General features: G+C 36.5%; 48 protein-coding genes (2 of these 48 running past the window's edge). 29 read left to right on the top strand and 19 right to left on the bottom strand.

The genetic code is table 11. The features are described from left to right. Positions 1-358, bottom strand: partial view of a hypothetical protein gene (locus LC457_RS08045; protein ID WP_223599365.1) — the 5' portion only. 8 nt of this gene lie to the left of the window's left edge; the window shows 358 of its 366 coding nt (coding positions 1-358); the start codon lies at positions 356-358; the stop codon falls past the left edge of the window. A 402-nt stretch (positions 359-760) separates the two neighbouring features. Here LC457_RS08045 and pruA point away from each other — a divergent pair, with 402 nt between their 5' ends. The 3 genes from pruA (at position 761) to LC457_RS08030 (ending at position 3,500) form a co-directional block, all read left to right on the top strand. Next, positions 761-2,386, top strand: coding sequence for an L-glutamate gamma-semialdehyde dehydrogenase (gene pruA, locus LC457_RS08040; protein WP_149833061.1), 1,626 nt, complete (start codon positions 761-763; stop codon positions 2,384-2,386). Between the two features lie 362 nt (positions 2,387-2,748). After that, positions 2,749-2,970 carry a cytochrome C551 gene (locus LC457_RS08035; protein ID WP_223599364.1) on the top strand — a complete coding sequence of 74 codons (222 nt, stop codon included), beginning with the start codon at positions 2,749-2,751 and terminating at the stop codon, positions 2,968-2,970. Between the two features lie 320 nt (positions 2,971-3,290). Further along, on the top strand, positions 3,291-3,500 hold the full coding sequence (locus LC457_RS08030; protein WP_213280188.1) for a hypothetical protein: 210 nt from the start codon (positions 3,291-3,293) through the stop codon (positions 3,498-3,500). Between the two features lie 402 nt (positions 3,501-3,902). Here LC457_RS08030 and LC457_RS08025 read toward each other — a convergent pair whose 3' ends face one another. Continuing rightward, on the bottom strand, positions 3,903-5,531 hold the full coding sequence (locus tag LC457_RS08025; protein WP_223599363.1) for a tetratricopeptide repeat protein: 1,629 nt from the start codon (positions 5,529-5,531) through the stop codon (positions 3,903-3,905). 302 nt (positions 5,532-5,833) lie between these two features. Here LC457_RS08025 and LC457_RS08020 point away from each other — a divergent pair, with 302 nt between their 5' ends. After that, entirely contained in the window at positions 5,834-6,994 is a 1,161-nt protein-coding gene (locus LC457_RS08020) for a thioredoxin family protein (protein WP_223599362.1), read from the top strand. 218 nt (positions 6,995-7,212) lie between these two features. On the opposite strand, the gene LC457_RS08015 is transcribed toward LC457_RS08020, so the two are convergent. Continuing rightward, a complete protein-coding gene (locus tag LC457_RS08015) occupies positions 7,213-8,235 on the bottom strand; it encodes a 3-oxoacyl-ACP synthase III family protein (protein WP_223599361.1) in 1,023 nt (340 codons plus the stop codon). A gap of 73 nt (positions 8,236-8,308) precedes the next feature. Between LC457_RS08015 and LC457_RS08010 the strand changes: the two genes are divergently transcribed. Together LC457_RS08010 and LC457_RS08005 are read left to right on the top strand one after the other, a co-directional pair. Beyond that, positions 8,309-9,208: a CorA family divalent cation transporter gene (locus tag LC457_RS08010; protein ID WP_047421246.1), complete on the top strand. Its 900-nt coding sequence runs from the start codon at positions 8,309-8,311 to the stop codon at positions 9,206-9,208. Positions 9,209-9,347: 139 nt separating this feature from the next. Then, the gene (locus LC457_RS08005) at positions 9,348-10,934 is read left to right on the top strand and encodes a patatin-like phospholipase family protein (RefSeq protein ID WP_223599360.1); all 1,587 of its coding nucleotides are present in this window, start codon (positions 9,348-9,350) and stop codon (positions 10,932-10,934) included. Between the two features lie 92 nt (positions 10,935-11,026). On the opposite strand, the gene LC457_RS08000 is transcribed toward LC457_RS08005, so the two are convergent. Beyond that, entirely contained in the window at positions 11,027-11,557 is a 531-nt protein-coding gene (locus LC457_RS08000; RefSeq protein ID WP_223599359.1) for an NAD(P)H-dependent oxidoreductase, read from the bottom strand. 91 nt (positions 11,558-11,648) lie between these two features. On the opposite strand from LC457_RS08000, the gene LC457_RS07995 reads away from it, so the two are divergent. Continuing rightward, positions 11,649-12,014, top strand: coding sequence for a helix-turn-helix domain-containing protein (locus LC457_RS07995; protein WP_223599358.1), 366 nt, complete (start codon positions 11,649-11,651; stop codon positions 12,012-12,014). 79 nt (positions 12,015-12,093) lie between these two features. Beyond that, on the top strand, positions 12,094-12,603 hold the full coding sequence (locus LC457_RS07990) for a hypothetical protein (protein WP_223599357.1): 510 nt from the start codon (positions 12,094-12,096) through the stop codon (positions 12,601-12,603). Positions 12,604-12,738: 135 nt separating this feature from the next. Here LC457_RS07990 and LC457_RS07985 read toward each other — a convergent pair whose 3' ends face one another. Beyond that, positions 12,739-13,299, bottom strand: coding sequence for a DNA-3-methyladenine glycosylase I (locus LC457_RS07985; RefSeq protein WP_223599356.1), 561 nt, complete (start codon positions 13,297-13,299; stop codon positions 12,739-12,741). Between the two features lie 172 nt (positions 13,300-13,471). Between LC457_RS07985 and LC457_RS07980 the strand changes: the two genes are divergently transcribed. From LC457_RS07980 to LC457_RS07970, 3 genes are read left to right on the top strand one after another with little or no spacing between them, the layout of a single operon-like run. Then, on the top strand, positions 13,472-14,386 hold the full coding sequence (locus LC457_RS07980) for an alpha/beta hydrolase (protein WP_223599355.1): 915 nt from the start codon (positions 13,472-13,474) through the stop codon (positions 14,384-14,386). Between the two features lie 38 nt (positions 14,387-14,424). After that, positions 14,425-14,781: a hypothetical protein gene (locus LC457_RS07975; protein WP_223599354.1), complete on the top strand. Its 357-nt coding sequence runs from the start codon at positions 14,425-14,427 to the stop codon at positions 14,779-14,781. Between the two features lie 52 nt (positions 14,782-14,833). Continuing rightward, on the top strand, positions 14,834-15,847 hold the full coding sequence (locus LC457_RS07970) for a TQO small subunit DoxD (RefSeq protein WP_223599353.1): 1,014 nt from the start codon (positions 14,834-14,836) through the stop codon (positions 15,845-15,847). 135 nt (positions 15,848-15,982) lie between these two features. Here LC457_RS07970 and LC457_RS07965 read toward each other — a convergent pair whose 3' ends face one another. The 6 genes from LC457_RS07965 to LC457_RS07940 all read right to left on the bottom strand — a co-directional run bounded on the left by LC457_RS07965 (position 15,983) and on the right by LC457_RS07940 (position 23,103). Beyond that, positions 15,983-16,579 (bottom strand): hypothetical protein, encoded by a 597-nt coding sequence (locus LC457_RS07965; protein WP_223599352.1) that lies wholly within the window; start codon positions 16,577-16,579, stop codon positions 15,983-15,985. A 402-nt stretch (positions 16,580-16,981) separates the two neighbouring features. Beyond that, on the bottom strand, positions 16,982-18,559 hold the full coding sequence (locus LC457_RS07960) for a DHA2 family efflux MFS transporter permease subunit (RefSeq protein ID WP_223599351.1): 1,578 nt from the start codon (positions 18,557-18,559) through the stop codon (positions 16,982-16,984). A gap of 94 nt (positions 18,560-18,653) precedes the next feature. After that, entirely contained in the window at positions 18,654-19,757 is a 1,104-nt protein-coding gene (locus LC457_RS07955) for an HlyD family secretion protein (protein WP_223599350.1), read from the bottom strand. 16 nt (positions 19,758-19,773) lie between these two features. Then, a complete protein-coding gene (locus LC457_RS07950) occupies positions 19,774-21,087 on the bottom strand; it encodes a TolC family protein (protein ID WP_223599349.1) in 1,314 nt (437 codons plus the stop codon). Beyond that, positions 21,071-21,697, bottom strand: a complete 627-nt coding sequence (locus LC457_RS07945; protein WP_223599348.1) for a TetR/AcrR family transcriptional regulator — start codon at positions 21,695-21,697, stop codon at positions 21,071-21,073. Before LC457_RS07945 ends, LC457_RS07950 begins: the two co-directional genes overlap by 17 nt. Positions 21,698-21,984: 287 nt before the next feature. Next, positions 21,985-23,103 (bottom strand): DNA polymerase III subunit delta', encoded by a 1,119-nt coding sequence (locus LC457_RS07940; protein WP_223599347.1) that lies wholly within the window; start codon positions 23,101-23,103, stop codon positions 21,985-21,987. Between the two features lie 250 nt (positions 23,104-23,353). On the opposite strand from LC457_RS07940, the gene mdlD reads away from it, so the two are divergent. The 4 genes from mdlD (at position 23,354) to LC457_RS07920 (ending at position 27,822) form a co-directional block, all read left to right on the top strand. Continuing rightward, on the top strand, positions 23,354-24,673 hold the full coding sequence (gene mdlD, locus LC457_RS07935) for an NAD(P)-dependent benzaldehyde dehydrogenase MdlD (protein WP_223599346.1): 1,320 nt from the start codon (positions 23,354-23,356) through the stop codon (positions 24,671-24,673). A gap of 194 nt (positions 24,674-24,867) precedes the next feature. Next, complete coding sequence (locus LC457_RS07930) at positions 24,868-26,175, top strand: hypothetical protein (RefSeq protein ID WP_223599345.1); 1,308 nt, start codon at positions 24,868-24,870, stop codon at positions 26,173-26,175. A 1-nt stretch (position 26,176) separates the two neighbouring features. Further along, a complete protein-coding gene (lptC, locus tag LC457_RS07925) occupies positions 26,177-26,767 on the top strand; it encodes an LPS export ABC transporter periplasmic protein LptC (RefSeq protein WP_047421210.1) in 591 nt (196 codons plus the stop codon). An 11-nt stretch (positions 26,768-26,778) separates the two neighbouring features. Continuing rightward, positions 26,779-27,822, top strand: coding sequence for an anhydro-N-acetylmuramic acid kinase (locus LC457_RS07920; protein WP_223599344.1), 1,044 nt, complete (start codon positions 26,779-26,781; stop codon positions 27,820-27,822). A 38-nt stretch (positions 27,823-27,860) separates the two neighbouring features. On the opposite strand, the gene LC457_RS07915 is transcribed toward LC457_RS07920, so the two are convergent. Next, positions 27,861-28,250 (bottom strand): hypothetical protein, encoded by a 390-nt coding sequence (locus tag LC457_RS07915; RefSeq protein ID WP_047378450.1) that lies wholly within the window; start codon positions 28,248-28,250, stop codon positions 27,861-27,863. A gap of 506 nt (positions 28,251-28,756) precedes the next feature. Here LC457_RS07915 and LC457_RS07910 point away from each other — a divergent pair. Beyond that, positions 28,757-29,374, top strand: coding sequence for an NUDIX hydrolase (locus LC457_RS07910; RefSeq protein WP_047421206.1), 618 nt, complete (start codon positions 28,757-28,759; stop codon positions 29,372-29,374). 73 nt (positions 29,375-29,447) lie between these two features. Here LC457_RS07910 and murF read toward each other — a convergent pair whose 3' ends face one another. Together murF and gldJ are read right to left on the bottom strand one after the other, a co-directional pair. Then, a complete protein-coding gene (gene murF, locus LC457_RS07905; RefSeq protein WP_223599343.1) occupies positions 29,448-30,719 on the bottom strand; it encodes a UDP-N-acetylmuramoyl-tripeptide--D-alanyl-D-alanine ligase in 1,272 nt (423 codons plus the stop codon). Between the two features lie 152 nt (positions 30,720-30,871). Beyond that, on the bottom strand, positions 30,872-32,473 hold the full coding sequence (gene gldJ / locus LC457_RS07900; RefSeq protein WP_223599342.1) for a gliding motility lipoprotein GldJ: 1,602 nt from the start codon (positions 32,471-32,473) through the stop codon (positions 30,872-30,874). Positions 32,474-32,637: 164 nt separating this feature from the next. On the opposite strand from gldJ, the gene porU reads away from it, so the two are divergent. Then, positions 32,638-36,540, top strand: a complete 3,903-nt coding sequence (porU, locus tag LC457_RS07895) for a type IX secretion system sortase PorU (RefSeq protein WP_223599341.1) — start codon at positions 32,638-32,640, stop codon at positions 36,538-36,540. A gap of 59 nt (positions 36,541-36,599) precedes the next feature. Further along, the gene (porV, locus tag LC457_RS07890) at positions 36,600-37,763 is read left to right on the top strand and encodes a type IX secretion system outer membrane channel protein PorV (protein WP_047378455.1); all 1,164 of its coding nucleotides are present in this window, start codon (positions 36,600-36,602) and stop codon (positions 37,761-37,763) included. 123 nt (positions 37,764-37,886) lie between these two features. Here the strand turns inward: porV and blaCHM are convergent, their stop codons facing one another. Beyond that, the gene (gene blaCHM, locus LC457_RS07885; RefSeq protein ID WP_223599340.1) at positions 37,887-38,645 is read right to left on the bottom strand and encodes a CHM family subclass B1 metallo-beta-lactamase; all 759 of its coding nucleotides are present in this window, start codon (positions 38,643-38,645) and stop codon (positions 37,887-37,889) included. Between the two features lie 323 nt (positions 38,646-38,968). Here blaCHM and LC457_RS07880 point away from each other — a divergent pair, with 323 nt between their 5' ends. Then, positions 38,969-41,233: an FUSC family membrane protein gene (locus LC457_RS07880; RefSeq protein WP_223599339.1), complete on the top strand. Its 2,265-nt coding sequence runs from the start codon at positions 38,969-38,971 to the stop codon at positions 41,231-41,233. Here the strand turns inward: LC457_RS07880 and LC457_RS07875 are convergent. Both LC457_RS07875 and LC457_RS07870 read right to left on the bottom strand, forming a co-directional pair. Then, a complete protein-coding gene (locus LC457_RS07875; RefSeq protein ID WP_223599338.1) occupies positions 41,214-41,828 on the bottom strand; it encodes a 4'-phosphopantetheinyl transferase family protein in 615 nt (204 codons plus the stop codon). The two genes, LC457_RS07880 and LC457_RS07875, sit on opposite strands and share 20 nt — an antisense overlap. A 169-nt stretch (positions 41,829-41,997) precedes the next feature. Beyond that, a complete protein-coding gene (locus LC457_RS07870; RefSeq protein ID WP_223599337.1) occupies positions 41,998-42,516 on the bottom strand; it encodes a pyridoxamine 5'-phosphate oxidase family protein in 519 nt (172 codons plus the stop codon). A gap of 167 nt (positions 42,517-42,683) precedes the next feature. On the opposite strand from LC457_RS07870, the gene ahcY reads away from it, so the two are divergent. From ahcY to LC457_RS07835, 7 genes are all read left to right on the top strand, one after another. Continuing rightward, a complete protein-coding gene (gene ahcY / locus LC457_RS07865) occupies positions 42,684-43,997 on the top strand; it encodes an adenosylhomocysteinase (protein WP_047378461.1) in 1,314 nt (437 codons plus the stop codon). A 102-nt stretch (positions 43,998-44,099) separates the two neighbouring features. After that, entirely contained in the window at positions 44,100-44,900 is an 801-nt protein-coding gene (locus LC457_RS07860) for a hypothetical protein (protein WP_223599336.1), read from the top strand. Between the two features lie 175 nt (positions 44,901-45,075). Beyond that, a complete protein-coding gene (gene yiaA / locus LC457_RS07855) occupies positions 45,076-45,468 on the top strand; it encodes an inner membrane protein YiaA (protein WP_034699887.1) in 393 nt (130 codons plus the stop codon). A gap of 139 nt (positions 45,469-45,607) precedes the next feature. Continuing rightward, positions 45,608-46,930, top strand: a complete 1,323-nt coding sequence (locus tag LC457_RS07850; protein ID WP_223599335.1) for a BspA family leucine-rich repeat surface protein — start codon at positions 45,608-45,610, stop codon at positions 46,928-46,930. A 75-nt stretch (positions 46,931-47,005) separates the two neighbouring features. Further along, on the top strand, positions 47,006-48,631 hold the full coding sequence (locus LC457_RS07845; protein ID WP_223599334.1) for a BspA family leucine-rich repeat surface protein: 1,626 nt from the start codon (positions 47,006-47,008) through the stop codon (positions 48,629-48,631). A gap of 15 nt (positions 48,632-48,646) precedes the next feature. Then, positions 48,647-50,206: a BspA family leucine-rich repeat surface protein gene (locus LC457_RS07840; RefSeq protein ID WP_223599333.1), complete on the top strand. Its 1,560-nt coding sequence runs from the start codon at positions 48,647-48,649 to the stop codon at positions 50,204-50,206. Positions 50,207-50,221: 15 nt separating this feature from the next. Then, entirely contained in the window at positions 50,222-51,781 is a 1,560-nt protein-coding gene (locus tag LC457_RS07835; protein WP_223599332.1) for a BspA family leucine-rich repeat surface protein, read from the top strand. Between the two features lie 52 nt (positions 51,782-51,833). On the opposite strand, the gene purE is transcribed toward LC457_RS07835, so the two are convergent. Beyond that, the gene (purE, locus tag LC457_RS07830; RefSeq protein ID WP_223599331.1) at positions 51,834-52,337 is read right to left on the bottom strand and encodes a 5-(carboxyamino)imidazole ribonucleotide mutase; all 504 of its coding nucleotides are present in this window, start codon (positions 52,335-52,337) and stop codon (positions 51,834-51,836) included. A 257-nt stretch (positions 52,338-52,594) separates the two neighbouring features. Here purE and LC457_RS07825 point away from each other — a divergent pair, with 257 nt between their 5' ends. From LC457_RS07825 to LC457_RS07815, 3 genes are all read left to right on the top strand, one after another. Then, positions 52,595-53,503, top strand: coding sequence for a DMT family transporter (locus LC457_RS07825; RefSeq protein WP_223599330.1), 909 nt, complete (start codon positions 52,595-52,597; stop codon positions 53,501-53,503). Positions 53,504-53,646: 143 nt separating this feature from the next. Continuing rightward, positions 53,647-54,213 carry a hypothetical protein gene (locus LC457_RS07820; protein ID WP_223599329.1) on the top strand — a complete coding sequence of 189 codons (567 nt, stop codon included), beginning with the start codon at positions 53,647-53,649 and terminating at the stop codon, positions 54,211-54,213. Positions 54,214-54,219: 6 nt separating this feature from the next. Further along, a complete protein-coding gene (locus tag LC457_RS07815; RefSeq protein WP_223599328.1) occupies positions 54,220-56,343 on the top strand; it encodes a cation:proton antiporter in 2,124 nt (707 codons plus the stop codon). Between the two features lie 289 nt (positions 56,344-56,632). Here the strand turns inward: LC457_RS07815 and LC457_RS07810 are convergent, their stop codons facing one another. Continuing rightward, positions 56,633-57,671, bottom strand: partial view of a 5-(carboxyamino)imidazole ribonucleotide synthase gene (locus tag LC457_RS07810; RefSeq protein ID WP_223599327.1) — the 3' portion only. Its footprint extends 74 nt past the window's final position; only the last 1,039 of its 1,113 coding nucleotides appear in the window; its start codon lies beyond the right edge, outside the window; the stop codon is at positions 56,633-56,635.

Below are 57,671 nucleotides of genomic sequence, written 5' to 3'. Positions count from 1 at the left end.
CCGCTATCTGCAGGCAATGATACAGGATGTATCTTGGTGCTGTAATATAAATACGGTTTTGAACGGCCGCAACCCGTGTAGTGTGAGAATACCCTGCAAAGAAATAATTAAGCCACTGCTGTGCAAGGACTGAGTAATCAAATTTCACTTTCTCCCAGTCATTGGAATCCTGAACATCCTGAACATCTGAAAAACTATACATTTCAGGCTGGGTCTGCTGATCGGATTTCTGCTGAAGGAGATTAATTTTTGAAAGAATATCAGAGTATGGTTGAGTTTTCCCTTTATGTGCAAAAAGACCTGCACACAACGCTGAGAAAAATAAGACAAAAGAGAAAAATAGGACTCTTTTTTTCATACCTGTTAATAATGGTGTAAAATTAGAACAATCTTAAAACCCCGGCTATCAAAAAAATTATTTAAAATGTTCAAAATCGCAACAAATACAATTTTATGTAATTTTAACATTTCAGGATAAACTCCTTATTCACAACACTTAAGCATTACTTTTGAACTATGACAATTTTTTTATTGTCCCTATTCCTATAATTATGATTATCTGCCTCATCTTTTCTGTCTATTTAAAAGATCGAATAAATACACCTCTTATTCTCAATACTACATATTAAAAAATCTCTATTCATCAATGATTACTTAATAATAAGCTTTATTTCATAAAAACAGACGGTATTTTTTTCTTTCCTTATAATTATCGTAAATTTGTATACACATTTAATTTAATAAAATAATAAAACGTAATATGTCAAAAGCAATTTCGCAAGTACCATTAGCGGTAAATGAGCCGGTAAATTCTTATGAACCGGGATCTCCGGAAGTTAAAAGCCTTATCGACACTTATAAAAAAATGTGGGCTGAGAAGGTAGAAGTTCCAATGATCATCAATGGAAAAGAAGTGAAAACTGATACAAAAGTACAGCTTCAGTCTCCTCAGGATCATGCTCATGACTTCGGTTTCTACTATCAGGGTGGTATGCAGCATGTGGATGACGCTATCAACGCGGCATTGGCAGCTAAACAGGAATGGAATGAACTAGGCTGGGAACAACGTGCAGCAATTTTCTTAAAGGCGGCTGATCTTTTGGCTGGTCCTTACAGAGATGTAATCAATGCTGCTACAATGATCGGGCAGTCTAAAAATGTACACCAGGCTGAAATTGATGCAGCTTGTGAGTTCATCGACTTCTTAAGATTCAACGTAGAGTTCATGACAGAAATGTATGCTGAGCAGCCGGTTTCTGACAATGGAATCTGGAACCGTGTTGAGTACAGACCATTGGAAGGATTCTGTTTTGCAGTAACTCCGTTCAACTTTACAGCGATTTCCGGAAACCTTCCTACTTGTATGGCAATGCTAGGAAACGTTGTAGTTTGGAAGCCGTCTGACAAGCAGGTATATTCTGCAAAAGTAATCATGGATGTATTGACAGAAGCGGGGCTTCCTGCAGGAGTAATCAACATGATCTTTACTGATGGAAAAGAAACTGCTGAAAAAGTATTGGCTCACCGTGATTTTGCTGGGCTTCACTTCACAGGTTCTACAAAAGTATTCCAGGGAATGTGGAAAATGATTGGTGACAATATCCACAACTACAGAACATATCCAAGAATTGTTGGAGAAACAGGTGGTAAAGACTTTGTAATTGCTCACCCATCTGCTAACGTAGAAGCTGTAGCTACTGCATTGGTAAGAGGTGCTTTTGAATACCAGGGACAAAAATGTTCTGCTGCTTCAAGAGCTTATGTACCTAAATCTCTTTGGGCTGACGTGAAAAAAGTAATGGAAACTCAAATGAATTCTATCAAAGTAGGTTCTCCGGAAGATACTTCTAACTTTGTAAATGCTGTAATTGACAAAAATTCTTTCGAGAAGTGTAAAGGATATATCGACAGAGCTAATGCTTCAGGTGAAGCTACTGTAGCTATTGGTGGGAAATATGACGATTCTAAAGGATGGTTCGTACACCCAACAGTAATTGAAACTACCAACCCTCACTACGAAAGTATGGTGGAAGAGATCTTCGGCCCAATCTTGTCAATCTACGTATATGAAGATCAGGACTGGAAAGAAACTCTAAAACTGGTAGATTCTACTTCTCCTTATTCATTAACAGGTTCTGTGTTCTCTCAAGACCGTTACGCAATCAATGAAGCTTATAAAGCTTTAGAGAATGCTTCAGGTAACTTCTATATCAACGATAAGCCAACAGGTGCCGTAGTAGGACAACAGCCTTTCGGTGGTGGTAGAGCTTCAGGAACAAATGATAAAGCAGGTTCTAAAATGAATCTTCTAAGATGGGTTTCTGTAAGAAGCGTAAAAGAAACGTTTGTTTCTCCAAAAAATTACAAATATCCATACCTAGGGTAATAAACGATAAATAATCATTGATAAATGATTTTAAACAGCCTCGGAATTTCGGTTTCGGGGCTTTTTTGTGGGGATAGGCGGGGTGCGAGGTTCGGGATGCGAGTTGCGGGAGTTCAAAGTTTAAGGTTTAAAGTTACTGGTATTCATAAATACACTTTTATTCCTCCGATACTCAATACTCTCCCCTAAACTCTCTAACCCTCCTACTCTCCCACACTCTAACTCCTAATCCCTATAATCCGTTACCTGCTACCCGTTACCTAACATCTTTTAACAAACTTTACCTATATTTTACGACTTTCCCTACCCTCTTAGGAATAATTGTTGATTTTCAATACATATACACCCCAAAATAAGATAGTATGAAAAAGTTATTGCTAACAGCCGTCGGAATAGGAATATTTGCAGTGAGCTGTGGAACCAAAGAATCGTCAATGTCATCGAGTAACCGTGATTCAGCGACGGTAGACAATACACAGAAAAGTGTACCGCCTACAACAACTGATACCATGACTACAAAAATGACAAATCCTGACAGTATCAAGATAAAAAAAGATTCTGCGGTAATGTCTCCTGTCAAATAGTATTGATATACGTTCAATTTAAAATGGAAAATCTGCAGATGAAAGTTCTGCAGATTTTTTTATTGAATAACCGGAAATGTTGGGTTTATCATGAAGTTTTAGCCTTAAAAGACTATTATTTAGGTTTTGGCTAAAGCCAATGGATGTAATATTTATGGTTAGCTGGGTTAAAACCCAGCCCTATTGAATTTTAATGACAACATCTTTTATCTTTTATCTTTTATCTTTTATCTTTTATCTTTTATCTTTTATCTTTTATCTTTTATCTTTTATCTTTTATCTTTATATTTGATTAATACCAAACATTAAAATATACCCCTATGAAAAAATTCTGGATAGGAGCAGTTCTTGGACTTCTTTTCCTTGGAAGTTGTGCTCAGAATAAAGAAAAAAGAGAGGAATACAAAGACGCTCACAATAAGGATTCTTTAAGAAATAGAATGGGTGATTCTGCTGTAGCCAATTCTATACCCGCTCCGGCAGCTGCCGATACATCAAAAACAAAACCCGACAGTACAAAAGTTAAATAAAATCACAAATCCACAGACTTCTGTGGATTTGCACTTAAAAAAACTTGACTGAAAAAAAACCGGGCAATCAACCCCGATTATGAGATATGGTTTATATTCTGAACAGAATATTTCCTTTGAAGATAAAAATGGGAATCGTGGATGTCTCAATAATGAAATATACACTTGTACTATATATTAATTTTCATAGCTTAGTTTTCAGCTGGGGATGATTATCTTACGATGTATCTTATTTCAGAAAAAGAGATATTTCTTCAAAAATTGAAAGAGATAAGCTGTAGTATAATTGTGTTCATGTCCCTCGAACTGGCGCAAAGATAGGATAGCAAAGGGTTTCTGTAAAATAATAGGTTGTTCATTTTCGTGAAAATGGCAAGATAGAATTTAAAAACCTATCTCTTTTTAATCATTTTCAGGAAAATGAACATTTTTATCTGATTGATTTTCAGCATCAAGATATTTGATATAGGCTGATGGAGAATAATCTGTGACTGCTTTGAAAACTGCAGCAAATTTACTGTGCGAAGAGAAGCCGCATTCATCAGCAAGGATGCTTATTTTATATTGTCTGTACTTCTCATCATTGATTAGTTTATCCACAATATATTTGATTCTCAAACGGTTGATATACGATTTAAAATCAGCACTCTTATGCTGATTGATTACATAAGACAGATATTTTGTATTAGTATTCAATTCGCCCGCAAGGAAAGAAAGAGACATTCCTTTATTGTTATAGAGATCACCTTTCTCAAAATCTTCAAGAAGTTCAAGCAGTTTTGATTCTGTTTCGGAAGTCATCAAAGAATCATTTCGCCTTCGGTCTGTTTCAGAATCTTTTTCATCAATTTCTTCCACAGATATATTGGAAAATTCAGAATCATCAGATTGTTTTAAAGGATGGTTACTTCTGCTGCTGATCATCTTCAACTGAGCTCTTATGATATTTCTGAACTTTGAACGCTGTTTTTTCTGCTTTGTCCTAAAGAAAACAAGTAAACCAACCAATAAAGTAAACAGAACAACAATAGTAGCATTTTTCACCAGATTCATCTGTCCGCTCTTTTTGCTGGTCTTCCCTTTTGGAATCTCTGCTCCTTTCATTGTGAAACTTTGATTGCGTGCCGCAATACTGTCATACGTCCTTACATATTTCACAGCATATAAAGAGGCTTTGAAATTATCCCCCATTCCTTCATAATAATCATTGATATTGGAGTATACAGCTTTTTTCAATGTAAGGCTTCGGGAAGTATCTGCTATTTTTTCTGCTTTTTTCAGGTATAGTTCGGCATCTTTCCAGTTTTTCTGCTTCAGACGAATTCCTCCCAGGCCATTATAAACCAATCCGAGTGTACAGCTTCCGACCTTAAGCAGGCTTTCAGCTTTTCTGTAATAATTTTCTGAAACTGGATAGTCATTAAGTTTGAAATAAACATCACCCAGCAACTGATAAGAGGCAGCAGCTGTTCTGTTTTCGTTGCAGCTGTTTATTCTTTCAAAATATTTCAGGGAAGATTCTATGAATCGTATTGCATTGGAGTAATTGCCTAGCTCCATTTCGTAGAAAGCCATTTCCTGATTCAGGAGTCCTGCCGCTTCATTGCTTTTCTGAAAATCGGTAATCCTGCCGGAAGCTTCCAGCCCTTTTATAATGTATTTTTTAGATCTTTCATACAACCCTACCTGTCTATATTGTCTGGCAAGTAATCTGGTTACAACAGCCATCCGTTCAGGATCATTGATCTGATTGATCACCGAGTGGGCATTTTCACTATAACAAATTGCTTTTTTAAGCTCACCGGCATGATGATAAAGTTCTGAAGAAAGGATAAGACACTGTATTTTCTCAGAAGGCTTCTGTGCCAACATATAAAGAGAGTCTGCCGTCTTGATCGCCTTTGGTAAATCCTTATGCGCCGTAACAGAAGATGTTCTTTCACAGATAAGGTCAAAGCTGTTTTTTTTCTGAGCGAATATGGGGACTGCTGTTGCCAGCAAAAACAAAAATTTCAGGAGATTCTTAGACATACAAAAACAAATTATTATTTTTATTTTATAATAATTCATCATTATTTTCACGGGGTGTCTTTTTGTTTTTTTACAAAACTAGTGATATTTTATTTTTTATTAAAACATTATATTGAAATTTAATCATTTAACTTAAAACAATGATTTACATTAATTTTAATAATTAGACCAAAATAATAAATGATTTTCCTTCATATGAACTGATATCTGTTTTAAAACTAAAGTTCCTTTATAATTATTTTCAATATGGACGGCTCATGTGTCATCATATTTATTACATTTGCAGGGAATAAAAAGTTCTTATGAAAAAAATAGCAATACTATCCTCAATCTTTATAGGAGTTCTTGCATGGGCACAGGGAATTAAATTTGAAGACGGCAATTTTGCCTCTATCCTTGCCAAAGCAAAAAAAGAAAAAAAACTGGTCTTTATAGATGCATATGCTTCATGGTGTGGACCTTGTAAACTAATGGTAAAAAATATTTTCCCACTTCAGTCTGTGGGTGACTACTATAATTCTCACTTTATCAATGCTAAAATTGATATGGAAAAAGGTGAAGGAATTGAGTTAGCTAAGAAATATAATGTAAAAGCATTCCCTACTTATCTGTTCATTGACGGAAATGGTGAAGCGGTACACAGAACTCTGGGATATGTTGAAGAAAAAGACTTTATCCAGTTTGCCAAAGATGCTGAAGATCCGAACAAAAGATTAACTTCTCTGAAGGAACAGTTTGAGAAAGGAGAAAAAGATCCTGAGTTTTTAAAGAATCTTGCAGGGCTTACCATGTATAATGACGCTGAGTTTGCCGGTAAAGTACTTAACCGTTATTTCCAGCAGAAACCAACTTTGGATCAGGAAGATGTTCAAATGCTTCTTTCAGGGGTTCAAACTATAGACAGCCCTTTGTACAAGATTTTTCAGGACAAAAAAGCAGATATCGTTAAATTCTTTCCGGAAGATAAGTATGAAAAGTTTGACAAAAATATCAAACTGAATACCATCTCCAAAAAAGCATATAATGCTGATACCAAAAAATGGGATGATAATTATTTCATGTCTGAAACTCAGAAATTCTTAAGCAAAGAAGAAGCTGACAAGATCTTAAAAAGAATGAAAGCTAACAGAGCTTTAAAGAATAAAGATATTCCTGAGTATGAAAAACTGATTCTTGATTTGTACAAAGATTATTCTGCTGCAGGTTCTGAAGAGCTGAATTCTCTTGCATGGAATTTCTTTGAAAATGTAAGCAATAAGACTTCTCTGGAAAAAGCAATTGCATGGGCACAGGAATCTGTAAAGAAAGACCAGAATTTTGCCAATACTGATACTTTAGCTAATCTTTACAATAAGATTGGCGATAAGAAAAATGCAAGAACATGGGCTGAAAAATCTATTGAACTGGCAAAAAGCACAGGACAGGATTCTACTGACACTGAAAAATTATTGAAAAGCCTTTAATTAGGAATGTCATAAAATAAAGACCGCAGAACTGAAGTTCTGCGGTCTTTTTATATTGTTTGGTGAGCAGGAATGGCAAACCACCCCGTCAAAAATTCTTTGAATTTTTGCCACCCCTCCAAAGGAGGGGAATTTTCACGTCTTCAGTTGTGATATAAGTGAAAATAGAACTATCCTTCTGTTTTATAAGATACAATAAGAAACTTATCTCTCTTCATTTAGTATTCAAAAAGAACACTTCCCCATGTAAATCCGCTTCCGAAAGCTGAAAGAAGGACCAAATCTCCTCTTTTAATTTTCCCTTGCTCAATTGCTTCGCTTAAAGCAATAGGAATAGAAGCAGCGGTTGTGTTTCCGTATTTCTGAATATTGTTAAATACCTTTTCGTTCGGTAAACCAAATTTTTCCTGTACAAACTGAGCAATTCTAAGGTTCGCCTGGTGTGGAATAAACATATCAAGATCTTCAACTGTTTTTCCTGCTTTGTTCAAAGCTTCCATCATTGTTTCAGGAAATCTTGTTACGGCATGTTTGAAAACGAAGTTACCGTTCATGATTGGGTATACTTCTTTATTGGTTACATTTTCAGGCTCTTTTCTCATTCTGTCACTCCATCCGAATTTTGAACCCGGGAACTGAGTACAAAGTTCGTCTGCATATTTACCTTCAGAATGCATATTTACGGCTAAAATATCACCTGCATTTTCATCTTCGGTAGCTGAAAGTACCACTGCTCCTGCTCCATCTCCGAAAATAACAGAAACCCCTCTTCCCTCATCAGAAAAATCCAAGCCGAAAGAATGAACTTCAGCTCCTACCACAAGAATATTTTTATAAGTCCCTGATTTAATAAATGCATTCGCAACACTCATAGAATATACAAATCCGGAACATTGATTTCTCACGTCCAATGCGCCAATCGTGCCACATCCAAGCATGTCCTGAAGTAATACTCCACTTCCAGGAAAATAGTAATCCGGAGAAAGGGTTGCAAAAACAATAAAGTCAATATCTTTTGAGGTAAGACCAGCATTCTGAATAGCTTTTTCTGAGGCTTTAAATGCTAGATAAGCTGTAGTTTCCTGAGCGTCATTCCGGTTTTTTCTGTGTCTCCTTTCTTTGATACCCGTTCTTTCTGTAATCCATTCATCATTGGTAGTCATCAGTTTTGCTAAATCATCATTTGTAACAACGTTATCTGGAACATAAAATCCCACACCTTTTATTGTACTTTTAATCATATAGTTTTTTAATTTTGGCAAAGATAAAACTTATTTAACACATAGTTTTTCAAAATATTAGTATTTTTACTTTATGCCAATTGATACGATATACAGAACCTCCCAGTGCGAATGGGTAGATGTAGAGGCTCCTACTGCAGAAGACCTGAAATTCCTTCATGAAAGATATGAAATCAATAATCTCCTGCTGGAAGATACCATGGATCCCAACCACCTTCCCAAATATGAAGAGGACGGAAATGTCAAATTCTTTCTCCTTCGTGAAAGCACAGAGCTGGAAAGAAAGAATCTGAATACCATCAGTGATATCAGCACCAAGATTGGAATTTTTCTGGTGGAGAATACCATTATCACCATCCACAGGATGAAAACCAGAAGTATCACGGAAGTTAAGAAAAAAGTCTCTTTGATTCAGGAAGACCTTAATCCTCAGCAGATCACGCTGATGATTGCGATATTGATCATGAAAAGTTTTGATGATGAATCTTTAAGCCTGTTCGAGACTATGGACAATATAGAGAATGAGATTTTCCTTAAAAATACCAATCATACCAGCCAGATCCGCCGTCTTTATAAACTGAAGCGAAAATCAGGATTAAATTCACGGGTACTGGTGATTTCTACAGATGCCATAGATAAATTTAAACTGCTGAATTTACAGGACTCTGAGTTTGTTGATTTGAAAGATAAGCATAAAGATGTTGTGGCGGATTTTGATCATCTGAATATCCAGATTACCAACCTTATTTCCATGTTTTTGGCACTTTCGGATCAAAAGGCCAATCAGGTGATGAAAGTTCTGGCTATCTATTCTGTTTACTTCTTACCCATCACCTTTATTGCCGGGGTTTATGGCATGAACTTCGACAATATGCCTGAGCTTCATCATAAATACGGCTATTTTATAACGCTGGGAGCGATGGCAACGGTTGTGATCAGTACTTTTATTTATGTGAGAAGAAGACAGTGGTAATTAATTTTTATATCAACGCAAAGACGCAGAGAATATGCAATAATATAATATTTTAAGACGCAAAGATTTTATCTTCGATAAAATATAAATCGGTTGATTACTTTTGTCTTTAACCTAAACACCATCAAAACAAAATATCATGACCACTGAAAACCTCAACAAGATTCTGGAAGATTCTTCTCTTTCGCAGGCCTCCAAAGATAAACTGGCTGCCTTACATGAGAATATATCCGGCAAAGAATTCTCTGATCTTCTGGATCAGTCCGGGAATCAGTATATAGAGTTTGTACAGGAAGGCGGTGGTGTCTGGGGAAGTGCATTGGTAGGCTATCTTTATGGCCTGGAAATATTTGGAATCCGTTTTTTGAAAGTGGCAGGAACGAGTGCCGGAGCCATTAATACGATGCTCATTGCGGCCTGTAAAACCAAAGAAGAATCCAAAAGTGAACTTATCAAAGATATTCTTTTCAGCTGGGATTTTTCCGATTTTATGGATGGAAAGACTTATGTGAAAACAACGCTCCATGCGATGCTTAACAATAAGATTTTTTTTAAGATCAATGCCATTATTGCTGCGATCCTGTTTATTATCCTGATCAGTATTCCTTTTTTGGCTTCTTCAACCACTATACTGAACGCCAAACTGATGTTTTTGATTCCTCTGATTCCGGCTGTCATTCTCTTTTTCTGTATTCAAAAGCTGTATCATAATTTCAGAAAGGAAAACAGCGGTCTCAATCCCGGAAATGTTTTTCAGAATACCATGCAAAATGCACTGGATCAATTTGGAATAAAAACAGTGGCTAACCTCAACGAAAAATTCATTCAGAAAGAACGTGATCTAAACCTCAACTATCGGTATGGAAACGGACAGGAGTATTATACAAGGGCTCTGCAAAGTATCGAAAAGATTAAAATAAAAAATAAGGAACATATTGATCAGACCCGATATAGAATTTTCTATGAAAGTGCCCTCAATAACGATTATTATAAAAACAATCCGTTTTATCTTCTTAGATCTGAATATGTTGTCATCACTACCGATATCAATGCAAAAATCAAGGTGGAACTTCCTACGATGGCCAATCTCTACTGGTCCGAAGAGGAACTGAAGCACATTAGTCCGGCTGAGTTTGTAAGAGCATCTATGGCTGTTCCTTTTTTCTTTGAACCTTTTCAGAAACAAATCAATAAAGACGATAGTTCCGTAAAGTATGCCTGGAGATATTGGATGAATACCAAGCCTGAGGACATCAACCCTGCCGGGGTTTTCATTGATGGAGGCAGTATTTCCAATTTTCCTATTGACCTGTTTCATGCCGATGAAGTTTTTTATCCGAGAATGCCACTTTTTGGAGTGCAGCTGACGAGTGATTCTGCTATTCTTTCGGAAAGAGGAAAAACCAGTGCAGAAATCCTTAAAACACCTTTCAGCTATGCCGGAAATATCATCAGTACATTGAAAGGTTTTAATGACAAAACTTTCCTTACCAAACATACTTTTTACCATTTATACAGTATACAGAGTGTCAACTGTGGTACCAGCAGCTGGCTGAATTTCTTTATGAAAAAAGAAGAAAAGGAAGAGCTTTTCAACAGAGGTTTCCAGGCCGCCCTTGATTTTCTCAACGGATTCGACTGGGAAAAGTACAAATATGAAAGAATGATGCTTACGATGAAAGAGAAGAAAATACTGAAAGAAGAGGATACGCCTACGGTGGGATAAGGATTTTATCTTTTAAATTTAATCAACATCACAAATTAATATACAATAGGAATCTATTTTGGAAAAACATCAAAATAGACTCCTACTAATTTTTATAAATTATCCAGAAACTCCAGATACATCGGAACACTTCTGTTGATCCATTCATCGGAAGAATCTCTTTCAATTCCGTAATAAACGAAAGGTTCTTTGTAATCTGCCTTTATATAATCAAAAGTCAGTTCATAAGGTCTGAAAAGTTCCTTCATGGTATATTTATATTCTCCGGATGCGCTATACCCTTCTTCATCGATTCCTGCGGTAACTGCCAATGACATTTTCTTTCCGGCCAGTTTGAAACCACTGTTGCTTCCATAAGCCCAGCCGTACAAAACAACCTCATCCAGCCATTGTTTTAAAAGCGGCGGACTGCTGAACCAGTAAAAAGGAAACTGAAATACAATTTTATCGTAAGATTCCATCATCTTTTGTTCCTGTGCCACATTGATTTTTCCATCTGGATAAGCTTCGTATAATTGATGGACCGTATATTTTTCAGGATATTTTTTCAATTCATCAATCCATTTCTTATTAATCGCTGATTTTTCTATATCAGGGTGGGTAACAATTACTAAAGTCTTCATTATGTTTAAATTTCTAATACAAAATTACGATACGTAACTTACATTTCGTACATTAGCTACCCATTGTATGGTACTATAAAAAATGTAAGTAATGACTAAAATAAAGGAAACTTCAACGAATTTTGCCAACAAGAAAGCACTTGCTGATGAGTGTCCGGAAATCTATGCCTCCAACATTATCGGAGGACAATGGGCATTGGCAATCTGCTGCTATCTGATCAATGGAAAAATGAGATTCGGGGAATTAAGAAAGCGTCTGCAGAATATCACCGAAAGGATGCTTACTCTTCAGCTTCGCAGACTGGAAGAGGACAAGATCATTACCAGAACTGTATATGCCGAGGTTCCGCCACGGGTAGAATATGAACTTACAGAAATCGGGTATAAGCTGAAGCCCATTATCCTGGAGTTTGAAAAATGGGGAAATGAACATAAACAGATTATGGATAAGGAATAAAAATATTTTTGGTTAAAGAATTTTTACGGTATTATTTTTTGCATAAATTTAATTATCATTAAATTTCAAAATAACTTCCATGAAAAACCTTACTTTTTTTCTAACTCTTACGGCATTCACTTTTTTAGGAAACCTTCTGAATGCACAGAAAATTTCTGATGGCCAGACCATTGATATCAACGGAATGGCTGTTACCTTTAACATCCTCAACAAAGAAAGTGTAGAATCTGGTGGAAAATCCTATGACCGCTATAAAGTTTCTGCATCCGTAAAAAATACTTCAGATAAAGCCTACAATATCAGATTATCAGCTTTTCCTCAAATTGTAAGCAATATTGGCCTTGTAGAACTAGACTGCATTAATGCAACCGGAGCAAGACTGACCTCTAAAAAAATAGAGTTAAAAATGAAAGCTCAGATGATCAATGTTACCTATTCTGCCTATGACAAATCCGGAAAATTTGTAAACAGTACAATTCCTGTAACCGGCAGCTATTATTTCGATCCGGGAGATACCATCAGTGATAATGCTATTTTCATTGTTCCTCAAGGTGAAAAACCGGATGTTTCTGTGAGAAGTATGAAGTAAATAATCCTCTTATGAGCTTAAAGAACTGATTGAAGCTCTAAATAAAAACTAAAAAATTTAGATTCCTACGGAATGACAAAAAGAAGTGTTTGACATTAAGCACACATTGTGTCATTCCGTAGGAATCTAAGTTTATTATTTACTCAAATTTTCTTTCCACAAAGGCTTTTGAGCCAAAACTTTTGAATGTATCGGGCAGGTTTCATGATGGGCTCCTTTAAGATATCCTGTGCTCATAAGAAATTCGTTTACTATTTCTCCGCCTGTGAATTTGAATGTTTTTTTGAATAACTTCATCCATTCCTGCAATGTTTTAGGATGATGATGTTCCAGCCACTTTTCAAATGATCCGAATTCTTTCTGAAGGTTTATAATCGTTCTGGCATTTTCAATCGCTGCATTTACCTTTAATTTATTTCTGATAATTCCACTGTCATTCAAAAGCCTTTCGCGGTCATCCTCTGTATAAGCTGCTATTTTCTGAATATCAAAATGATCATATGCTTTTCTGAAACTGTCTTCTTTTTTCAGAACAGTTTCCCAGCTTAAGCCTGCCTGGTTGATTTCCAGAATCAACCTTCCAAACAACTCATTATCATCATGAATAGGAAATCCATAATAGTTGTCATGGTAATTTTTGTGCAGTTCTTTTCTGCTCTCGGGCTGCATGCCTTCTATTGCTAAACAATAACTCATTACAATATATTTTCTGTTTTTATATAAAACTTCCGATTTGTAAAGATAAACCAGGATTATGACAACTGTCCGTCAGCAGTGATTTTTAATTTTTAAATTTAATCATAATTCCATTCGTTTTATCTTCTGCTCAGAGAATATTCAGTAGTTTTGAGGGCTCAAAATAACCATTATGAAATCACTGTTCACCATTATCTTTATTATAAGTTACATTGTTTTAAATGCACAGAATCTATATTCTAAAGCCTATGGAAATCCAAAAAATGTTTCCGTTATTTTTATTCATGGAGGTCCGAGCGGAAATGCTACATTATTTGAAGGCACTACAGCTCAAAAGCTGGCTGATAAAGGATTTTATGTAATTGTTTACGACAGACGCGGTGAAGGTCGTTCAAAAGATGAAAATGCTGTCATGACTTTTAAAGAAAGTTTTGAGGATTTAAAAGAAATTTACACCACTTATCATATCAAGAAAGCAAATATTCTTGCCCACAGTTTTGGTGGAATTATCGGGACATTATTCACTTCCCAATTTCCTGAAAAAGTAAATTCGCTGACTCTTGCCGGAGCTTTATTTACGCAGCAGGAAACCTATGATCATATCCTAAAACAGGCAAAAGAACATTTCAAAAATGATCCTTCCCAACTCAAAGAAATTTCAGAAATAGAAAATCTGGATAAAAATTCTGCAGCCTATCGAAAAAGATGTTATGAAATGGCCGGTAAGCTCAATTTCTTCGATATGCCCAATCCTACTCCCAAAAGTGAAATGCTGAGAAACGAATACAAAGCAGGTGAATTTTATAAAAACAACATCAGAAATTCTGATTCTCCTCTTAAGTTCTATAAAAATGAACCTCTGAATAATTTGGATAATACTTCCGTTTTAAAAGATATCCGAAAAAAAGGAATCGCCATCTTTGCGGTATATGGTAAGAACGACGGAATATTTTCAGAAAAACAGCTGAATGATCTTAAAAATATTGTCGGAAAGAAAAATTTCATACTTATCGACAATTGTTCCCATTACTTATTTGTAGACCAGCAGGACGATTTTTTACAATTTATTAAGCTTACATTGAAATAAAGTGTAGTTTTGTAATTATGCCGCACTCAGGACTCCATATGAAAACCTATAAAGCTATCATTACGATGCTTGTTTTGGTGTTTTCATTATCGCCGTGTTCTGTAAAAAGAAATGTTCTTGATATTTTTGACATTCAATATATCAGCGGGCTGAATAAGGTAAAGATAACCTCCTCTCTTTCTTCCAGCTGTGATATGGCATCCGCTTCTACAGGAGTTTCGGTATCAAAAGCTAAAATTCAAGGACAATACAAAGATTCTTTTTTCAATTTTTATTCCACTGCAGACAACTCTGTTGAAGAAAAGATTGCTTTCAATGAATATTCAGGGCATTCTACGGGAAACAGCCCACCGAAATATATTCTGTTTAAAAGACTGAAACTTAATCTGGTTTAAACTTTTTGAACCCAATTAAAAATCAGTTTTTTACAATACAATATTAATTTCAATGAAACATACCTTAAACAGCCAGTCTTCGGACCTGGCCGGATTATATACTTTATCTCTCCGAATGGTCATCGGATGGACCTATTTTTCAGCCTTCTGGCGCAGACTTATCCTAGAAAACAAGCTTATTCCCGACGAACAGGGATATATCGGTGAAAAATTCAATCACTTTTTACCTAATGCACTCGGCATAAAACCTGTTATTGAATATCTTGTTACTCATCCTGATGCCTTACAGCAATCCATGATGATTTTCACCATTATTGAAGCCATAGTAGGATTATTCATTATTCTCGGATTATTTACCCGTTTAATGAGTATCGGCATCTTCAGTCTTGCCCTAGGGATTCTGTTGGGTTCCGGCTGGCTGGGAACAACCTGCCTTGATGAATGGCAGATAGGAGTTTTAGGAATCGCTGGCGGATTTGTCCTGTTTCTTACAGGAAGTGGTCCATACTCACTGGATTATTATTTCATAAAGAATAACAAAAGCTTCACTCAAAAACGATGGTTTCAATGGTTGGGATCAGGGAATTTTCCTGTCTCACAACCAAAAGTTTTTGTATTGGTAGGATCGCTTATCATATTTGGTTTGACTCTTTTTACCAATCAGTATTTCCATGGAGGTGTATGGGGAACCTTGCATAATAAATCGGTAAAACCTAAACTGGAAATTTCTAATATTTCCCATAATAATTCGGATTTAAAATTTGAAGTGTACAGAACGGAAGGGGCCGATGTCTATGGTTCTTTCCTGATAGGCATCCATATTCTGGACAAAAACGGAAATATTTTAAAAGAACTTGACCATAAAGAACTTTCCCGATTGTCTAAAGAAAATATCCAGAATCATTATGTTACCAAAGTAAAACCGGGAAAGCACAGCTTGATTATTCCTCTGGGAGCAAAGGCAGATGTAACTTTGAATATTAATGATATTCTTCAGAAAAGTGAAATTCATGCATTGAAACTGATTGATGTGAGTGGGATTGAATGGATGGAGAATATTAAATAGAGTAAAATTTAAGGTCCGGGATTCGGGGTGCGGGTTTTATGTTTTGGCTGAAGCCGATCCTTGATTTATAATAGAGAAAGCGGACTAAAGTCCGCTTCTATTGATATTTGAAATTATTATTTTCAATATTCAGCTCTATTTTTCTGAGACAACAATATGATAGCTGCATGTGCTGTCCGGATCAAGTTTCAGCACTTTTATATCCAATAAAACATCCAGTCCCATGGTATCGCAAACTCCTTGTAAGAAAGGTTTTATGACCGGCCATTTCAGCAGGCCCGCGATCTGCAGGCTATGCGTAATTTTATGGTAACGGTCTACTCCTTTGATCAGCAGTTCACATTTGTAGTCATTTAATTCTTTAAATTCAAAATTATATTCGGGACTGGATGTAAAAATTGCTCCTATCAGTATTTTGGCGACAGCCGGAATACCGGGCTGCAGGTTAGGTTTTGTTTCAAGATTTTTCAGTGTCATTCTGGATCCGAGATCATACATGAAAGTACTGGAAAGCTGTTCAATAGCTTCGGCTCCGTAAAGTCGGCCAATCTGCTTGAGCATTCCGCCGTAAAAGGCTCCTGTAATATCAGACAGGCGCTGGGTAAGTTCTGTAAAGGTTCCGGGAAAAAAGTCTGAGATAATCTGAGCCTGATTCATTTCAGGAAGAAAGATATCATGCTTTCTGAAATCTGATAATGCCAGATAGGTTTCCGGCAGTTGTATTTGATTCATATTTAATATTTTGTAGGTATATTGAGATCATGGTTTAGTTAATTAGTGAAACGAAAGACCGTATTCATACGCTTTCGGAAATAAGAACATTGTCTTTATTGAATATAAAAACAAAGTAAAAAGACAGTACTCGATCAGTTGATATAAAAAACCGATATTCAGATAAAAATCCGGCGCATTATTAGGGAAATACCTTTTTGAAAAGGGTTTGAGGGATCAGGGAATCTATTCATATTTTTTCATTTGTTGGTGTAAAGCTAGAAAAAATAATTAAACTCTCCAATAAGTGATATTATTTTTTATTTAACAGAATTAAAACTGAAAGCCATTGGCTGATATTATTTTACGTAAGAAATGAACAAAAAAAAACCTTCGAAAATATCGAAGGTTTTTAATTAAAATTTAGTGCATGGCTTCACTCAAATCTATTTTTTCTTTGCTTTTTCTTTCTTTTACGAGTAAGATAAACGGAATACATATCAGGAATATGATTCCGAGATAAAGAAATACATCCATATAAGAGAGTACAGTGGCCTGTTTGGTGACTGATAAATCAAGCATTTTATAAGCGGCATTCATTGCTGCATCAGGCGTCATTCCTTTGGCAATAAAATTTGCTTTAAGGGCAGCTAGTCTTTGCTGGACATCAAAACTGTTTTCGTCAAGGTGAGAAATCAGATTATTCCTGTATTTCTGACCGGCATTAGCAATAAAAGTTGTAATCGCTGCAATCCCGAAAGATCCTCCCAACTGTCTCATCATCCCGGTAAAGGCTGCTCCCTGACCAATCTCCTGCCCTTTCAGTGTACTTAAAGACAAAGAGGTGATTGGAATAAACAGTAGTCCCAAACCTGCTCCTCTTACAATCAGCATCCAGAAAAATGCATCTTTACTGGTATCCGGAGTCAGAATTTTATATCCCCAGAAACTATAGACAAAGAAGATGAACAATCCTAAAGAAACCAAGATCTGCTGTTTTGCTCCTTTTGCCAAAAGTCTACCAATAATAGGCATCATGAAGGCTGTTGTTAAAGCTGCCGGAATCATCAAAGCTCCTGACTGAAGAGCCGTCCAGCCTAAAATACTCTGAGTGTAAAGAGGAACGATGAACGTAGATCCATAAAGCCCAAATCCAAGTACGAATGACATCATTGTTCCGATCCTTAGATTGCTATTTTTAAGCACCCTGAGCTCAACAATCGGATATTTAAAGGTAAGTTCCCTCCAAAGGAATAATATAAATCCTAAAACAGCAGCCACCGTAAACGCTACAATCATTCCGCTGGCAAACCAGTCTTCTTCATGACCTCTCTCAAGAATGAACTGTAATGAACCTACTGTTACTGCCAATAGCCCAATTCCAATCCAGTCAACATCCGAAACTTTACGTTTTTCAGCATATTTCGGACTTCTTACAAACTGCAGTGTCATTAAGGTTGCTGCAATTCCAATCGGAATATTAATATAGAAAATATACGGCCAGCTGAAGTTATCAACGATATACCCTCCAAGAGGTGGACCTAATGTAGGGCCGATGATTACTCCCAGACCATAAATAGCCTGAGCCATACTTCTTTTTTCAATCGGATAAGATTCCGTAATGATCGTCTGTGAAGTTACCAATAAGGCTCCCCCACCGATTCCCTGCATCAATCTGAAGAACACAAGTTCCCAGATATTGGTCGCATTTCCACATAAAAATGAAAATATAGTAAATATAATGATGGATGCCGCAAAGTAATTTCTACGCCCAAACTGCTGGGAAAGCCAGCTCGTCATTGGTACGATGATTACGTTACCAATGGCATAAGCTGTAATTACCCATCCCACTTCAGAAAGTGTAGATCCAAGATTCCCCTTCATTTCATTCAAGGCAACATTGACAATCGTGGAGTCTACAATTTCAAGAAGGGCACAAAGGATAGCCGTAATCGTAATGATTACTCTACGCGCTCCATATTCTACTAATGAATCTTGCATAATTTTTATTCGAATATTTGTATTAATGTAAAATGTAGGATGTATTAATGATTTTCAATTCATCATGAATACATTTTACGTAAGTACATAAATACTATTTCAAAGCAACTTCTGCCTTCACGTTCATTCCTGTTCTTAGTCTTTTCGCAATCTCTTTATCCAGATTTACAAAATCAATTTTTACAGGAAGTCTCTGAACTACTTTTACAAAGTTACCACTTGCATTATCCGGAGGAAGAATAGAGAATGTAGCTCCTGTAGCCGGAGAGAATGAGCTTACTACTCCTTCAAATTCCTTATCAGGGAAAGCATCAATCTCGATTTTTACTTTCTGTCCTTCTACCATTTTATCTACCTGTGTTTCCTTAAAGTTGGCCACTACCCATTTCTGGTCGTTTTTTACCAAAGCAAACAACTGCGCTCCCGCCTGCAGATACTGACCTGCCTGTGTAGGTACTTTTCCAACATATCCGTCTTCTGGTGCAAGGATTACCGTATATGATAAATTCAGTTTTGCATTTTCTACATCTACTTCTCTTTGTTTTGCAACAGATCCTGCAACACTGATTTGTTGTGAGCTTGCAGCGGTCTGAGAAGAAGCGATGTGAGTTTGTTGAGCAATTTGATTTCTCTGATCAACCAAAACCTGTAGTTGTCTGTCTGCAGATTGTTTTGCGGCTAAAGCCTGCTCATATTGCTGTTCTGTAATAGAGTGGTCTTTTACAAGATTAGCATATCTCTTCAAATCCTGAGAAGTTTTCCAAACATTTACTTTTGCGGCTTCAATCTGTGCGTTAGCCGTTACTACTGCCGCTTCTGAAGATCCGATATTTTTTGAAGTAGCTGTTGTGGTAGCTTCTGCATTTGAAATATTACTTTTCGCGGTAGATAATGCTGCCTGAGCCTGTTCAAGAGCCATTTTCTGATCTCTGTTATCCAAAATCACCAACGTATCTCCTTTCTTTACAAACTGGTTGTCTTTTACTTTTACCTGAGCTACATAACCTGAAATTTTAGAAATTACCGGTGACATATTGGAAGAGATCTGAGCATCGTCAGTTTCTTCGTGATACTGTCCGTACGTAAAGGCTCTGTAACCATAGATTCCTCCTCCGATTACTACTGCCGCTAAAATGATAGGAAAAACTAAACTTTTTTTCTTTTTAGGTTCAGCTGCCTGTGTATTATTATTTTCCATTTTGGTTTCGATCTGATTATTTAATTGTTAAAGTTCCTGTTGTCTGTAATAGTTTTCTATATGCCAAGGCAGCATCTGCTTTAGCATTGATCACTCCAACGTTAGCTGCAATCTGCGCTGCGTCTGCATCCAATAATTCTGTCATCGTTGCTAGACCGTTGTCGTATTTATTTTTTGTAATTCTGTAATTTTCATTAGCCTGTTCAGCAGATTTTTCAAAAACAGCAATTCTCTTTTTTGAATAGTCTGTATTCTGATACTCTCTGTTGACGTCAAGCTTAATGTTGTCATTCAGTAATTCATCCGTAGCTGCCAATTGCTTTTCTCTCGCTTGTGACTGTTTTAATGAAGAATTTTCTTTCCACAGGTTCGATAGGTTATAAGAAACCCCAATTCCTACATTGATGGCATTGTATACGGTAAGAAACTTAGGAATATCCGCGGCTACATAACCTCCGGTAAATGCGATAGAAGGAAGATTTTCAGCTTTTGCAGCTTTTGATCCCAACTCTGCCGCTTTTCTCTGTTGTGCTAAAGCCTGTAAATCTTTACGGTTTTCTCTGGCTTCAGTAACATAAAAGTCAACCGGTTTCACATCTGAACCTTCTTCAATATAGTTTTCATCCACTTCTAACTCAGTAGTTTCAGGAATTCCCAGTAACAAATCCATATTGATGTTGGCAATATTGTAGTTGTTCTTAGCTTCCAATAGCTGAAGTTCAATATTTGAAGTCTGAAGATTGGCCTTTAACCTGTCGTTTCTTGCGATTAAACCATTGTTTTCCATTTTAAGAAATGTTTCATCTCTTTTTTGAGAAGCGGCAAGGTTTTCTTCAAAAACTTTGATAGACTGATTGGCTTTAAATAAGTTGTTATAAGCCTGGGCAACATTATAAGCAATAGCAATTTTGTCGTTCTCAGTGCTTAATTTTGAAGCTTCCACCAGATATTTAGCTGACTGAATCCCATATTTGATTCTTCCTCCGCTATAGATTGGAACGCTAAGATTTGCTGAGCCGTAAGCTACCTGATGTACTTCGGGACCTCCTGCTCCTGAAACACCCGGAAGTTTGATGTCTACATTCGGTTTTATCGGAAGGTACATATAGCTGCCAGATACTTTCAATTCCGGCAACTGTCTGTTTTTAGCTTCCAAAAGATCAGCTGTAGCCTCTTCGATCTTGGCTGCATCGATCTTGAGATTCTTGCTGTTCTGGATTCCCAACTGTACAGCTTCGTCAAGAGAAAGTGTTTTTTTCTCCTGAGCATTTGCATTTGCTATTCCTACGAATAGTGATAATGCAATCACTGAGTTATTTATTCTCTTCATAACCTAAAAGGTCTTTTAGTAAGTATTTAATATGTTTATTAAGTTCAGTATAGTATTTTTCATCAAAGACTTCTTCATCTTCTGTTTCATTCAGAAACTCTTTATACATTTCTTTTGCATTGAATGCATAAAATAAAGTTCCGCTTACAGTGGAATGAAGGAGATAAATAGGTGGATTTTTGGTGAAAATTCCATTTTTAAGACCGCTTTCCAATATTTGTGAATACATAGAAAGGAATCCCATTTTAGTTTGCTTTAAAAATTCTACAATCTGAGGGTTCTTGGTATACACCTGCTCTCTCTGCATAATCCTGTAAAAGCATTTTTGAGTACGGATCTTGTTAGAAAACTGATCAATTACTTTTTCAATTTTCTGCCACTCGTTGATATCGGTTCGTCCCAAAAGATCTTTTGAAAAGAACTGACCTTCATTCATTCTGTATTCTACTAATTTCTCATAAAGTTTTTCCTTAGAGCCAAAATAATACGAGATCATAGAAATATTAACATTAGCATCCTTTGCAATTTCGCGGGTGGAAGTCCCTTCGAAACCCTTCTCTGCAAAAAGCTTCTCGGCTGCGAATAATATATTTTCTTCTTTTGAAATCATGTTCGTGTTCATTTTTCAGGGCGCAAATGTACACAAGTTTTAACACAAATCAAACGATTGATTGATTTTTTAATATAGATTTAATTTATTGTAAAGAAAAGACAGTTTCTATAATCCAATGCAAGACCCATAAGAAAGCCTTTCTCTGCAATAAAAAACTTCAGTAATTACCCGTTTTATTTAAAGTTCCGATAATATTCCTGAAATAATTCCTTTTTATTGTCTTAGAAATTTTGAGCTTTAAAAAGAATGAAACAAAAACTCCGGCAACAATACCGGAGTTTTATTTATGTGCTTTTGTGAATATATCTCGATAATTTTATACCCAGATCGGTCCATACAATTTTAGGATTGCCGTTTCTGGTAAGATGCAGATCGGCTGTATTGATTTCTTCTAAAATAGGTTCAATATTGGCTCCACTGATGAATTTTGAAAATCCTCCCCAGTTGAACCCATTTGCATCTATCTTTTTATACACCAGATTTTCGGATTGATAGTTCTGAAGCAATGCCAACCTGAAGATTTCAGAACAATAGTTCAGGAAATTTTTCTGTTTTTCCCTGTTCCATCCCGCAATTTCTCTTGCCCAAAGAATGATACTTCTCAAATACTCAGGTTTCTTTTTTACCATAAAGGCATCTCTCACCCATTGTACAAAGAGTTTTTCAAATTCATTGGTTTTATCTCCGGAATTGAGAAGTTTTACTGCATCATTAAGGTCTCCCTGCGCTTCATGAACAATCTCTTTCACTTTTTCTTCTGAAACAGAAAAGTTCTTTTTGAGATAGTTTTCAATATCTTCATCATGTAGTCTCGGGATTTCTACAATCTGTGTTCTGGAAAGAATGGTAGGAAGGATATCATTGGTGCTTTCTGCCGTAAGAAGGATAATTGTTTTTGCCGGCGGCTCTTCTAAAAATTTCAAAAATTTGTTTGAAGCCGCGGTATTCATTTTATCTGCTCTCCAGACAATAAGGATTTTGGTTCCTCCTTCAAAACTCTTCAAAGAAAACTTCTGGTTCTGATCATCAATTTCATCTGCAGAAATAAATAACTGCTTATTTTCCGACTCTAAGAACGCAGTCCAGTCATCGTAGCTTGCATATGGAGAAGCCATGATCATTTCTCTGAATTCATCAAATTTATTCTTACTTAAAGAATTTCTATTGTCCGTAAAAACAGGAAAGCTGAAATGCAGATCCAGGTGATTGAGATGTTCTACCTTCGCTGCAGCGTGCTCATTTTCGCGATTTAAAATTTCTTTTGCATACGCCAAAACCATGGGAAATGTTCCGTATCCCTCTTTTCCTACAAAAAGTTGGGCATGGCTCACTCTGTTTTCAGCAATGCTTTCTCTAAGAAGTTTTTTCAGATTTGTCTGTCCGGCGATGTTCTCCCAATTCATGTTTCAAAGATAAAAAATCTTATTTCAATTTATAAAATTAAGTCTGCTTAAAATGCATAAAACTATAGATCATAGATTTCAAAAGAGCAACACCCCTATTCTATTATAGGAAACATCAATAATAAGATTAGAATAAAACTTAAAATTAAATTTTACACAATTTAATTTTAAGCAATAAATTTACAGCGTGAAATTTTTCGTAAATTCATTACGATTTCACACTTTTTCAAATAGTAAAAATCATACACCAATGGATACAAACCTGGAACAAAAAATAAAAGGAATATTTCAACAACAGAAAGCCTTTTTCAAAACCAATCAGACAAAAGATATTGAATTCAGAAAAGCACAATTAAGAAAGTTTCGTGAAGTTTTCTTACAACATACAGATGATCTTTGTGAAGCCTTATCTATTGATCTGGGGAAAAGCAGAAAGGAAGCTGAGTATGTGGAAATTCAAATTGTCATTAGTGAACTGGATTATTTTCTGGAAAATATTGATGAGTGGGCAAAGCCTACTCCTGTCCCTTCAAAACCACATCCATCAGGTGCTGAAGTGGTAAGCAAAGTAATGTATGAACCTTATGGTGTTACCTATATTATTGGTCCTTTTAACTATCCTGTTCAACTTACATTCAGTCCGCTTATCGGAGCTTTGGTTGCCGGAAATACAGCGATTCTAAAACCTTCTGAAAATACGCCACATGTGGCCCAGGTTCTTGAAAACATTGTAAAAGAATCTTTCGATGAATCTTATGTAGCGGTTATTCAGGGAGCTATTGAAGAGAATACTCTGCTATTAAGCCTTCCTTTTGATTATATTTTCTTTACCGGAAGTCCAAACGTTGGAAAAATTGTGATGAAAGCAGCCGCAGAGCAATTAATTCCTCTGGCATTGGAACTTGGAGGAAAATCACCAACGATTGTTCATCAGGATGCAGATCTTGATAAGGCAGTAGCAAGAATATCTTACGGCAAGTGGATCAATTGTGGGCAAACGTGCGTTGCTCCGGACTATATTTATATCCACGAATCTGTAAAGGATGCCTTTATTGAAAAGTTTAAAGCTCATTTAAATACTACTTACGAAGGTCAGTCATTACGAAAAATCGGGAAAATTGTAAGCCAGAATCAGATCAAACATCTGGCAGATTATCTGGAAGCAGCTCCTGAAAAAGTAATCTATGGAGGAAGCTATGATCTGGAAACCCGTCATTTTGAAGCTACTTTAATGGATAATGTCACCTGGAACGATCAGGTAATGCAGCAGGAAATCTTCGGTCCTATCCTTCCTGTTATGACCTATAATGATATTAATGAGGCCCTGGAAGAAATAAACAACCGCCCGAAACCGTTGGCACTCTATGTTTTCACAGAAAACCAGGAATTTGCAGATAACGTTTTACATCATACCACAAGCGGAGATGCAGAGATCAACAGTACGATCATCCATGTAGGTTCACATTACTTACCTTTTGGAGGTGTGGGAACTTCAGGAATGGGAAAATACCATGGGAAATTCAGCTTTGAAAGTTTTAGCCACAGCCGATCCGTACTTCAGGTAAAATAAACAATAACGATAATATATCATATAAACTAAGGCTGTTCTATATTGGACAGCCTTTTTATATAACAGAATTGATATTTTAACGGATGAAAATTTGCATTTTTCTTTGAAAGAAAGGCCCTTAACAAACTTTAACCACATATAATTTTTACAATTCATTAATATTTAAGATATTTGCGCATTGTTAAAAATAAAGAATGAAAAAAATCTTTGTAGTATCATTCATATCAGTTGGATATTTTCTGAATGCACAGAGTCTAAGCAACTCACCTTATGCAACCTATGGAATTGGAGATGTGAAATATGATAATACGATCGAGACTACTTCTATGGGAGGTATATCAACTGCTTTTATAAGTGATTTCACGAGTAGTTTCAATTTTGCCAACCCGGCAAACAACGCCAATTTCGAACTTACGAGTATCAGACTGGAGGCTACCAATGAAAACAATTATTTCAAATCGAACTATAACGATATGAAATCTACAAAGCATTCTACGTATCTTTCTAATATATCTCTTGCATTTCCACTATCTCCAAAAGTGAAAATGGGGATCTCTTATCAGCCATACAGTTCTAAGAGTTACGATATCGTAAATGAACAATTTGCTGCAGACGGAACTCCAATGTATAAAAATAACTTTAAAGGTAGCGGAACATTGAATGCTGCACAAGTTGCTGTTTCTTATAAAATTAATCAGGAACTTTCTGTAGGAGCAAGAGCTAACCTTTATTTTGGAGACCTTAATGACCTTAATGAATTCCGTGCGTACAACCCAGCTACAGGTAGTTATGCTGGTGAATATGTTAATGGTTATCAGACTAAAAACAGAGTCAGAAACTTTAACTTTACCCTTGGTACAAGCTACCAGACTTTAAATACCCGTACTGATAAGAAGTTCACAGTAGGAGCAACTGCTACTTTTGGGAATACCAGTAATATGACTACTGAGTATGTCAACAGTACTTACAGATACTCTGATGCTCAAGAAACCAACAAGGTTTATGAGACTATCATAGAGCAGAAGGAAACAAAATCTAAAAACCTTCTTCCGTTACAGGCATCCGTAGGGGTTGGATATGGAAGTGAAAACCATTGGTTCCTATCAGGACAGGTGGATTATAAAAAAGGAGAAGACATCTCTTATTTCGGTAAAACCTTTGACTTCCAGGACACGTACAGAGTTTCTGCGGGTGGATGGTACTTACCTAACTATAACAACTTCAGAAGCTACTTCTCAAGAGTAATCTACAGATATGGAGCTTTCTACGAAAGAGGAAACCTTAAACTGGAAGGAACAAGTATCAACAAATTCGGTATTTCTGCCGGGGTAATGCTTCCATTCAAAACAAGTAGTATCACAAGAATGAGTGGTCTTGAAATAGGACTGGAAGTAGGTAAAAGAGGAACTCTTAAAAATAACCTGATCAATCAGAACTTCGTCAACCTGAAAATCGGCTTTAATTTTGCTGACAAATGGTTCAGAAAGACTCTTTATAACTAGAATGAATTTTTCAAAAAAAATATCATATAAAAATATAGCATGCCTTTTTAGTTGTGCTATATTTTTTATATTGACATCCTGTGAAGAGGATCTTACCAAAAGAAACGGCAGCCAAAGCAAAAATTTCCCTTCACAGATCATCAACAACGCCAATATTATACAGCGTGACTCCGGCTTTGTCACTTTAAAAGCCAAAGCACCCATCATCGAAAAGTATGAGCTGATCGACAGCCCTTATGTAGTAGCCCGAAAAGGAATTGATATTGAGTTTTTTGATAAAAAGAAACCTAAGGTTCCGGGAAGAATTACAGCTAAATACGCCCGCATTTTTGAGTATAAAAAATTCTATGAAGCCAAAGGTGACGTAAGGATAAAAACCAATGAAGGGCAGCGATTTGCCATGCAGAGTATTTACTGGGATCAAAGAAAAAACAGAATCTATACCAAAGATACTGTATATGTTACCATGGAAGACGGTTCTACGCTGGTAGGAGCCAATGGAATGACCGCAAAGGATGACTTTTCTGAATATACTTTCTATAACAACTCAGGAGATTTCAGTTCAAAGAGAATTTCTGAGAATAAAAAATAATCCGAAAAATAATGAAAGCTCTGGCTATTGGACTGATGTCCGGGACAAGTCTGGACGGTTTGGACATCTGTCTTGCTGAATTTGAAAAACAGGACAAGTGGACTTTTCAGATCCTGAAAGCCGAGACAATTTCCTATTCTGAGGATTGGGAACAAAAACTTAGAAACTCTATTCATCTTTCTGCTGAAGATTTACTGGAACTGAATTCAGAATATGGTTTTTACCTTGGCCGGCAGGTGAAAGAATTTATTCATAAACATCAGCTTGAAAACATCAGTCTGATTGCCTCTCATGGCCACACGATTTTCCATCAGCCTAAGCGAAAATTTACCCTTCAGATTGGAGACGGCAGAGCGATCAAGCTGGAAACCGGATTACCCGTTATCTATGATTTCAGAAGTCAGGATGTGCTGATGAATGGAAACGGAGCCCCACTGGTTCCAATAGGTGATGAATTACTTTTTTCAGAGTACAGCGCCTGTTTAAACCTTGGTGGATTTTCCAATATTTCTTTACATTCAGGCGGAAAAAGAATCGCTTTTGATATTGCTCCGGTTAATATTGTATTGAATTATTTAGCACAACAAATCAACAAAAGTTTTGATGAAAACGGAGAGCTTGCTCAAAAAGGAGAAATAAATGAAGCTTTACTGAAGGATCTTAATGCTTTAGATTTTTATCAGCATTCACATCCAAAATCTTTGGGAATCGAATGGTGTCATGAGCATATATTTCCGATTCTTAAAAATATTGAAATCTTAGATGCCCTTGCCACTTTTACGGAACATAGCGCACAACAGATCGCCAATGTTATCAATACAAATAATATACAACATATCCTTATTACCGGAGGAGGAGCTTACAACTCATTTTTAATCGAAAAAATAAGATCAAAAACACAAGCTGAAGTGATCATCCCTGAAAAAGAAATCATCGATTATAAGGAAGCTCTGATCTTCGCTTTTATGGGAGTTTTAAAGATCAATAATGAAGTAAATGTACTTTCCTCCGCTACAGGAAGTTCCCACGACCATTGCTCGGGAGTCATAGTATAAAAATATCAAAAAAAACCTTCATTTTGAAGGTTTTTTTATTATTTATAAGCTTCGATTTTATCGGTAAGCGTATTGATAAAGTTCTGTAATGGCTTTTCTACCATCATTTTGATGAACGGGTTGAATTTCCCTTCAAATAACATCTGAACTTCAGTCTGGTTATCATTAATCGGGTTTAAAGTTGCTGTTAAAGTAAAGTCCAGACTTGAACTTGCAGATCTTAAAACAGCTTTTTGGTCATCCACTTCATCTATTTTTAACGCGATTTCCGGCATTCCCTGTAATCCAAATTTAAATCCGTTATCTCTTGTTTCAAATTTTTGAAGACCGTCCGGCATAAAATCTTTATAATTTTCAGGTGATTTCAGCAACTCGGTAAGTTCTTTAGATGATTTATTGACAATAATCTTTCGTCCTTCTAAATTCATTTTTTATTTTTTATAATTAAATTCTTAACTCTTACAAATGTATAAAGTTTTTGTGCATAAATACTTCAAACTATTACTCAATATTTTATTTACTACATAATTTTCTAATCATACAATATCTGGACTCATAAAATCTGGAGTAATTTTGCTTTCATAAATCTGATGAAATCTGTATCTATACGTTTGCTACTCTAGCAAAATTAAAAAAAAAATCTACAAAGGCACACCACTAAATCCTACTTTTAAAATATAATCTCAAGCCTGGAAATTCCTTCATTAAATTTTTTTCAAATATTTTCTGACCTTCATATTTCAAATGAATAAAGAGTATATTTTTCCTTCTGACTTAGACGTAAACAGATAAATATGCCCACATTTAATCGTTAGTTTTTACGACAATTTTATATATTTGTGAGTGATTGTAATAAAAAATAGTAAAAAACTCTGAGTTTTAATGTTAAAAAAAATAACTATTTGATTTTCAGTCGTAATTAATTTCCCATAAAATGTATAAAGTTTTTGTCAACGAAAAAAAGCTATTAGTGTCTCAATATCCTGAAAATCTTGAAAAAGAGCTCAGGTATGAAAGTTTCACAACCTTAGAAATAGCATTAGATCTTCTGGAGAATACTTCTGTGCAGGAACTTAATGTGTATGGAGAGAATCTGGATGAAATATGGCAGGAATTCCAAAAGCTTTTCAGAATTATAGAAGCAGCAGGAGGCCTGGTAAATAATCCTGAAGGTAAAATTCTCTTTATTAAAAGACTGGGCAAATGGGATCTTCCGAAGGGTAAGATGGAAAAAGGAGAATCCAGAGAAGAGTCTGCAGTACGGGAAATAGAAGAAGAAACCGGATTGAGTGATGTTGAACTTTTAAAGTTCATCAATACCACTTACCATATCTATATAGAAAGAAACGGAGAGAAAATCCTTAAATGCACCCATTGGTTTGAAATGAACTTTGACGGAGAGGATACTTCTAAACCGCAAATAGAAGAAGGCATTACCGAGGTAGCCTGGAAAACGACATCAGAAATTGAGCAAGAGGTTTTTCCAAGTACCTTTAAAAATATTATCCTGATAGTACAGGAATTCTGGGATATGAAGAAGCTGGAAGCTTAAAGGCTAAAAGCTGGGAGAAGGAGGCTGGAAGGTATTATTCAATAACTTTTCAACCTCCTTTTTTCTTTTTGTATTATATAAAGTCGATTACTTTTTCCAGAGCAATTCCCCTGGAACCTTTCAACAATATATTTTCAGACGGAATTTTATTCTGTTTTAAATATTCTATTAAGACGGTTGTGTTTTCAAAAGCAAGATCTGAAGAATTAACCTCTTTAAAATGTTTTCCTACTGTAATAATTTCATTAAAATTAAGATCCTGAGCCAGTTTTAAGATGTTCTGATGTTCTTTCTCGCTCTCATCACCCAATTCCAGCATATCTCCGATAATAATGGTTTTACTGCCTTCAAAACTGATGAAATTATTCAAAGAAGCCGTCATAGAGCTTGGGTTGGCATTATAGGTATCCAGCACTAAAGTCCTGCCCTCTTTTTTCACAACCTGTGATCTCATATTGGTAGGTGTATACAATTCCAGGGCGTGTTTTATTTTTTCAAAACTGATTCCGAAATGAAGTCCCAGACTTGCTGCTGCACAAAGATTGGTAAAATTATATTCCCCTGTCAGCTTTGAAACTGCTTTTACTCCCTGATAGGTCAATCCTACAAAATGTTCTGCGGAAAAAGATTCAAAATTATAATCTGATGTTTCTTTTCCAAAAGTAATTTTAGATGAATAATTTTCAGTTTTATCGGCTTGGATAGGATCATTTTCGTTAACAAGAACAGTTCTGTTATTATTTTTAAGATAATCATAAAGCTCAGATTTTCCTTTAATTACTCCTTCAAATCCACCGAATCCTTCCAAATGAGCTTTCCCAAAATTGGTGATATATCCGAAATCAGGTTGAGCGATGGTACACAGGAACTCAATTTCTTTCTGATGATTGGCTCCCATTTCAATCACAGCCATTTCATGTTCCGGTTTAATAGAAAGGATTGTCAAAGGAACTCCGATGTGATTATTCAGGTTTCCAAATGTATACTGTACGTTATATTTTTCTGAAAGGACAGCATGAATCAATTCTTTGGTCGTAGTTTTTCCATTACTTCCTGTAAGACCTATAAAAGGAATGGTAAGTTTGCTTCTGTGATAGATAGACAGCTGCTGTAAAAACTCAAGGGTAGACGGAACATAGAAAATATTTTTATCTCTGTTTTCAAATTCCGGAAGTTCAACAATTACAGCCAACGCTCCATCATCTATGGCTTTTTCTGCTAATGTAGCGGCATTGAAATTTTCACCGGAAAAGGCAAAGAAAATATCATTCTCTGCTATTTTTCTGCTATCAATAGTCACTTTTGATGCTTGCAGAAATAAAGGATAAAACTGTTCTATATTCATGTGGAAATATATATTTTTTTTTAGAGGTCATATGCAATCGCCAAATCTCTATGAGTATTTCAGACTTTTTAACCAAAGCGATTTCATGGTTCAAAAATAAAAAAACCTTCCGAAAATCCGGAAGGTTTTTTATAAGTATTTTTTGATAAATATTATCTTCTAGTTCTACCCTTATCGTTAGTTCTTGAATCCTGTGCAACACGGAATCCTACCCAACCATAAGCTCTGTTTTGATTTTTATATCTTCTTTGTCCCGGATCCAGCCAATATGCTGTATCCTGCCAAGAACCTCCTTTTACAACTCTAACCTCGTTAGAAATTCCTGAAGTTCTGTCTTTGGTATCTTTTTGTAACTTAACTCTACCAGCACCATCTACAACAAAGCTTTGTTTAGGAGCATTGTACATATCGAAACCTGCGGCAGAATCAGAAGCTCTGTAATATTCTAAAGAAGATTGTCTGTCACCATCTCTGTAGTTTCTGTAATCAGCGATAGTTTGTCTTTCGAATTGTCCAGGAAGTCCTTTATAAACTAATCTTCCGTCAGCCAAAGTATCATATTTGATAGTACCTTCGTCGATCATTTTATAAGTTCCGTCACCGTTTCTTACGATAGCCTGAGGCATGTTTCCTCTATAGTAGTTGAAATCACTGTAGTCCTCATCAATGATTGGTCTGTAAACATCCGCAGTCCATTCTGAAACGTTCCCGAACATACCATATACACCAAGGTCATTAGACGGATACTTTCTTACGTCAGAAGTCTGTGCAGAACCATCGTTCTTCCATCCTGAAATCCCTGAGTAGTCACCTTTACCCATTTTGAAGTTTTCAAGGAACATTCCTCTGTCTCTTCCTTTGGTACCTCTTAATCTTTCGATTTCAGGTTTTTTACCTAAGTATTGGTTATATTCTCTGGTTTTCGCCATACCAAGAGCTGCATATTCCCATTCAACTTCGGTAGGAAGTCTGAACTTCTGTACCATTGCAGAATTTGGAGCTCTGTTAGCTGCAAGCAATCTCTGGTTTGTAGTTTTCATACCAGTTTTTTGCTGCATTCTTTTTTCATTGATATATCCCTGCATTTCCGGATCATTCGATTTGAATTTATCCATGTTGAAAGCAGTCCCTCCCTGGTTATTGGATTCGTTGATATACAAATCTTTGGCAATGATACCAGACTGCATCAAAGCTTTTTCATTCGCTCTGTCTGTCAGCCACTCACAGTATCTGTTTGCCTGAGTCCATGAAACACCTACTACCGGATAGTAATCAAATTCCGGAGAACGCAGATAGGTTTCATTATAATCGTTTCTTGCTAATTTGTTGTCCCATAATAAGGTATCCGGTAAAGCACCGTTATAGATTTCCTTAAAACTAGGATCACTTGGTGGGAATACATACTTCAACCATGTAAGGTATTCGCGGTATTCGTAGTTAGTAATTTCTGTTTCTCCGATAAAGAATGAACTTACCTGCATTCTGCGAGGTGTGTTATTCCAATCGTGCATAACATCATCTTTCACTAATCCCATTGTAAAAGTTCCACCTTCTACATATACCATTCCAGGCCACCCCTTCTGCTTTTGTTGCTTTCCTGCAAAAAACCAACCTTGTTTTTCGTTTGGTTTCCAACCTGTTTTACTGACAAATTTTTTGGTACCGCCACCTTTGCTGGTTCCTGATCCGCCACAGCTGGTTAATGCAAGTGTAGAACTTAATGCTATTAATGAAAACAACTTTAGTTTTTTCATAGTCGATATAAATATTTTCAAAGTACAAAGAAAAAATAAATTATTCAATAAATCAAGTAAACATTTGATTTTTTTGAAAAACGTTAACAATTTAATTTTATTGTATCGCAATTTAATTCTAAAATTTTCATTTATTTTGTAATTTAGCAATTTCAATAGTAAACATGAAACGAAAAATTACGCTTTTATCTTTAATCGCTTTTGCATCAACACTTTACGCCCAAAGAAACACCATAGAATGGAATGGTTCAAAAATTCAGGATTTTGGCGATACAAAATTAAATCTTCCTAATTTTAAAAATGAGGGTTTTTCTTTCAGCCAAAATAATGTTTTTATAGTAACCAAGCAAAAAATCGGAGAAAAGCAGCTTAAAATTTCAGATCTTGTCTGGGAAAGCGTTCCTGCTCAGGATTTATTTGAACTGGATAAAGGAAGACTTCCTGATTATGATGTAGCAGATGTTTCCTATTATAATTTGGAGGGAGACAGCTATGCCAGCATCAGTGTTGCCTTGTTTAAAAATGTAAAAGGCCGTGTTCAGAGATTATCTTCGTTTAATGTTTCAGAAGCCTCTTCATTTGTAAATACTACAGGGACTGTTAATAAAATAGGAACAACTGCCAATCCATTATCAAGCGGCAACTTCTATAAAATAAAAGTTGACAAATCCGGCGTATTCAAAATTACATCACAGTTTTTAAAAGACAACGGAATCAATCCCGGCTCTGTAAATCCTAAAAATTTCAGAATTTATGGAAACGGAGGGGTAATGCTTCCTGAATATAACCAGGATGCAAGATACGGAGCCTTACAGGAGAATGCCATTCAGGTAGTAGGTGAAGATGACGGGGTGTGGAACGATAATGATTATGCTCTTTTCTACGCTCAGGGTCCTGATGGATATAATCTTTATGACAGTTCCAATGGAAATGGTTTTAAAAGAAAAGATACCCGATTCAGCGAAAGAAGTAATAATGTCAAAAATATATATGAAGATTACTCTTATTACTATATCAATTTTGACAAAGGTTCCGGAAAAAGAGTTCCGACTGTTGACGGAAACCTTCCTGCTCAGCTGATAACCAGATATGACAGTTACCAGGTGATCAACAAGGATCAGAAAAACCTGTTGAAAGTAGGTAGAACATGGGTGGAGGACACTCCTTTCAGCAATGAAAAAACAGTGACACTTAGTACCAACTCACCTATACAGGCTGGTGATGTTATACGATACAGAACTCAGGTGGTAGCCTATAATTCGCAACAGAATACGATTGATTTTAAAATCAATAATTTAAATCCGCATCCCCTGCAAACGATCCCTACGGATACTTCATCGTATCAGTATACCTTCTACCCTGTAACCTATACCGGAACGCTTACCAATCTTACCGGAAACCAGATTACAATGGTTTATAATCCTGATATTTCCAAAAACCCTAACGGAACTTTCTATTTTGATTATGTAGAAGTTCAGTACAAAGAAAATCTTGCGTTCAATGGTTCACAGATGAATTTCAGGGATTATTCCATCGTAAGTGGAAGCAATACAGATTACGGATTCAGCATTACCAATGCTGCTAATATAGAACAGGTATGGGATGTAACAGATATTACCAATGCCAGCCGAAGAGTGAATAAAGCCGGAGCCGGCGCTTTCAACTTTGCTTATACGGCAGCTGATCAGAATTTCAATAATGAATTTGTGGCTTTCCGTGCTGATGCGGCTTTCAGTCCACAGTTTGTAGGAAGAATTTCCAATCAGAATCTTTCTGCTTTACAAAATATAGATTACCTGATTCTGACGGTTCCTGAAATGATGGGCCAGGCACAAAGACTTGCCAACTATCATCAGACCGCTCATAATTATAAGGTGGAAATTGTAGATGTCAACAAAATCTATGAAGAATACGGCAGCGGAAGTAAAGATCTTACGGCTATAAGAGATTTCGTTAGCAAACTCAATACTCCTCTTGGCAGACTTCAATATGTATTTATTCTGGGTGATGCTTCATTTGATTATAAAAACAGAGTTCCCAATAATTCAAATGTTGTTTCCAGCTATCAGAGTGAGCAGTCTTCAGATTACGTATCCTCATTTGTAACGGATGATTATATTGTAATGACCAAACCGCAGAACACATTATTAATTGAAAATAATTTACCGGATCTGCCTGTGGGAAGAATCCCGGCTGCAAACGCGAGTGAAGCAGGAGATATGATCAATAAAACGTTGGCTTATTATAACTCTCTTCAAGGACAGTCGACTCCTTTCGGAGACTGGCGTATGAGACTTGATTTCGTTGTGGATGATAATAACGAAGGAGGAAGTCCTTTCCACAATGTAATGGACAACAGTCTGGCTACAATATTTGAACAGCCCGGCCAGCTTGAACTGAAAGAATATAACGTTAAAAAATTATATATGGATGCCTTCAACGCTCAGAGTACATCTGGAGGACGAAGATATCCGCAGGTAAATCAGGCTATTTCCAATGCAATCGGAAACAGTTTATATCTGTTTTATTTCGGACATGGAGGAATCAATGGCTGGGCACAGGAAAGAGTATTAACCTCTACTGAGGTGCAGAATGCCAACAATTTCTCTAATGTATACAGCAGATTCCCTTTTGTTTCTACCATTACTTGTGAATTTACGTTATGGGATGAGCCTTCAACAAATTCTGTAGGAGAACAGTTTATCAAAATGAAGCAGGGAGGTGCATCGACAATGATTACTTCCAGCCGTGCTATTGGTGTAGATTATGGACGTGATTTTACGAATACATTCACTCAGAATATATTCAAACTAACCAATGATGATTTCAATACATTAGGAAATGCTCATTTACTTGCTAAAAAGCAAAAGGGGCCAAACAATAACCACCTAAAGGTAAACTTCCTTGGTGATCCTGCTATGAAACTAAGCAGACCGCAAAGACTCCTTACCATTGATAATATTGAAACTCCTGTTCCGGGACTGATCAGAGGATTGGATTTCGTGAAAATAAAAGGACACATCAATAATCCAAACGGAACATTGAACAATACCTTCAACGGGAGAGTCAGCATCAATATTTTTGATAAGAGATTAAATAAGAAAACGCTAAATAACACCGGTATTTTATCCCCTGTTTTAGATTATACAGAGGAAGGAAGTGCTATTGTAAAAGCTGCCGGAACCGCTGTAAACGGAGTATTCACTGCAGAATTCTATGTTCCTAAAGACATTAATTATGCGGTGGGCCAGGGAAGAATTTTAGCCTATGCAGACAATAAGTCAACGGATGTTTTCAACAATCAGGCAGTACAGGTAGGTGATATCAACCCTAATGGAATCAATGATAACCAGCCTCCAAAAGTAAAACTGTACATGAATAACACCAACTTTGCGGATGGTGGAATTACCAACCAAAATCCAATGCTTCTTGCCTGTCTTACGGATGACACAGGAATCAACTCCACAGGATCAGGGGTAGGTCATGATATTACAACATACCTGGACGGACAGATTATCAATACAGTTGTTTTAAATGATTTTTATAGTGCGGGAGAAGGAAACGGATGTTTAAATCCAAGTCTTGCTGACTACCAAAAAGGAAATGTAAGCTATCCTTTCAGAAATTTAGCAATTGGACAACATCAATTGACATTTAAAGTTTGGGATATAAACAATAATTCTACATCTGCTACGTTAAATTTTGAAGTTAAAGATGAATCTGACCAACACCTGACGATCAACCGTCCGTTGAACTGGCCAAATCCGTTTACAAACAAAACCTATATTCAGTTTGAGCACAATTGTGATGATATTCTGGATGTGAACGTACAAATTTATACAATAACCGGAAGATTGGTAAGAACTTTATCACAACCGGTAGTCGCAGAACCGTTCCTACAGGGCTTTAGAACCCCTCGTCAGGCAATAGAATGGGACGGAAGAGATGATTTTGGGTCAACAGTAGCAAAAGGTACGTATATTTTTAAGATATTTGCAAAAAGTCAAAATCAAGAAAAATGCAAAGGAAGTGCTACAGCTGTAGAAAAAATGGTACTTTTGAAATAATTAAATAATACATAGACAATAATATTAATAAAAAACTGATAATATATAAAAGACAACATATGAATTTAACTACTAAACTGCTTTTAGGATTTGGTTTGAGTGCTGGTTTTTTAGGCTATTCGCAAGATTTAGGTAAAGTAAACCCAGTTCTTACCGGAGCTCCTTTCCTAAGAATTGCGCCTGATGCGAGATCAGGAGGTATGGGAGACCAAGGGGTGGTAACCTCTCCGGATGCATTTTCACAATTCTGGAATGCGGCTAAATATCCTTTCAGCAGAACAAGTTCTTCCGTAGGTCTTAACTATACGCCTTACATGGGAAAACTTACCAATGATGTATTCTTATTATATGCTTCGTTCCACAAATTTCTGGGGCAGGAAGAGAGATCTACAATCTCTGCAAGTATCTATTATTTCAACATGGGGCAGGTAGATCTTACTCAGCTGGTAGGTACAGAGATTGCATCAATGGGTACATCAAAACCAAACGAATTCTCAATTGACGTTGCTTATGCTTTGAAGCTTTCCGATTCATTCTCTGGTGCTGTTACCGGTAGATTTATCCGCTCAGACTTAGCCGGAGGATTCAACACAGACACTACACTTAAAGCGGCTAACAGTTTCGCAGTAGACGTTTCAGCATACTATACCTCACCAAGATTCTCCAGTATCGGAGGATATGATGGTAAAGTGAATGCTGGTTTAGCAATTCAGAACGTAGGTCCGAAACTGGATTATACAGGAAATGAAGAATCAAGATCTTATCTTCCTACAATGGCAAGATTAGGGGTTGGATATGACATGTACCTGGATGATATGAACAGAGTTGGAATTTCTGTGGAAGGTTCAAAACTTTTGGTTCCCGGATCTGAGTATGCAGGAATTGATCCCAATACAAGACAGCCTATTTATCAAATCCCGAATGTAGGGCCAATGGCTGGTATCGGAAAATCTTTCAAAAACAAAAACAGTATCATGTATAGTGGTGCTTTAGAATACTCTTATGACAATGCATTTTCTGTAAGAGGAGGTTACTTCCATGAAAGTGAAGAGCAGGGAGCAAGACAGTTTGCAACAGCGGGTGTTGGTTTAAGATACCGTTCTTTCGGACTTGATCTTTCCTACCTGATCAATATGTCTAAAATCAACAGTGCTTTGGATAACACACTTCGTTTCGGTCTTACCTGGAACATTGGAGAAGAAACATCCAACAACGATCGTTAAGAAACAGCTACAGCTATATAAAAAAAGCCTCATACATTGTAATGAGGCTTTTTTTATGGTCAATTGTCAATTTCTTTTACAGGCTGCAATCATTCACCATTCACTTTGCGAAGCAAAAATTCACTATTGACCTTTAAATAATGTAATAGTATAGTCAAGAAGTCTCCCATCTCCATAATCTCCGTGTCCGGGAACTACAATTTTCACATTGGGATATTCTTTTTTAACTTTTTCAACTGTACCTGACCAGGCGGAAACGTTTGCATCTCCCAAATATCCTTTACCTGCTTCAAGCTCTTTCAGCAAACAGCCTCCAAACAGAATATTTTCACTCGGGAAATATCCAACACTATTATCTCTTGTATGCCCTTCTCCAAAATACCTGGCGACAACATCCTTATTTCCTACCTTCAAAATAACGGAATCATTAAAACTGTTTTCAGGAATAACAAAATTATTTTCTTTAGCTAGTTCTATTGTTTTAACGTACGAATAAGATGGAATATTCTTTTTATGGAATGCCAGCAATCCTCCCAGACTGTCATCGTGAAAATGAGTCGGAATCACTGCATTGATTTTTGCATGAAGTTTTTCATTAATCCATTGTATCAGTTCTTCTGAACTTTTATCATTAGTGGGTGTATCAAAAACAATAGTTTCATTCTTATTTTTTACAATCAATCCGTTACAGGGTACATTTCCGAAATCATTTGTCTGTTTAAAAGAAGTATGGATAAAAGCATTTTCTGAAATCTGAGTAACAATCAGACTGTTGGATTTATAAATTTCTTTTGCTTTAAAACTTTCCTTGCTCTGTGAACTACAACTTAGAATGAAAAAAGAAAAGAATATGACGAAGATATTTTTAAGGGTGTTTTTCATAAAGTTGCTATTTAAAAGTTGAGATAGGCTAAGGTAAGAATTCGTGGAACAAGATTTGTTAGCTGTTGTGTTAAAAATGAATTGTGAATAGTCAATCTGCTTCGCTTGTCAAATTATTTTACACGCTGCCATCATTCACTATTCACTTTGCGAAGCAAAAAATTCACCATTGAAATATGAATGGCTAATCCCCGGTGATTAATCTGATTGCTTTTCAATTTTTTTAATAGTATAACAACCCACTTAAAAAAATATAATATTTAAGTTTATAAAAGTCTTTTTTTTATGGCGATTTTCTTAAATTCAATAGCTATTTTTGTAGTATGAACTATTCGGCAGAACTAAAAAAATTTGTAACCAGTCAGTATGTATATTCTGCTATCAGAATTACATTAGCTACTGTTCTGCCTTGTCTAGTCCTTGCCCACTTCGGGATTTTGAAGGAATATTTCCTTTTCCCTCTCGGAACCAGCTTTGTAGCGCTTACAGACCAGCCAGGTCCTTTCATCAGAAGAAGGAATGCCCTTACTTTTGCGATCTTCTGTTTTGTTTTTGTCGCGCTCATCGCAAGTCTTGTGATGAATATTAAAGCCCTGGTACTTCTGGAGGTGATCGTCTTCGGAATGTTTTTCTCGCTCATTGGAGTGTATGGTCAGAGATTAGCAGCTGTAGGCTCATTATCGCTTGTGGTACTTGCCATCTTTATTGACGGTCATCTTACAGGAAGCAATATCTTTAAAAGTCTACTGATCTTTGCTTCAGGCTGTATATGGTTTCTACTTATATTCCTTATTGTAACAACAATCCGTCCTTATAAACTGGCAAGCCAGATGATTGGGGAAAACTATCTTCAGCTGGCTGAATTTTTAAAGATTAAAGCGAATTATTATCAGAAGAATCCGGATTTTAATAAACTGACCACTCAGGTTATCGCCAAGCAGATTGAAATAAAAAACCTGCAGGAAGACACCAGAGAAACTGTTTTTAAAACGAGAACCATAGTCAATGAATCCACAACAACGAGTCGTTTATTGATGTTGATGTTCCTGAATTCTATGGACCTTCATGAAAAGCTAATGACCTCTGAAAGTGATTATCAGAAGCTTCAGCAGAGCTTTGAAGATAGTATGATTCTCGTTAATATCCATGATTATCTCAATCTTTTGGCAGAAGAGATCACTAATATCGGAATCGCGCTTCAAAGTGGTACCAGAGCAAAACCGATGGTGAATCTGGAACAGGAATTAAAGAATCTTAATTATAATTATTTCGAACTCAGAAATAAGCAGCTTTCTCCCGACAACCTGGAAAATTTCATGATTCTGCGCCAGATCCTGATGCGTATCTATGAAATCACCAAAGAAATCAACGAGATTTATAAAGTATTTTCTCAGAATATAAAACTGGCAAAGAGTTTATCCACAGGATTAGATTTGAAAAAATTTATGCCTAATGAGCCCAAGCTTAATGCTAAGGTTTTAAGGAATAATATTTCGTTATCCTCTTCCCATTTCCGCCATGCGATAAGAATTACAACTGCTTTGCTGCTGGGGTATATTTTCTCAATGTTTGATCTTTTAGGATTGGGACATACGTATTGGATATTAATTACCATTACTGCTATTTTAAAACCGGCCTACTCCATTACAAAGCAGAGAAATCTTCTCCGTCTCTATGGAACAATTGCAGGAGCCAGCATTGCTTACGCCATTCTCCATTTTGTACATATTAACGGTGTTTTATTTGCTATTTTACTTATCAGCATGATCATGTGTTTCAGCTTCTTGAAAGGACGGTATTTCTGGGCGGTATTATTCATGACAATCTATGTTTTCCTGAGTTTTAATTTTTTAAATCCGGGAAAGGTAAATATCATTTTTAAAGACAGAATATTTGATACAGCGATTGCCGGAATCATAGCTTTTGCAGTATCTTATATTGTACTTCCGGTTTGGGAACATACCCAGAATCTGGACCTGATGAAGAAGTCTGCAACAGACAACCTTATCTATTTCCAGAGTGTGATTTCCAAATTCTTACAAGGAAATTTTGACCTTGAAGATTACAAGGTAAAGCGAAAAAATGCGATCATTTCTTTGGCCAACCTTTCCGACAATTTCCAGAGAATGATTTCGGATCCTAAAAACCAGCAGAAAAAGTTAGAAGTTGTTCACCAATTTGTAGCTACATCACATCTGATCACAGCATATACCGCTTCTCTTTCTCAATATTCCAAGAGTAATGAACAATATCCTGAAATAGATGCAGAAAGCTGGAGCAGAAAGATTGAAGCAGAAATGCAGCAAACCTCTACCCTTCTCAACGGAAATGACATCAATGAAACGTTGAAAATGGAAAGCCGCCTTGAGCCTGAAGATTCTTCTATTGAAGATATGCTTCTGAAAAGAAAAACGGAGATTGAAGAAAATGACATCGTAGACAGAAGAGATCCTGATAAAGTATCTCATTTAACAGAGCTTAAAAACATCCATGACATCCTGGAACTGATCTATGATGTAGCAAAAGAACAGAGAAAAGTTATAGAAAAATATAAAAACGAAACTGATCCTACTCCTCCACAATCGTAAAGCAGTAGTCATCGAAAAACTCTACCCTGGCTTTGAATTCATCTGAAAACTGTTCGTCATAGACACGGCAGCTTATCTTATGAAGATGTTTCAGCTCAAAAGGCTTCACTTCATAGTTTTTCTTTAAAGACCAGTATTTTGAGTGGTGAATTTTGTACATGCTTTCTTTTACACTCCATATAATTGTATAAAAAGTGTCTGCTTTGTCTTCAGGAATGAACCCACGCTCATTTTCATAGGTAAATTTATCAATCACCCTTAAAATCTTCGGGTTGAACTTTTCAACATCAATTCCTATTTTATTTTTAGAAATGGCGATGGCTGCAAAGGGAAAAGAGTGTGTAATGGAAATTTCCGCATCATTGGGAGAAAGAAAAGGTTCTCTTTCTTTATATAAAATCTTAGAATCGGGCTTTAATCCTTTCAGGAGTTTGCGTACCATCAGGACTTCCAATAATTTTTTGGGATGATAATCTTTTACCTTTTCAGCATTTTCCGGTTCCAGAAGGTTATGGATATCAAGCTCTTCACTTTCATCATACTTCCAAACAAGGATGGTGGCATTATCATCTGAAAAATCTCTGTAGAGTGGCATTCTTTTTTATATGAAACAAAAATACTAAAAAAAGCTTGAAGCTGGGAGCTGGAGGATGGAAGTTACTATTTGTTATAAAATAATTTGCAGACCATTAATGAAAAAACAAACTCTCTACCGGCTTACTCTTTATCAACTTCCAGCATCCTTCTTCAAGCTCCCTGCTTAATTATTTAGACTGATGATTCACGTCATTTCTATGTTCTACAATTTCCAGATTAGCATCTACAAAGTAAGCGCTCCCGAATCCATTTACATAAGATCCTTTCACAGGCTGTAAGGCAATTAAAATAAAATCTCCCATTTCGGAAATGACATCCACCACTTTCCCGTGAGTCTCTTTTAGCTTGGCAACTACCTGAGTCCATACTTCAGAATCTCTTTCAATTTGAGAAGTCGTTGCTTCAAAAGTTAAACGCTCGCGGGCATAGATCTGTTTCGTAGCTGATTCATCTTCAATAAACATGATGGATGTTTTTCTTCCGTCAGCAAGGTTTTTAGTATGTTTTGCCATGAAAGATACCAGAATATAAAATGTATTCTCTACCTGAACAAAAGGGGCATAACTTGAATTGGGATTTCCTTCTGCATCTACAGTAGCCAGAATAATGCTTTTAGAAGCATTGATCAGTTCTTGTACTTTCGGTGCAACAGGTTTGATTTTCTTTTCTGTATGGGTTTGACTCATAATATATATTTTTATCAGCTAAAATTAATTATTTATATTAAGACTAAATAACATTAACTCATGTTTAATCTCATAAAACTGAACTTAATGTGTCGTTTTTATATCTTAATTATAAATCGTAATTTTGCCTTTCGTTATCAATTGAATTTAAAAACTATTCATTACATATGAGTACTACAACACAATACGTTCCTTATAAAGTTAAGGATATCTCCCTTGCAGAATGGGGTAGAAAAGAAATTACCCTTGCAGAAGCAGAAATGCCTGGTTTGATGTCTATCCGTGAAGAATACGGACCATCTCAGCCGCTTAAAGGAGCAAGAATCGCAGGATGTCTTCACATGACGATCCAAACGGCTGTGCTTATCGAGACATTGGTAGCTTTAGGAGCTGAAGTTACCTGGTCATCTTGTAATATTTTCTCTACACAGGACCATGCTGCTGCTGCAATTGCTGCTGCAGGAATTCCGGTATATGCCTGGAAAGGATTAAATGAAGAGGAGTTTGACTGGTGTATTGAGCAGACTTTATTCTTTGGTGAAGACAGAAAGCCATTAAACATGATCTTGGATGATGGTGGAGATTTAACAAACATGGTTTTTGATAAATACCCTGAGTTCACAAAAGACATTAAAGGACTTTCTGAAGAAACCACTACAGGTGTTCACAGATTGTACGAAAGAATGAAGAACGGAACTTTAGTAATGCCTGCTATCAACGTAAATGATTCAGTTACTAAATCTAAATTCGACAACAAATACGGATGTAAAGAATCTGCTGTAGATGCAGTAAGAAGAGCTACAGACGTAATGTTAGCCGGAAAAAGAGTTGTAGTTTGCGGATACGGAGACGTAGGTAAGGGTACTGCTGCTTCTTTCAGAGGAGCTGGTTCTATCGTTACTGTTACTGAAATTGACCCAATCTGTGCGCTTCAGGCTGCTATGGACGGTTATGAAGTAAAAAGATTAGACACTGTGGTAGACAATGCTGATATCATCATCACTACAACAGGTAACTTTAATATCGTAAGAGGAGAGCACTTCCTTAAAATGAAAGATAAAGCGATCGTTTGTAACATCGGTCACTTCGATAACGAAATCGATATGGCCTGGTTGAACAAAAACTACGGTCAGACTAAATCTGAAGTGAAGCCTCAGGTTGATATCTATACTATTGAAGGTAAAGAAGTAATCATCCTTGCAGAAGGTAGATTGGTAAACTTAGGATGTGCTACTGGTCACCCAAGTTTCGTAATGTCTAACTCTTTCTCTAACCAGACTTTGGCTCAAATCGAATTATGGAACAACTCTGCAGCTTATGGTAATGAAGTATATATGCTTCCTAAGCACTTAGATGAGAAAGTAGCTGCGTTACACCTTAAGAAATTAAGCGTAGAGCTTGAAACGCTTTCTCCTGAGCAGGCTGAATACATCGGAGTTGACGTAAAAGGGCCATTCAAGCCTGAATACTACAGATACTAAGATCACAATAAACATGATATGATCCCACTATTTCTAAGATAGTGGGATTTTTTTATAAAGTACAATCAGTCATTTCTTATTTTTGTCAGCTAAAAAAATAACATGAAAAATTTCTTATTTCTGGGACTCATGAGCTCTGCTCTATTCTTTAACAGCTGCAGCAGTAATGATGATAATGATGGAACCAATACGCCTTCTGAACCAAAGACATTATTAAGTAAAGTTACTATAGTTTACTACGACAACCCGGCTCAGCCACAGACCAGTATACAAACACTTGAATACAACAATCAAGGTGAACTTATCAAAACGTTGTCCGCATCAGGATCATCCAAGTTCGAATACAATAACGGAAAACCTACAAAAACCACTTATTATAAGCCGGATGGTACTATAGATTATTATTCAGTTTTCAACTATAACGGAGATCAACTGATAAACGTTAAGGCTATTTACACCAACCCAAACAATAACAGAACGATTACCTTCAACTACAATACCAGCGGACAGGTGATCTCTTCTTCCTTTTGCCAATCTCCGGACTGTTCCAATCCGATTGTAGATACATATGTTTATAACGGAAACAATATTTCATCAGAAACTTCAGAGACTACAGGATTCAGTTTCAGTACCAGAATCGTTTATTCCTATGATGATAAACTGAACCCTTATACGAATATCAACAAATATCTCAAACTTATGATGGGTGGCGCTTATGTGATAAGCAAAAACAATTATCTTACAGAAAAGATAAGCTCTAAAAACAATGGGGTCTGGGAACAAATTCAAAGCAGAACTTCCACCATTCAATACAACAGTGCCGGATTCCCAGTGCAGGTTGTATCAAAAGAAGCTAATGGAAGCCTTTCCGCTCAATACAACTACGAATATATAACTCAATAATATGTAAACTCTCCAAATTGGAGAGTTTTTTATGAGCTTATTCCTGTAAACCATAATTGATAAATTAAAAAAAACATTGAAGACACTGTTCAGTATTTTCCCCATATTTTCCCTCCATTAAGATTCTATTTATAAAAAATGAATATCTTAGCCCTCTTAAAATAAACATTAAACTATGAAAAAACAAAGAGTATCAAATGCATTCGTTGCTGCATCATGGGTAGCGTTGGGAGCAGGAATGATTGGCTTCATCGTCGGCCTTGCCAGAGCTGAAATGCTGCTGAATGAGAAAGGATATTATTTTACCATTCTTCTTTATGGCTTATTTGCTGTTGTTTCTCTACAGAAAGCAGTGCGTGACAGGTTAGAGAACATCCAGGTAACAGATATTTATTATGGGATCTGCTGGTTTGCAACATTATCATCTATTGTATTATTGGCCATCGGACTTTGGAATGCCACCATCCTTCCAAGTGAAAAAGGGTTTTATGCCTTTGCTTTTTTGCTCGCGCTCTTCGGAGCTATAGCAGTCCAGAAAAATACACGTGACAATATGCTTCAGGAATAAAGTAAACTCTTCATTTTGGAGAGTTTTTTATTTGTAAAATTTCATTAAAACACATAAAATACTATAAATTTCACATTTACATTAAAAATATATTAAGTTTTTTGTTATTTTAGCTACGCTTATTTCACAAACTAATGACATGTACAAAAAACTTTTACCATCTACTCTATTAATTCTATTATTTCAATTCTCAAAAGCTCAGAATGAGTTTATCACCATCTGGAAAACCCAGAACGCACAAAACATTAAATTTCCCGGCCGGGGAACCAATTTCAAGGTATCCTGGGAAGAGGTAGGATATCCGCAACATAACGGGACGATAAACAATGTAACTTCTACAACTGAATTCATCATCAACTTAGGAACACCGTTAAATCCATCTCCTGCTCAAGCCAGCTACAGAATCAAAATCAGTGATGGAAACGGAAGTTTTGACCAGGTGAGATTCTTTGACAATACATTAATTCCTACTTACAATGCTTCAGACCGTTCAAAAATTACCCAAATTGCCCAATGGGGAAATATAAAATGGAAAAGCTTTGACAATGCTTTCGTATACTGCGATTACATGGATGTAACGGCCACTGATGCACCAGATCTCAGCATGGTAACCAGTATGCGCCAGATGTTTTATTTATGTACTTCATTAGTTGGCAACTCTTCTTTCAATACTTGGAATACCTCTACCATTACAGATATGTATTATATGTTTGGTGATGATTATCTGTTCAACCAGCCACTGGGGAACTGGGATACCTCGAATGTTACAGATATGTCTTATATGTTTGATTTTACAGGATTCAACCAATCTTTGGGTAAATGGAACACAGCTAAGGTTACCACCATGGAGCATATGTTTCATGATTCAGAAAATTTCAACCAGGATCTTCAAAACTGGAATACGGCCAATGTCACCAATATGAACGAAATGTTCCGAGGCACCGCCTTTAATCAAAATATCGGAAGATGGAATCTTAGTTCGTTAACAACAGCTACCAGCATGTTTCTCAATTCTGCGATGAACTGCCTGAATTACGACAAGACCCTTTATGGATGGAGCCAGAGTTCATCAACGCCAGCTAATATCAACCTATCAAGTGCTTCTCCATTAGTCTACTCTCATGCTGATGCTGTAGCTGCAAGAAATTATTTAATTAATAATAAAGGCTGGACTATATCGGGCGATTCTTATAACGGACTGTGCAATCAGACACTTTCAACTTCTGAAAAGGATATAAACAACAAAGTCGCCATTTATCCCAATCCGGCAACGGATATAATTTACCTGAAAAATATCCCACATAATGTAAGTTTTATCATCACCGATATGAGTGGAAGAACGATTGTCAAAGAGAACCTGAACAACAATAAAATTCCTGTCAATCTCTTAACTCCAGGGAATTATATCTTACAGATTATGACAAAGAGTTCAACAATTTCATTTCCATTCATGAAAAAATAAACCTCAACAAAACTAATAACCATAAACATGATTTTAAAAAAAATTCCAATACTCATTTTTCTTTTGCTGATATTCATGGCAAAGGCACAAAATGAATTTATCACGGTATGGAAACCCAGTCTTCCCCCACCTCCCTATCCTTATATAGGAATTCCCGTTAACTCAAACAATAATCAAATCTGGTTTCCCGGAATAGGGACGAATTATCAGATCTATTGGGAAGAAATTGGCTACCCCTCTCACAATGCCACTTTAACGAATGTAACTTCTGCCTATCAGCTCCTGATTGATTTTGGAATTCCACACAATCCCAACCCATCAGATGCTACTTACCGGTTGAAAGTAAGCAACGGAAACGGGAATTTTCACCAGATAAGATTTGCAGACTGGGATATGTTCAATGATAACGGAATTGTAGGAGATGTTCATAAAATACAATTGATAGAACAATGGGGAAACATTCAATGGTCTTCTATGAAACAAGCATTTCAGGCGTGCAAAATTTTAGATTTTACAGCAACAGATGTTCCTGATCTGAAAGAGGTAACTGATTTGTCTTATATGTTTTCCGGATGTTATGGTTTGATGGGAAATCCTTCTATCAATAGCTGGAATACGTCTAATGTAAATACATTGCTTGGAACATTTACAGGATGTTTTGTTTTTAATCAGCCGGTTGGAAACTGGAATACTTCCAATGTGACGATGATGGGCATCACATTCAATGTAGCTAAACTTTTCAATCAACCATTAGACAACTGGGATACTTCTAAAGTAACTTCTACTACAGCCATGTTTAATGGAGCTGCTGAGTTCAACCGACCTATTGGAAATTGGGATATGTCTAACAATCTTGATGCAGAATTTATGTTTTCCGGGGCTACGAAATTCAATTACCCACTTAAAAACTGGAATACTTCAAAAATCATAGAAATGAATCACATGTTTAATGGAGCGAAGGCCTTCAACCAGGATTTATCTGTTTGGGATACAAGCAGTGTTACCATTATGAGTGGTATGTTTTATAATGCTGAGAATTTTAACAGCAATATTTCCAATTGGGATACAAGAAAAGTAGAATGGATGCAGGATATGTTCAACGGTGCCAAAAGTTTTAATCATAATATAGCAAAATGGAATGTAGCGCAAGTAAAAAACATGAATAACATGTTCAGTAATGCTATTCTTTTCAACCAAAATTTAGGAAACTGGAATTTGAGTTCTTTACTGAACGCTTCCAATATATTTAAAAATTCTGCACTGAACTGCCAGAATTATGACAGCACCTTGTATGGCTGGAGTCAAAATCCTTCAACTCCAAATAATATTAATCTATCTTCTGTTTCTCCTCTTACGTATTCCCACAATGCAGCAGTAACGGCCAGAAGTTATCTGATCAACAACAAAGGCTGGACGATCAGCGGAGATACATACAACGGAGAATGCCAATCTTTCCTTGAAACTTCTGATGTAAAAGTGAAAGGTGAACTAAGCCTGTACCCGAATCCTGCTACCCATATTATTTATGTAAAAAATTCCAATGTCAAAGATTTCAAAATTATTGATATGAACGGTAGAATTGTTTTAAGTGGAGATCTGGTGAGTGAACAGATTAACATTCAAGCGTTAACTCCGGGGAATTATATTTTACAGCTTTATTCAAAAGATAATATTCAGAATCTAAAATTCATTAAAAAATAACCATAAACTCTCAACATGCTATTAAAAAAAATTTCAACACTCTTTTGTCTGATACTGATTTTCATGGCGAAAGCTCAGGATGAATTTATTACCATCTGGAAGCCGGCATCTACTGTATTACCGGCAGTGAATGTAGACGCTCCTTATCAGGCAACCACACAGCAGATATGGTTTCCCGGGATTGGTGATAATTATGACATTTACTGGGAGGAAGTAGGCTATCCGCAGCACAATGGTTCCCTACTCGACGTAACTTCCACAAAACAGGTTCTTATAGACTTCGGGACATCCATCGCAGAAAAAAATGATGCCAAATACAGGGTAAAAGTTACGAATGGTAATGGAATCTTCAGGCAAATAAAATTTGGAACTCCCCAACTATTTCCTGCTCCTGAACAAGTCATCCCTATCTGGCAGGTTAATGGAAGTTCAGATAAAATACTGGAAATAGAACAATGGGGTAATATTTCGTGGACAACCATGGAGAGTGCCTTCAGTCTGTGCAGGCTTATGCAGCTTACGGCAACAGATACTCCTAATCTTAATAATGTTGAAGATGCTTCTTTTATGTTTTATGGTACAACTAGTTTTATGGGGGCCAGCTCTATGCAAAACTGGGATACTTCGAAAATTAAGAATTTTAGTTTTATGCTCTCTCTTTTATTTGATGTGAATCCATCTTCTGCAGTAATAGAACAGTTCAACTCACCTTATCTGGACAGCTGGAATATGTCTTCTGCTACGAACCTCAGCTATATGTTTGGAAACAGAACTGTTTTTAACCAGACTCTTAATAGCTGGGACGTTTCAAAGGTGACAGATATGAGCTGGATGTTTGGGCAGTGTTTAAGCTTCAATCAACGTCTTGATAACTGGGATACTTCAAGCTTAGAGGATATGCATTTTATGTTTCATATGATTCCGGTTTTCAATCAGCAGCTCAACTGGAATACGTCTAAGGTTACCAATATGGCTCATGTTTTTCACGGCTGTACATCCTTTAACCAGTCTTTAGAAAATTGGGATATGACTAAAGTAACCAGAATAGATCAGATCCTGAATATTGCATCAAGTTTTAATCAGTCATTAGGAAACTGGAACTTAGTTTCTCTTACCAATGGTAATGGTACTTTAACCCTGTCAGGCCTTAATTGTGAAAATTACAGCAAAACATTGATGGGATGGGCAGACAATCCCAATACAGCAAACAATGTCTCGTTAGGTTCTTTAACAGGATTAAAATATGCTTCAAATGCTTCAGACAAAAGGGATATTCTTGTCAATAAAGGCTGGTCATTCATAGGTGATACTGTAGGAAGCTGTTTATTATCTTCATCTGATTTAAAACTGAATAAAAAACCTCTGCTCTATCCTAATCCTGCAGTGGATGATATTCATATTGAAGGAATAGCTGATATTAAAGGATATAAAATTTATGATGCAAGTGGAAGGCTTGTAAAAGAAGGAAATCCTAATAATGATTTGATCAATGTAAGCTCTTTGCCAAAAGGAAATTATATGATACAGCTCATCATGAAAGAAAAAACTATTTCTTCAAAATTCATTAAGAAATAACTATAAAACCTCAATATGGTATTGAAAAAATTTTCGACAGGATTTTTTATTTTCCTGTTGTGTATAGTAAAAGCCCAGAATGAGTTTACTACTATCTGGAAGCCTGCTTCTACGGTAATACAGCCTGTCACTGTAAGTGCTCCCTACCAGGCAAGTTCTCAGCAAATATGGTTTCCCGGAATTGGTGAAAACTATGATATTTATTGGGAAGAGGTAGACTATCCCCAGCACAACGGCTCTCTTACCAATATAACCTCTACAAAACAGGTTCTTATTGATTTTGGTACATCAATCGCAGAAAAGAATGATGCAAAATATAGGGTAAAAGTGAGTAACGGGAATGGAGTTTTTCAACACATAAAATTTGGAGATGTACAGGAGGTTCAGCTTCCGGATCAGATTTTTCCGGTCTGGCAGATCAACGGAAATGCAGATAAAATACTGGAAATAGAACAATGGGGAAATATTGCCTGGACAACAATGAACAGTGCTTTCAGCCAATGTAAACTTGTTCAGATTACTGCTCCAGACATTCCAGATCTTAGTAATGTTGAAGATGCTTCTTATATGTTTTATGGTGCAAAAACCTTTACAGGCGCAAGCTCCATGCAAAACTGGAATACTTCTAAGATTAAGAATTTCAGATTTATGTTTTCTATTATCTTTGATAGTATCAATACTTCAATTCCCGATCAGTTCAATCCTCCTTATTTTAATAGCTGGAATATGTCGTCAGCAACTGATCTCAGTTTTATGTTTGCAGGAAGAGGGATTTTTAACCAGACATTAAACAACTGGGACGTTTCGAGTGTCACTGATATGAAATGGATGTTTGCTCTTTGTCCAAACTATAATCAACCCATGAATAACTGGGATACCTCAAGCCTTGAAGACATTCGCTTTATGTTCCATTTTGATTCTGGTTTCAATCAGTCTTTAAATAATTGGAATACGTCTAAAATTACCAATATGGCCCATGCTATTCATGGCTGCACAGCCTTTAGTCATTCTCTTGAAAACTGGGATATGACCAAGGTTACCAGAATAGACCAGATTCTTAAGGAAACGCCAAACTTTAATCATTCCCTTGCAAGCTGGAATCTTGCCAGCGTTAATAATGGAGCCCAGGCTTTGATGCAGACAGGAATGGATTGTGAAAATTTCAGTAAAACACTTGCAGGATGGGCAGATAATACTGACACTGCCAATAATGTTGATTTAGATATTGTAACACCTTTGACTTATGCTTCCAATGCAGCAGATAAAAGGAATATTCTCATCAGCAAAGGATGGACTATGTCCGGTGATACGGTAGGAAACTGTTTACTATCTTCATCAGAAGTCAAGCTCAGAAAAGAATTTCTGCTTTATCCTAATCCTGCCGCAGATGATATCCATATCGAAGGATTAAGTGACATTAAAAATTACAGAATTTTTGATGCAAGTGGAAGACTTGTACTGGAAGGAAATCCCAATAGGGATATGATTAATGTAGGATCATTACCGAAAGGAAATTATATTTTGCAGCTGATTCTGAAAGAAAAAACAATCTCTTCAAAATTCATTAAGAAATAAAAACAAAAGCCTCGCTGGAAAGTGAGGCTTTTATTTTGAGTTTAAAAGTAAACTATTTGTCAAAATGGTTAGGGTGCTGGGCTTTGATATCATCCACAGTTCCCAGTACTTTATCTTTTAAAGAATCCTGATATTTCTGAAGCTTAACTGCTACTTCTTCATTACCGCTTCCTAAAATTTTTGCTGCTAAAATCCCTGCATTCAAAGCTCCGTTCAAGGCTACGGTAGCCACCGGAATTCCTCCAGGCATTTGAAGAATAGACAACACTGAATCCCATCCGTCTATGGAATTACTGGACAAAATAGGAACTCCGATTACCGGAAGTGTAGTACAGCTTGCTACCATTCCCGGGAGATGCGCTGCTCCTCCGGCTCCTGCAACAATTACTTTCAAACCTCTTTCCTGAGCTGTTTTGGCATAATCGAACATTCTTTCCGGTGTTCTGTGTGCTGAAACTACAGTTAATTCGTAAGGGATATCAAGGCTTTTAAGAAAACTTGCAGCCTGTTCCATGATCGGCAGATCACTCTGACTGCCCATAATAATTCCTACCATCTTCAATTTTATTAGATGCTCAAAGATAAAAAATAAAAATGTAAAGATGAAAAACTACAAAAAATCCGGGAAACGATTTATGATTATAATTCCTAAAATAATTTAATCTTTCAATAGATCTTGCATTTAAAATGTAAAGAATTTATAAAGATCTTTTTGGCTCAGAATTTTCATCTGTACTCTTATAAATTACAGCATCTGTATCCATAACAATTCCAGTTAAAATAGATATATTTGTTGTTACACCACTTTAAATTTTGAAAGATTATAAACTTACACTGGCTGTATGTACCGTTGCTATTGTCTGGGGTACTACCTTTTTATCAATAAGGGTTGCGGTAGAGACTATTCCCGCATGGTTTGTAGCAGGAATACGCCAATTTCTTGCGGCCATTATTATGTTTCTTATTCTTACCTATAGAAAAGAATTTAAATGGATCGGCTGGACCAACCTGAAATACCAGTTTATCTTCTCTTTACTCATGCTGGTAATTGCGAACGGAATGACTACAGTAGCGGAAGAGGAAGTTACAAGCAGTCTCACTTCACTCATCAGTGCCTGCTCTCCTATCCTTGTTTTTTTCGGAAGTTTGGCTTTAGGACTTCAGAAATTCAACTGGCGGGCTTTTGCAGGAGTTGTTCTCTGTTTCAGCGGAATTCTGTTTATTTTCTGGGATGGTATTAATGATTTAAAAAATCCGGATTACGCGCTTGGAATTCTCTTCTTATTCATTGCCATTGCAGGCTGGGCCTCAGGAACTATTTTCACCAAAAAATTAAACCTTCACAGCGGTAATATTTCCCTGAACTTATTTTATCAATTTTTATTTGCAGGTATTATTCAGATTATTTTTGCCTTTTTATTTTCAGACGATTACAACTTCGGAAACTGGAGTTTACAAAGTATCTCTGCCATGCTTTATCTGTCAATCTTTGGTTCTGTAGCCGCTTTTTTTGCATTTCACTATGCCCTTACCAAAGTCTCTCCTGTTCAGGTATCCATACTGGCTTATATCAATACGGTAATCTCTATTTTTTTAAGCTGGTTGATTCTTGATGAAAAAATTTCTGCCAAATTCATCATTGCAGCGGTTTTGATTATTGTAGGGGTTTTTGTTATTAATTACAATCCGGCAATGTTTAAAAAACAAAAGATCGAATCTTAAGGCGGAAAAATAATATCAATAATTCCACCAGATCTATACAACTGTTTTTTAACTTATTAAATACAATAAAAATCAGATCTGTTTCAGACGCGTTTTTATATTTCCTTCATTTTCCCTATATTGTATATTCCAACCCATACAATATGCTGAAAAACACATTTTTTTTATTTCTGGTCTCCTCTTTTCTTCTTGTAAGCTGTGATTATAAAGAAAAAGAGAAAAACCTGACAGACAGAGAAAAACAATTATTAGAAAAAGAAAAGGTATTCGCGAAGAAAGAATCCGAATATCAGTCGCTCCTGAAAATGAGGGACAGTATTTTTGCCAAAAAAGACTCCGTGGTTATTACTTCTTCATGGCCCGCGGAAATTTCCGGTCCATGGAACGGAAAGGTCATCTGTACAGAGTCTAACTGCAGTGAATATGCAGTGGGCGACCAGCGTACTGACATCTGGGAGTTTGATAACGATTCTACCCAGCCTATTACCAAAATCATCAATAACAATAATCTGGTAAGGTTATACACAGGCAAGTTTGAAAACAATGAGATCAGACTATCTTTCAAAACCAATTCTACGGCCAAAAAGAATGTAGAAATGAGCGTTCTTCTTAATGATATTTCGGACAACAAGATCAAAGGTACCAGAACCATCACTTCCGATGGCTGTACCGCCAAGTTCTCTGTTGAATTAGTACGTTCCACAAAATAAACACTTATGATTTTACTGAGTATACACAACCTGAGTCTTCCTATAGAAGATCCGGTACTGAAGTTCCTGTTGGTACTGGTTATCATTCTGGCAGCCCCATTGCTATTGAATAAAATTAAAGTTCCCCATCTTTTGGGACTTATCATCGCCGGAGCCATCATTGGTCCGAACGGATTCAATGTATTATCCAGAGACAGCAGCATTGTTGTGACGGGAACTACCGGATTGCTTTATATCATGTTTCTGGCAGGTCTGGAGATTGATATGGGTGATTTTAAAAAGAATAAATGGAAAAGTCTCACCTTTGGTATCTATACCTTTACAGTTCCTTTTGTATTGGGATATCTGGGAGGGTATTATATTTTACACTTTTCCATGCTGACTTCCATTCTGTTTGCCAGTCTTTTTTCATCCCATACGCTTATTGCTTACCCATTAGTGAGCAAGTTGGGAATTGCAAAAAATAAAGCGGTCAATATTACCGTTGGAGGTACAATGATTACCGACATCCTCGCCTTATTGGTACTTGCCGTGATTGTGGGAATGTCGCAGGGAGATGTGGGAACAGAATTTTGGGTTAAATTATCCGTTTCTTTCATTGTTTTTGCTTTGATTGTGCTCATTGTATTCCCGATTATAGGACGTTGGTTTTTCAAAAGGGTGGATGATAAAATCTCACAATATATTTTTGTATTGGTGATGATTTATCTGGCAGCAATGCTTGCGGAGCTGGCTGGTGTAGAAGCTATTATAGGAGCATTCTTTGCCGGATTGGCTTTGAACAGACTTATTCCTCATACTTCTTCTTTGATGAACAGGGTTGAATTTGTGGGAAATGCCATCTTTATTCCATTCTTCCTGATCAGTGTCGGAATGCTGATTGATTTCAAAGTTTTCTTTAAAAGCTGGGAAACGCTGGAAGTAGCCGGAATTATGCTGGTAGCTTCTATCGGAGGGAAATACCTTTCTGCCGTAGCGACTCAGAAAACATTCAGGTTGACCAAAGAGGAGGGAAAACTCATATTTGGGCTAAGTTCTGCCTCTGCAGCAGCTACATTAGCTTCAGTAATGGTAGGATACAACATCATCCTTTCTGAAACCGAAACCGGAGAACCTGTAAGATTATTAAATGAACACGTACTGAACGGAAGTATTCTGCTGATCCTGATTTCATGTACCATCTCCTCCTTTATTTCCATGGCAAGTGCTCAGAAAATTGCTGAAAGTGATAATGAAGATACTGTTTCGGGGAATACCCATGAAGAAGAAAGTATTCTTTTGGCCATCAACCATGAGGCAACTGTTGAGCGAATGGTGAATCTGGGAATTCTGATCAAAGCCCACTCCAATACAGAAGATTTATTTGCTTTAAACGTTATCAATGAAGATAAAAATGAGTCTTCGGTAAAGAATGCTGAAAAACTTCTTCACCAGGCGGCAGATGCGGCAGCGGCGGCAGATGTGAAGTTACAGGCCCTAAAAAGATATGACAATGACGTCGTCAATGGAGTCAATAATGTTATTAAAGAACAGAAAATTACAGATCTTATCATTGGATTGGAGGATGAAAAAGGATTCTCCCCATCTTTTGTCTATAATCTTTACAATGGCTATCTTCAGAATGACGATGTAAATGTACTGGTATATCATGCTGCACAACCACTTTCCACGATAAAAAAATATGCAGTGATGATTCCTGAGAATGCAGATAAGGATGCCGGATTCTTCCATGCATTGCTTAGAGTTTGGAATATTGCCAGAAACTCCGGGGCTACAGTTGTTTTTTATGCTCCTGAAAACATCATTGATATTCTGCAGAAAATCATGAAGAAGGCCAGTATAGAAGCAGAGTTTATCATTATGAGCACATGGCAGGATGGTGAAAGAACCGCTGCCCAGCTGAAAGATGATGAAGCCTTGATTATTTTGATGGCAAAACGAGGCATGAAGTCCTATATTCCAAGAATGAGACTCATCCCTGAACTGCTGAACAGGAATCTGAAAGACAATAATTACCTCCTGATCTTCCCTTTCTCAGAATATGATAAAAACAGTCCTGAAATACGTTCTGTAGGAAATCACGGAGATTTTGTGGAGATTGGAAATGTGATTCAGAAGATTTTTAAATAAGAGGATTGAAGCTGGAAGAGGGATGGTGGAAGTTATCTATTTCTGAATAATCATTTTTTTATTAAAATTATCAATCAATTTGAGTCATCAATAGGATCGGGCTTTAGCCCGATATAAACAAGATGAATACCTTTGGCTTTAGCCGAAATCTAAATTAAGTTTTGGCTAAAGCCAATTGAATTTATAATCATTGATAAACGGGCTGAAGCCCGTTCCTATTGAATAATTAAATAACAAAAGAGAGCTGTTTTGTCTTAAACAGCTCTCTTTTGTTATTTTTTTAATGGTTTTACTCAGAAATCACTCTTACCATTCCTTTTACCTGTACAAGCTTTTCCATCAGCTCTTCTCTGGAATCTGCAAGAACATTGATGTGTCCCATTTTTCTTCCTGGTTTGGTTTCGGTTTTCCCGTATAAATGGATGTACGTTTCAGGTAACTTAAGAACATCTTCCATTCCTTCATAAACTACTTTTCCGGCATATCCTTCTGCTCCAACAAGATTCAGCATTCCGCTGTAAGTGATGGCGTCAGTATCAGCTAAAGGCAAGTTTTTTACCACACGGTACATCTGCTCAAACTGTGAATTTGTATTTCCTTCCTGGCTCTGGTGGCCTGAATTGTGAAGTCTTGGTGCGGTTTCATTCACCCATATTTTCCCTTCTTTGTCAAGGAACAATTCAATAGCAAACAATCCCGGAGAGTTCACTGCATTCAGGAATTTCTCTGTAATGGAATCAATCTGATTCTGAACATCTTCTGTCAGAAGAACCGGACATACATTGAAATCCAACAGATTCAGCTTTGGATCGGCAACCATTTCCGTTACCGGGAAAATATTGGTTTCTCCTTTTTCATTTCTTGCTACAATAACGGAAAGCTCTTTTTCAATATCTACAAGACTTTCTATAACAGAAGCTTCTGTCCATAGATGTTGATAGTCTTCCTCCGTTTTGATCACCTGTACTCCTTTTCCATCATATCCGCCGGTGTTCATTTTCTGAACAAATGGCAATGGCATGATAATTTTCTCATCACTGTTCCATACTACCTGAAATTCCGGGCTTGGGATGTCATGTGTCTTATAAAATTCTTTCTGAAGGATCTTTTGCTGGATCGTTTTGATGATACTGGCATTAGGAACAACTTTTATTCCTTGTTTTTCAAGTTCTGCCAATGCATCGGCATTTACATGTTCTATTTCAATGGTTACAACATCTTTGTCTTTACCGAAGTTCAGAACCGTGTTATAATCATTAAAATTTCCCTGTGTAAAATGCGAGATATTATGACATGGTGCATCAGAAGCCGGATCCAGAGTATAAAAC

The sequence above is a fragment of the Chryseobacterium sp. GVT01B genome, from assembly GCF_019970045.1.
In the GTDB taxonomy this organism is placed as follows: domain Bacteria; phylum Bacteroidota; class Bacteroidia; order Flavobacteriales; family Weeksellaceae; genus Chryseobacterium.
This window is presented reverse-complemented; position numbering and strand designations above follow the sequence as displayed.

Excerpts from the sequence above, each read along its gene's own strand:
- porV (WP_047378455.1), top strand. The coding sequence starts at position 36,600 with ATGAATTTAACTACTAAACTGCTTTTAGGATTTGGTTTGAGTGCTGGT.
- LC457_RS07860 (WP_223599336.1), top strand. The coding sequence starts at position 44,100 with ATGAAAAATTTCTTATTTCTGGGACTCATGAGCTCTGCTCTATTCTTT.
- LC457_RS08025 (WP_223599363.1), bottom strand. The coding sequence starts at position 5,531 with ATGTCTAAGAATCTCCTGAAATTTTTGTTTTTGCTGGCAACAGCAGTC.
- LC457_RS07960 (WP_223599351.1), bottom strand. The coding sequence starts at position 18,559 with ATGCAAGATTCATTAGTAGAATATGGAGCGCGTAGAGTAATCATTACG.
- yiaA (WP_034699887.1), top strand. The coding sequence starts at position 45,076 with ATGAAAAAACAAAGAGTATCAAATGCATTCGTTGCTGCATCATGGGTA.
- LC457_RS07985 (WP_223599356.1), bottom strand. The coding sequence starts at position 13,299 with ATGAGTTATTGTTTAGCAATAGAAGGCATGCAGCCCGAGAGCAGAAAA.
- ahcY (WP_047378461.1), top strand. The coding sequence starts at position 42,684 with ATGAGTACTACAACACAATACGTTCCTTATAAAGTTAAGGATATCTCC.
- murF (WP_223599343.1), bottom strand. The coding sequence starts at position 30,719 with ATGAATATAGAACAGTTTTATCCTTTATTTCTGCAAGCATCAAAAGTG.
- LC457_RS07950 (WP_223599349.1), bottom strand. The coding sequence starts at position 21,087 with ATGAAGAGAATAAATAACTCAGTGATTGCATTATCACTATTCGTAGGA.
- LC457_RS07815 (WP_223599328.1), top strand. The coding sequence starts at position 54,220 with ATGATTTTACTGAGTATACACAACCTGAGTCTTCCTATAGAAGATCCG.
- LC457_RS07970 (WP_223599353.1), top strand. The coding sequence starts at position 14,834 with ATGAAACATACCTTAAACAGCCAGTCTTCGGACCTGGCCGGATTATAT.
- LC457_RS07965 (WP_223599352.1), bottom strand. The coding sequence starts at position 16,579 with ATGAATCAAATACAACTGCCGGAAACCTATCTGGCATTATCAGATTTC.
- lptC (WP_047421210.1), top strand. The coding sequence starts at position 26,177 with ATGAATTTTTCAAAAAAAATATCATATAAAAATATAGCATGCCTTTTT.
- LC457_RS07975 (WP_223599354.1), top strand. The coding sequence starts at position 14,425 with ATGAAAACCTATAAAGCTATCATTACGATGCTTGTTTTGGTGTTTTCA.
- LC457_RS07995 (WP_223599358.1), top strand. The coding sequence starts at position 11,649 with ATGACTAAAATAAAGGAAACTTCAACGAATTTTGCCAACAAGAAAGCA.
- LC457_RS07835 (WP_223599332.1), top strand. The coding sequence starts at position 50,222 with ATGGTATTGAAAAAATTTTCGACAGGATTTTTTATTTTCCTGTTGTGT.
- LC457_RS07875 (WP_223599338.1), bottom strand. The coding sequence starts at position 41,828 with ATGCCACTCTACAGAGATTTTTCAGATGATAATGCCACCATCCTTGTT.
- LC457_RS08005 (WP_223599360.1), top strand. The coding sequence starts at position 9,348 with ATGACCACTGAAAACCTCAACAAGATTCTGGAAGATTCTTCTCTTTCG.
- LC457_RS07930 (WP_223599345.1), top strand. The coding sequence starts at position 24,868 with ATGAAAAAAATCTTTGTAGTATCATTCATATCAGTTGGATATTTTCTG.
- LC457_RS07880 (WP_223599339.1), top strand. The coding sequence starts at position 38,969 with ATGAACTATTCGGCAGAACTAAAAAAATTTGTAACCAGTCAGTATGTA.
- LC457_RS07920 (WP_223599344.1), top strand. The coding sequence starts at position 26,779 with ATGAAAGCTCTGGCTATTGGACTGATGTCCGGGACAAGTCTGGACGGT.
- LC457_RS07940 (WP_223599347.1), bottom strand. The coding sequence starts at position 23,103 with ATGAATTGGGAGAACATCGCCGGACAGACAAATCTGAAAAAACTTCTT.
- LC457_RS08035 (WP_223599364.1), top strand. The coding sequence starts at position 2,749 with ATGAAAAAGTTATTGCTAACAGCCGTCGGAATAGGAATATTTGCAGTG.
- purE (WP_223599331.1), bottom strand. The coding sequence starts at position 52,337 with ATGGTAGGAATTATTATGGGCAGTCAGAGTGATCTGCCGATCATGGAA.
- LC457_RS07915 (WP_047378450.1), bottom strand. The coding sequence starts at position 28,250 with ATGAATTTAGAAGGACGAAAGATTATTGTCAATAAATCATCTAAAGAA.
- porU (WP_223599341.1), top strand. The coding sequence starts at position 32,638 with ATGAAACGAAAAATTACGCTTTTATCTTTAATCGCTTTTGCATCAACA.
- LC457_RS07980 (WP_223599355.1), top strand. The coding sequence starts at position 13,472 with ATGAAATCACTGTTCACCATTATCTTTATTATAAGTTACATTGTTTTA.
- LC457_RS08020 (WP_223599362.1), top strand. The coding sequence starts at position 5,834 with ATGAAAAAAATAGCAATACTATCCTCAATCTTTATAGGAGTTCTTGCA.
- LC457_RS07845 (WP_223599334.1), top strand. The coding sequence starts at position 47,006 with ATGGCAAAGGCACAAAATGAATTTATCACGGTATGGAAACCCAGTCTT.
- LC457_RS07910 (WP_047421206.1), top strand. The coding sequence starts at position 28,757 with ATGTATAAAGTTTTTGTCAACGAAAAAAAGCTATTAGTGTCTCAATAT.
- LC457_RS07955 (WP_223599350.1), bottom strand. The coding sequence starts at position 19,757 with ATGGAAAATAATAATACACAGGCAGCTGAACCTAAAAAGAAAAAAAGT.
- LC457_RS07840 (WP_223599333.1), top strand. The coding sequence starts at position 48,647 with ATGCTATTAAAAAAAATTTCAACACTCTTTTGTCTGATACTGATTTTC.
- LC457_RS07850 (WP_223599335.1), top strand. The coding sequence starts at position 45,608 with ATGTACAAAAAACTTTTACCATCTACTCTATTAATTCTATTATTTCAA.
- LC457_RS07870 (WP_223599337.1), bottom strand. The coding sequence starts at position 42,516 with ATGAGTCAAACCCATACAGAAAAGAAAATCAAACCTGTTGCACCGAAA.
- LC457_RS08015 (WP_223599361.1), bottom strand. The coding sequence starts at position 8,235 with ATGATTAAAAGTACAATAAAAGGTGTGGGATTTTATGTTCCAGATAAC.
- LC457_RS08000 (WP_223599359.1), bottom strand. The coding sequence starts at position 11,557 with ATGAAGACTTTAGTAATTGTTACCCACCCTGATATAGAAAAATCAGCG.
- LC457_RS08030 (WP_213280188.1), top strand. The coding sequence starts at position 3,291 with ATGAAAAAATTCTGGATAGGAGCAGTTCTTGGACTTCTTTTCCTTGGA.
- LC457_RS07945 (WP_223599348.1), bottom strand. The coding sequence starts at position 21,697 with ATGATTTCAAAAGAAGAAAATATATTATTCGCAGCCGAGAAGCTTTTT.
- mdlD (WP_223599346.1), top strand. The coding sequence starts at position 23,354 with ATGGATACAAACCTGGAACAAAAAATAAAAGGAATATTTCAACAACAG.
- LC457_RS08010 (WP_047421246.1), top strand. The coding sequence starts at position 8,309 with ATGCCAATTGATACGATATACAGAACCTCCCAGTGCGAATGGGTAGAT.
- blaCHM (WP_223599340.1), bottom strand. The coding sequence starts at position 38,645 with ATGAAAAACACCCTTAAAAATATCTTCGTCATATTCTTTTCTTTTTTC.
- LC457_RS07990 (WP_223599357.1), top strand. The coding sequence starts at position 12,094 with ATGAAAAACCTTACTTTTTTTCTAACTCTTACGGCATTCACTTTTTTA.
- LC457_RS07820 (WP_223599329.1), top strand. The coding sequence starts at position 53,647 with ATGCTGAAAAACACATTTTTTTTATTTCTGGTCTCCTCTTTTCTTCTT.
- gldJ (WP_223599342.1), bottom strand. The coding sequence starts at position 32,473 with ATGAAAAAACTAAAGTTGTTTTCATTAATAGCATTAAGTTCTACACTT.
- pruA (WP_149833061.1), top strand. The coding sequence starts at position 761 with ATGTCAAAAGCAATTTCGCAAGTACCATTAGCGGTAAATGAGCCGGTA.